This window comes from Bacillus sp. bc15 (assembly GCF_900142585.1).
GTDB classification, from domain to species: domain Bacteria; phylum Bacillota; class Bacilli; order Bacillales; family Bacillaceae_G; genus Bacillus_A; species Bacillus_A cereus.
Window position 1 is genome coordinate 575,846 of the sequence record NZ_FRBJ01000001.1, and the last position, 50,048, is coordinate 625,893.

A 50,048-nucleotide genomic window follows, 5' to 3' on the forward strand; every position below is an offset into this window, starting at 1 on the left:
TTATTTAAATTATCACGTCATAGTATGAAAAAGATGTTAAAAGATTATATGGTTTTACTTATTGGCCTCGTTATTAGTATTAGTATTTTCTACATGTTCCAAACAATGGCGATGAATAGTGAATTTACGAAAGATAATAGCCTAATTAGTAGTATTAGACTCGTCTTTTGGGTAGGTGCAATACTATTATCTTTCATTACTGTATTTTATATTATATATGCCAACTCTTTCTTACTCACGTTAAGAAGAAAAGAACTCGGTATGTACATGATGCTTGGTGCAAAAAAGAAAAAAGTAGCACAGTTATTATTTATTGAAACATTCGGTATGGGTATTGTCAGTATTATTATCGGTATTTTAGTAGGGATGTTACTTGCAAGTGTAGCAGGAAACTTTTTAATGAATGGAATGGAAATTTCAGCAAAAGGTAGTTATGCATCTGTATACACACCAGCAATTTTAGTTACAGCTATTTTCTTCTTAATACTATTTTTCATTACTGGCTTAATGAACAGTGTCCGATTGTTACGTAAAACTGAACTAGAGTTAATTCGTGAAGATGAAACACTAGATGAAGTAAAGAAAAGTAAAACTCGCATTATTATAATGACAGTACTTGGTGTATTACTAGTAAGTACAGGGTACTATTTTATGATCAATGTAAAAATATATGCTGAATTAGGTTTTATTATAGCAACCATCGTTACAACACTTGGAACATATTTTATCTTTAGTTCATTACTCCCATTTTTTGTGATGAAAATTAAGGGGAATAAAAAACGAAATGAAACTGGTCTAAATAGTTTTACATATGCACAGCTACGCTTTCGAGTAAATAGTTTATCGAGAGTATTAGGTACTGTAGCAATGTTAATTGCATTAGGCGCAGGTGCGATGACGGCAGGTATGGCTTTCCAAAAAAATGTAGGTATTATGACAGACTTTTCTCGTGTATATGATGTTGTAATTCATGATCCGAATGATCAAGACAAAGCTGCCTTAAAAGAAATGGAAATTGTTGAAGAAAGCAAGTACAACTATAAAGCAGATGGAGAAGCGGTTTATTATTTACGTAACGACTTAACTGCGAAACCACCACTTGTTTCAGACCATTTTGATACAAAAACGTTAAAAGAGCCTGTTCGTAAACGTGTGACTGAGCCTTTAACTGAACCTGTATATTCAGCTTTAGAGGCTCCTGAATTAGCAAAATTCCCTCAAATGCCAAAGGATTGGGAAGACGCAGTTGTAAGAGAGATACAAATTACGCATAATCAATTTAGCGGAAAACCAGTAAGAATTGCAGACGAAGAGCATTATAAAGGAATTCAAGGAACAGAACACACTGTAATATTAGCAAAAGTAGATGATATGAAAAAATATAAACCGTTATTGATCGAAATAGACAAGAGACAAAAAGCACAAATTGAAAAAGCAACAGGTGAAAAGGTAGACTTATTTACGAAAATGACAATTTATCAGTTTATGAACAGCTTCATGAGCGGAACAATGTTTATGGGATTTTTCCTCGGAATTGCCTTTTTAGCAATGATGGCAAGTTCCCTTATGTTCAAAATATTAACAGGTGCTTCTCGCGACGTACGCCGTTATGAAATGTTACGAAAAATTGGTGTGAGACGCAGTATGTTAACGAAAAGTATATATAAAGAAATTTCATATTTATTTATCTTCCCAGCGATCATTGGCATTTCTCACGTTTTAGTAGGGCTTAACTTATTTAGCTTTATATTAGTTGACCCGTTTGTGAAAGTGTGGGTGCCAATAGGGATTTTCTTAGTCATTTATTTCATTTATTACTGGATAACTGTTCAACTTTATAAAGGTATGGTAATGCCGAAAGAAGAGGTAGCTAAATAGTTTATGAAAAGAGTCCTTGTGTTGAGAATAAGGGCTCTTTTTTTATGTTTTTTATAAAGAAGGAAAAGATTGGATAATGGTCGAAAAATATAATGTAACTTCCAAGAAATGACTAAAACAATACTATTTTGTCGAGAGAAAGGATACGAAGTATGAAAGAAATGCTACAGTTATTTCGCAACAAAGTGTATGCACGTTTTTTTCTAGCAAATATTTTAGAGCGACTCGGTTCTATGATTGCTGGAATTTCTTTAATGTTTTATTTGCTAGATCAATACGGAAAACAACCAGTTTACGCAACGATGACACAAATTATGATTGCATTACCTGCATTAATCTTTTTTCTATTGGTAGGGACAGTAGTGGATCGATTTGATAGACAACGTATATGTACAGTAAGTAACATATGTTGCTCGCTCTGTAATATTGGAATCCTAATTTCGCTTTATTACGGGATGATTATACTTGTCTTTATATTTTTATTTTTGGAAAATGCGTGTATACAATTTTTCTCTCCAGCAGAACAATCGATGATACAGGGAGTAGTTGAATCAGACCAATACGGTGCAGCAGCGGGTATTAATCAAATGGTAAATAGTTTGTATGCTTTGTTTGGTGTAGGAATTGCAACGATGGTGTACTGGACTTTTGGAATTTACGGGAGCATTTTAGTAAATACGCTCACTTTTATTATGAGTGGTATTTTGATTCAAACAATCTCCATTCCAGAAAAAGTTCGTTTACCAAATGGTAGAACAAAATGGAAAGAAGTTAATTTGAAGATGTTAATAACAGAGTTTAAAGAAGGGATTAGGTATATATACCAAAATGAAACTTTAAAAAAATTACTTTTAGGATTTATCGTATTTGGATTATTAAATGGTGTTTTAAGTGTATCCACTACTTACATATTAAAATACAAACTAGCTCCAGAAACGTATGAAAGTTTAGCAATGGTGGGCGGTGTAGTTGGAGGGATTTCATTACTAATTGGAAGCATAGTAGCAACGAGTATAGGTAAGAAATATGCGCCAAAATCTATTATAGTTTTTGGTATGGCAGGCTCAGGAGTCTTCTTTGGTATGTGTTACTTTGTAAATTACGTATGGACTTTTTATGTATGTATCGCTTTAGCGACATTCTTTTTACCGTTTATTAATGTTGCAATATCAGGATGGATGTATGAGATCGTAGAAGAATCGTTTATGGGGCGTGTTCAAAGTTTGCTAAGTCCATTAACGACAGGGTTTCAATTGTTATCTCTTGGAGCGATAGCTATGTTATTCCCAAAATGGATTGAGGCGGATACTTTGTATATTATTTTATTTGGTTTATTATTTTTTGTTACGTGTTTATACCAAGCTATTTTACCTAGTGGGCAAAAGCGAGTACATGTTGTAGCTAAAGAGATGTGACATATTTAGCTCTTTTTGTTTCTAGATATTCTATCGAATGGTAAGGGGTAATAGTTATGTTCATGCGAACTGCTAAGTGGTGTTGGATTACTTGTTTACAATTATTAGCTGCAATTCTATGTATAATCTGTTTAGGTGCGCTCCCTCGATTATTTAAGGGATTGCAAATTGATTTAATCGGTTTTTGGAACACGATTGTGTTTATTGGAGGAAAGTTACTCCGACCATGGGAAATTACATTTGGATTTCGAGACTCGAGGAAATTATTTCCACAAATATGGATTCATTATAGTGAAACTATGATTGTATTTCTATCAGCTTTTTTACTATCTTTGCTTATAGCGTATGTACTTGTTGTTTGGGTATTGCAGCGTTCTCATATGAAGCAAAAAATGTGGAATGGAGTTTTTCTTACGCTAGAGAGTATACCGGATATATTACTTATTTTATTATCACAACTTCTTGTCGTAATTGTTTTTCAAAAAACAGGTTTTATGCCAATAAAACTTGCTGGATTAGGAGAAGAGAGAGTACGATTGTTACCGATTATATGTCTTACAATACCAACAACGTTATTATTTATTAAACTATTGTTATTACGTTTTAAAGAAGAAATGGAGAAAGATTATAGTATATTTGCGAAGAGTAAAGGACTAAGTTTGCAGCATATTTTAACACATCATGTTTCAAGGAATGTTTTATTGACGACAATTTACTATGCGAAAACAAATATTTTATTTATGCTATCCAATTTATATATTATCGAATGGATTTTTAATACATATGGAATGTTTGTATTTGTAAAAGAAAATTCTAAATTAGAAATATTTACAGTGAGTCTAGTTATATTATACGTTCCGCTTTTTATACTATTTCGTATATTACATACGCTTTTACAAAATGTTATAAGGGAGCGTGTGTAACATGTGGCAAGTTGTAAAAAGAGATGTGAGATTTTGGATAGGTGTTACTTTTCTGAGTGTACTAATGATTATTAGTATTGGATATACGTTATTTTTCGATGGGAATATTCGTGAACTTACGATGATGTATAATGAAAAAGGAGAACTAGAGGCTGCTCCATTTTCGCCATCAAGTAAATTTTGGTTCGGAAGTGATACCAAAGGCCGTGACCTTGTCCAATTAATAATAGAAGGCGCGAAATGGACAGTTGGAGCGAGTATAATTATAGCAACTTTACGAGTTATAGTTGGAGGAGGGATTGGTTTACTTCTTGGTATGTATGGTAAGCGATCTTTTCCGGTTATCTCATCCTTTTTTGATCCTTTTAGTATTGTACCAATGGTTATGATTTCTTATTTTATGTTAAATGAAGTTTTAACGTTTGATAGTGGAGCGGAAGTTGTGCCGTTGTATTTGCGGGTGACATTTCAAATTATAGTTCTTACATGTCTTGCTGTACCAACAGTTATGTTGTATGTAGCGCAAGAAGTTAAACGTATTAAGAAAGAAGAATTTATGTTGGCAGCCACTGTGCTTGGCGGGAGTAAATGGCAGAGGTTGAAGCGCCATATATGGCCTCATATGTTACCATCATTTCTTTTATTAGTAGCACAACAATTTGTGAGTACTTTATTACTTCTTTTACACCTTGGTTTGTTGCAATTATTTTTTGGTGGAACAATAACCTTCAGTGGAATGGATCCAGATAGTGTAACAAAAGAATGGACAGGATTAATTGGTCAAAACTTCCGGCACTTAACTACTCATACATGGATTGTACTTATACCGATTGCTTTTTATAGTATGACAATCTTAGCTGGAAACCTAATTAGTAATAGCATGCAAGATGCGATTAAGCTAGGAAATGTGAGAAGGACAGAGAAGGAGAGTAAAGAATTGCAAGTAGAGAAACAAGTACAACCAACTATGAATGACTTTTCTTTTTATAAAGAGATACAAAAATAAAAAAGATAGCTGAAGACAAATTGTTTTCAGCTATCTTTTTTCGTTTAAAGTGGAGGTAAATCAATCTTACCTTCTTCAAATAATTCTTTTATCATATGCTTCGTATAACCAGCGGCTTGACCAAATGTGATTTTTGCTGGCATTGGTGCTTCGTTAGCATCTACAACTACATCAATAATACACGGTTTATTTTGTTTTACTGCATTTTCGAAAGCGGGAAGTAGCTCATCTAAATTCTCAACACGGTATCCAATACCTCCACACGCCTCTGCATATTTTGCGAAATCTGGGTTCGTTAAGTCTGTTTCGAATTCGATATTACCCATAACTTCTTGTTCAAATTTAATCATCGCAATTTTATTATTGTTTAATACGACGACAACGATTGGTAATTTATATTTTACAGCTGTTACGAAGTCATTCATCGTCATTCCAAATCCACCATCACCACAAACTGCAAATACTTGTTTATCCGGGAAAGCAATTTTTCCAGCAAGTGCACCAGGTAAACCGCAGCCAAGTGTTGCGAGCCAGCTAGAAATGACAAATTGCTGGTTTGTCATACGGAAGTGTCTTGCGGTCCATACTGTTACATTTCCGACATCGACTGATAGAATTGCGTCATCATGTGCTACTTGCTGCAGAGCATGCATAACGCGTTGTGGTTTAATTGGAATGGAAGAGTCTTCTTCTTGATCGTGTAATTTTTCTTCCCACTTTTTCATCATTTCTTGGTGATGTTCTAAGAAGGAATGGTCTGTGTGTTCTTCAACATTTTCAATTAACCATCGTAATGTTTTATCAGCATCACCAGCTAAACCAATATCTGTCGCATAACGTTTCCCGATTTGGGCAGGATCTGTATCGATATGAATTGTTTTTGCTTTTTCAGGTAAGAAGCCGGTGAACGGATAAGAAGTACCGACCATAATTAAAGTATCTGCATGCTTCATTGCTTCATAAGAAGGTTTCGTTCCAATTAATCCTAATCCACCAATACAAAGAGGGTGTTCATCAGGAATAATTCCTTTAGCTGGTAATGTAAGTACGATTGGAGCACCAATATGTTCTGCCAATGCAAGTAAAGATTCTCTCGCATGTTTTGTTCCTTTTCCAGCTAAAATCACAGGCTTTTTCGCTTCATTTATTGCGAGTTTCGCTGCATCTAAATCTTCTTTTTGTGGAAACAACTCAGACAAAGTAAAAGAAGTATTTGTAACACGGGCACCATTTTTCACTTCGAATTTTGGGACATCATCTGGAATAGTAAGAACGGATACACCTTTTTTCGTATAAGCCATTCGAATTGCTTGATTCACTACGGCAGGTAGTTGCTCTGCTGACATAATACGCTGGTTATAAACCGCAACATCATCAAACATTCTTTCTAAATTTACTTCTTGGAAAAAGTCCGTTCCAAGTAAATCGGTTTCTACTTGACCTGAAATTGCTAGAACAGGGGCTTTATCGAGTTTCGCATCATATAAACCATTTAATAAATGAATAGCACCAGGCCCTGCAATTGCCATACAAACGCCAAGTTTTCCTGTTAATTTTGCATAGGCAGCCGCTGCTAATGCACCAGCTTCTTCATGGCGAACTTGAATGAATTTAATTTGATCTTGTTTTTTTCTTAAAGCTTCAATGATAGAATTGATGGAATCTCCAGGCATACCGTATATGTGTTCTACTCCCCAGTCAATTAATAAATCAACTAATGCTTCACCGGCTGTTTTCCCAAACATAATTGTTCCTCCTTATAATAGGTAGATAACATTATGTTTTGGATAAAAAGGGAAAATATACAAATAAGAAAATTTATCTGGTTATTTGTAATCCAAGAATCAGTGTGGGAGGAACAAAAGTTTCACTTTAGCAACTTTAATGATGACCAGCGAATAAAGTGAACACTGTTATTAGTAAAAAACCACTAGTTGCCCACATTAGAAATGTAAGGAAAGAGAGCTGTTTCTTAGCTTTCCAAAGCATTTCATGAATTGTGACATATCCAAGTGAACCAATAGCACTTCCCATAATGAGGCCTTGCAGGTGAAGAGCTTTTCCTTCCATCAAAATGCCAAAAACTGTGCCAGTACCGAGAATAAGAGAAAGTAATAAAGTCGTTAATAAAAAGGAAATATATTTATGTTTTGTAAAAAGAAATGGAATAATTAAAGCTAATCCTTCTGGAATATGGTGAACGACGATTGCTATTAAAAAGGGAATGGCAGAGTCATTATGATTTATAAAAGCTGTACCTAACGCAAATCCACTCGGTATATTATGAATAAATATAGCGAAAGAGAGAAAAAGAAAGGTTTGCCATGCTTGTTGATCTTTTTTATGTATCATTGGATGGTGACAATAGTTATCTAATAAGCCCATAACTAAAATACCGATAGCTATACCAAGTATAGGTCCAATCATTTCATAGCTTGAAAATGTTTCAGGAATAATTTCAAGTGACAATAACCCAAACAAAATACCGCCACATAATGCGTATAAACGATGCATCTTTTCTTCAATGAGTTGGCGTGTTGCTACTCCAACAGCACCGCCTAATAGTAATCCACCGAACGAAAAAAATGTTACAATCATTGGGATCCATAAACGTTCCATAGTATCACACTCCGATTCTATTCCCTTATTTTTAGCTTACGAAAAGAAAAGTTAGATTAGTCCAAGTAATTGTGTTTGAGTATAGAGAAAAAAGTAGTGATTCGTTATAATCTATATATTAAACTTAAGTGAGGAAATGAAAAGGGGAATTGGTTATGCAACAAATTAAAAAAATAGGAAACTCATTTTGGTATATGACACCTGTTTCTGAAACAGATAGACCTATATTAGGAATGGTTGTTGGAAAAGAAAAAACGTTAATGATCGATGCAGGGAATTCAGAAGAACATGCACAATTATTTTTAGAAATGTTAAAAGAACAAAATGTATCGAATCCAGATTTCGTAGCACTAACCCATTGGCATTGGGATCATATTTTTGGATTGCCTGTACTACAAGATGCATTGTCTATTGCACATTCTGAAACGAAAAAAGAGATGCGTACACTTGTTTCTTATGAATGGACAGATGAAGCTTTGGATGCACGCGTAAAAGAGGGTACTGAAATTGAATTTTGTGCGGATTGCATCAAGAAAGAGTTTGAAGAAAAAGCGAGAAATATTAACATTATTCCTCCGGCCTTAACGTTCCAGGATCAAATGGAATTAGATCTTGGTGAGGTGACATGCGTGTTAAAACATGTGGGCGGAGATCATGCACATGATTCAGTTGTTATTTACGTGAAAGAAGAAAAGATATTATTTTTAGGAGACTGTATATATGCAGATATTTTTTCTTCGAAGTGGAACTATACGACGAAAAGAACGTTTAAATTGATAGATGAATTAGAGAAATTTGATGCTAAGACATATATTCTCTCTCATGGGGAAGCGATAAATCGAGAGGAGTTTTTACAAGAGATTCGTATGTTAAAAACAGTAGGAACTTATACAGAAGCTCATAAAGGTGATGAAGAGAAGATAAAGGCAGCGTATAAACAAGAACTAGATAGAGAATTAAATGAAGATGAGTTAGAAACAATAACGTATTTTGTCAATGGTTATGAAATGAATAATCAATAAGACACTACATTAATCCAATATAATTAAATTGCACAAAAAGAGTATTGAAATTTAATTCAATACTCTTTTCAATAGTTAAATATGTAGTTTCAACTAAATTCTAAATATAGGGGTTCATCGTCTGAATTGATTTTATTCTATTTATTTTTCGTATAGATAGTGGTTCAAGTAGAAGCTTTCTTTGCTAATTCAGTAATATATTCAAAGAATACATCACGTTTTACATCATAAACGACATTTACAGGTCGTCCATCAGCAGTTTCCTCTGTACGCCCCTGGCTAGGTCCATATGTATGAACGATACTATTAATCGTTTCAGTTTTTGCAAGGCTAGTGTTTCCGACAAGCGCGGTAGTTAGTACATCCCATAAATAATAAGTAGAGTTCGTTGAGAAGTGAACGAGAGGGGGGACCATTGCATAACATTGACCAAGGAAATCAACACCAATATACTTTCTCTCTTTTGCCCACTGTTCACGTATGTCTATAGTTAACGGAACTTGGTTTGTACTTTCTAGTGTCACTAAGTCGATTTTAATTTTTGCATCCCATACACGAGCTACTGCTTCAGGGTCCCAAAACGAATTCCACTCAGCTGTTCCATCATGCTCTGGTTCATGTACATTGCCTGCTGTAAGAAATGTACCACCCATCCAAACGAGACGTTCAATTTTATCTTCGATGATGGGAGTTTCATATAATGCACGAGCAAGGTCAGTTAGGGGCCCGGTAAATAATAAAGTTGTTTTTCCTTCCGTTTGTAGAAGTGTTTCTATTAAATGGTGATGTGCAGGCTTTGCTGCCATGGGTGTTACAACTTTTCCAGACTCATTTAAAATTGGTAAAGCATCTACATAAAATGCATGCATCCGCCAGTCTTTCGGAAACGGGTTTTGCCCACGAGAGTTTGAAGCGGCTACTGCAATATTATCTTTGCTGAAGCGATCAATAATTTTACGACTTGCAGACATTGCGGGTTCTAAATAACAGTCTGCTGGGATAACAGATACACCGGTAAGTTCAACGTTTTCCATTTGAAGTAATAAAAATAATGAAATTAAATCATCTACGCCGCCATCATGATTGAAGTACACTTTTTTCTTCATTGTAATCTCCATCCTATATGATTTAGTTAGAAATTAAATATGAATTGAGGAAAAGTCATCAATAATTTCCACCACTTCAATTTCTCCATTAATCAGTAGCTCAGGAAGCTCATTTCTAATATTTCCTTTCCAATACTCTCTAGCTTGTTCGATTTTTTGAGAAAAAGGAATACCATCTTCTTTCGGTAAAAGATTACCGTCACCTTCAAAAGAACTTCCGATTACTCGTAGTTTAACAATCTGTAAAACTTCTCGATTGTAAGAATCAAATAATGCTTTCCATTTTAAAGCATCTTCATAGCTTTTTGAAGCGTATAAACAAGATAACCTGGAAGGGTATTCAGGGAATTCTTGTAGTCTAACCATTTCTACAATTGTTTCTCTAACTGCTCTAATTGTTTGATCCATATAACTCATAACTACTTTAGCACTTTCATTATTTATATGTAATTCGTCATTTTTATAGTGATTATTTAAAATTTGTATGCCATCTTCACCATTAGCATTTAATTGTTCTCTTTCAAAAAAGAAGTGATATAGAGTATTGTGTTGATTTTTGTTAAAAGGAATCATTTGTCTGATATGCATTTTTTTCCTTGTTACGATGTGATATGCGTAAAATTCTGCTTCATTCATGGTTATCCTCCTAGTAATAGTGTAATGCAATGTTAAATTTAGTAATTCAACATTGAAATATATAAAACCTTTATAAGTAAAAGTGAGAATTTGAGTTGAAAGTAAAGAAAATATATGAAAACGTTTTAAATTTGTTCACAAAATGTTCACTTACGAAGGGGTTTCCAATGTCGATATAATGACAAAGACTCAAAGAGAGAGGATGATGAAATTTGCCAACAACAAGAAAGGAAAACTTCCAATTTGGCATGATGATGTGCTTTGGAATGGTTATCGTAATGACGTTTTACAATTTACTAATGAATGAAACAGGAGGACCAATTTATATTAAAGAGATTGCATTAGAACTATTAATTGGCTTTATTATTGCGCTATTAATTGAAATAAGTATAGTTGGACCTTGTGCGAAAAAAATTGTATTCATGTTGCCATTTGATAAATCTAAGAAAATAAATATTATCGTTGCAATGGCGACAACTATGGTAATCGGAATGGTGTTCTTTATGTCATTTTTCGGTATGGCTATGATGCATTTACATGGTGGACTACAAGGAGATTCATTTGTTTCAATTTATTTTTCGATTTTTATTAAAAATTTCATAATGGCATATCCATTACAATTAATTATTATGGGACCGCTTGTACGTTTCTTATTTGCAAAATTTGTTATGAAAAAGAAATCTTTTAATGTAGCGTAATTTTTATTTATAAAACATTATATATAAATAATTATAAAACACATCTCGTATTTTTGAGGTGTGTTTTTTTCATTCCAAGTTATTTTCATAGTGATGTGACATTTGTCCTTTTGCCATTATAGGATGATGGTTTTTAATTAAGTCAGAAATAAAGGATGAGGAGATGATTTTTTGAAAGGTATTCTATTTGCTGTTTTTGCGGGGATATTTATAACACTTCAAGGAACCTTTAATGCGAAACTTAGTTCACATATCGGTATATGGTCGACGAGTATTATAACCCATTTAATTGGATTCATTATTGCAACAACTGTATTTTTGTTAAAGAAAGAAGAGAAAGTAACGGATTTAAAGAGTGTAAAAAAAATATATTTAGTAGCGGGTGCATTTGGTGGATTCATTATTTGTGCAGAAACTATGGCGATATATTCACTAGGAGTTACATTGACAGCTGGCACACTAATGGTTGCTCAATTGTTAACGGCAACAGTTATTGAAATGAAAGGACTGTTTCATATAAAAAAGATACAGATGGAGAGATATCATATTGTGGGAACAATAGTAATGATTATAGGTATTGTTGTATTTAATATGTAAATGAAAGGAGGAAATGAATATGGAGAATAGATCAAGTTTAATTACGCATTATTTGAAAATCAATAAAACGCTCGAGATTTTTTCCAAAATAGATACAGCATATTTTCAATTAAATCATTTTGAAAAAGGCGAGCTTATTTGCAATATAGATGACGAAATGAATCGTTTATATTTTGTTGTTAAAGGTAAAGTAAAAGTTTATACGATTACACCTGAAGGGAAGAAACTAATCCTTCGCTTTATTAATCCACTCGCAATTGTTGGTGATATTGAATTAATTCAAAATAGCAAAGCACATAATGTCGTTGAAGCTTGTTCAGATGTTGTAGCGATTTCCATTTCTAATACGGTTATTAGAAACAAGTTATTACATGATCCTATATTTATGAAATTCTTACTTGAAAACATTGCGAACACGTTAAAAATATCGACTCGTTTTACTGCTCTTAATTTACTTTATCCTGTAGAAGTACGTGTAGCTAGTTATTTACTTTCAATTTCAACAGATAGTAACGGAAATATGTACAAAGGGGATTTGGATACGACATCGGTAACGAGTATTGCAGGCTTTATAGGGGTAAGTTATAGGCACGTAATTCGGGTATTACAAAGATTTTATAATGAAAAATTAATTGAAAAAAGTAATGGAGTTATTGTCATTAAAGATTTTTCTAGAATGAAGGAAGTCGCTAAAGATAATATATATGAGCAATGAAAGGGAGAGGAAGATTTTGATTGGATTTAGTTTAGCTATATTAGCAGGAATATTAATTAGCTTACAATCTGTTTTTAATGCAAAAGTAAATGAAAATGTAGGACAGTGGTTAACGACTACATGTGTCCTTGGAATAGGTCTCATTAGTTCTATTCTATTTTATATCATTACAGAAAACAGTATTAGCATTAAAGTGTATACTGCAAATTATTTGTTTTATGTAAGTGGACTGTTTGGCATCGGGTTAATTATTTGTATAATGGGTGCAATAAAGAGTTTAGGTCCAGCATATACGGTGCTAATTAGTCTTATTACTCAATTGGTCGTTGCGTTATGTATTGATACATTTGGATTATTTGGAATGGAGAGCATTCCATTACAAATAAATAAATTAGTTGGTATAGGTTTATTAATTGTGGGAGTAGGTATTTTTAAAAATCTATTTTCGAATAAGAAAGCTATTCATATAAGAAAGGATAGGGTCTAAAGAATTTAAAGGTAAAATGTTGACGGTCAGAACATATACAATTAAAAAGTAGTAAGTGGGTTATAAGAAGAGAGGGTAAGTGATTCAACATATGTTGCAAGATGGTGTACATGATTTGGAAATCGATGAGATTCAACATTTTAGCTCCTACGTAAAGTGCATGCAAGATTTTATCCCGCTATTTGTCGGGCAGTAAGACCCCTACCTCAAAATTCAGCGAGAGCAAAGAAGTTAGGTGGGGTTCGGGCTGCCCGTAAAAGCTCGATTGGTGAGGGCTAATAATCAGTGGGGGATGAGCAAAGCCCCCACTGATTAAAGTTTCACTTCACAATTATGTTTCTGCCTTTGATTTTATTAAAATTAACATTTATGACCTAAGTATAAATGTATTGAGCTCTTCTTTACTTTTTTATTTTTTGAACCGTAAATGAACAAACTTCAACATTTTTATTAAGTTTACAATTCTCATCATTATACGCGTACTACCGTCCCAATCTTTATTTGTAGCTATATCTTTAAAGAAAGGGGAGCAGCTCAATACTTTTATTGTAGAGGACCATTTTTCTATTGATTTTGGATTATTTACGTAAAAATACATCATAGCACCGTTATTACCAGATTTTTTTACAGTAGCATTCGAAAGATTCAGTGCGAACTTTGATTCAGCGTCAAAATATAATTCTCCTGCAGGGAAACGTTTTGACATAGCGACTACGATCTTTTTTAAATCTTCTTCTTTAAAGTAATAAAACACACCTGCTGATATAAAAAGAATACCGTCGTTTGGATTATATTTTATATCGTCAAACCAAGAAGTATCAAAAAATGATTTAGCAATGCTAATGTTTCTAGGGGTATCTTCAATTAAAGTTTTGCGAAAAGAGATTGCATCGGGCAAATCAAGATTGTACCAATGTATTGTACCGTTATCGATTCTTGAAAAAGTAGTGTCTAGTCCGGAACCGATGTTTACAATAGTAGCATTCGGGTGTTTTATTATAAATTGTTTTATCGTATCGTCAATTTTTCGTGCACGGGTAATGTATGTGATACATCCGTATTCGCCAAATGTATTTGCTATTGTTGAGAAGTCAAAATCACATTCTTTAATTATTCGAATAGCTTCTATATCATCTAAAATATCCTTATTTTTCTCACTGCCATATGCTCTTCCCCATAGTGGAATAAGCATTGTACCTTGTACAGATTGCAAATCTAATTCTTTAACCATGAAACATCCTCCGTTTAATAATAAACAATATATCTAGTCGTTATTTAACATTTTTGAGAGCATTGTATTTGTTTTATATAGTCCATAAGTTAAATCCCGTCTATCCTCTTCAGATAACTTTTCGAGGTTTACTGTGAAATTATTATATATTTGTTTCCATCTCTCATAATGTACTTTTTCAGCTTTTTCTGTCAGAGAGATTAATATAGCTCTTTTGTCTACCATATCTTGCTTTTTTATGATGTATCCGTTTTGTTCTAAGTTACGCACTGTTACACTTAATTGTTGTTTAGGGATGTTTAAATAACTAGCAATCATTTTTAAGTTTACAGGCACCTTTTGCTGGGCGATATACTCTACTACGTGTTGTTCTAAATGTGTAAATTCTGAGGATTTCTCCGATAGTAATTTAAAAGTACCTGACATATTTAATAATAAATTCATGTATTCGTTTAATAATTCGTTTTGGGTCATTGTTTTTGATTCCTTTATGAATTTAGTTATTATTTTATTACTAAATTTACTATAAATCAATTAAAGTTACTCTTTATAGTAAATGAATGTTTACTAATAACTATTTTTTTGAATTTATGTGGACTGAATTATAAGGGCGCGAGAAGTGGTTTTAGGTAAGGAGAATATAACCGAAAAAAATATTACTAAACGTATATAACTAATGAATACAATGTCTTTTTCGGTTATTATGTTGTAAATAATTTTATGATAAAATCTTTTACATAATGAAATAAAGGGGTAGTTTTCTATGGGTTATTTCTCAAATGGTTTATTAGTTTTGTTTGTGCTAATCGTATGCAGTTGTATATTTTTTGGTTGATAATATAATGAGAGTCTTATATAAAAGAAGTTATCTTAAGTGAGATAACTTCTTTTTACTTTATATTGAGAAGGAATTCTATCTTTCTTATTGAAGTTTGTTCTAGTTATTTTTACATCAATCAGATTTGTGTAAAGGGAATTTTATGAAATATAAACAAGCCAGAGAATAGGGAGTATTTACATGGAAAATAGTATACGCTACACAAGTGAACATCCTACAGATTTTAATGGATTATTATCCTTATACGAATCTTTAGGATGGAATTCTCTTAAATTAACGGTTAACGAGTTAGAACGAATGTGTAAGCAAAGTTGGTATGCAATTTATGTTTTTGATGATAAGAGGTTAGTAGGGATGGGGCGTGTCATATCAGATGGAGTCATAACAGGCATTATTTGTGGAGTTGGTGTATTGCCAAAATATCAGTCTAGTGGCATCGGAAAAGAAATAGTGAAACGATTAATCCAGCACTGTGAACAAAACAAGGTTATTCCACAACTTATGTGTGTAGAAAAGTTGCAATCTTACTATGAATCTATAGGGTTTGAAGCATTCTCTATTGGGATGACAAAACATATTATAAGATAGAGGTGCTTTATCCCGCTATTTGCCGGGTAGTAAAACCCCCCACTGATTAAAGTTTCACTTTATATTTTCAGTTTACTCGTACATATTTTCAAACTTCAACATAAAGGAGAATGGCTGTATGGAGATTGCTAAAGGGATAGAAATGTTACAACTTGAATTTCAAGAATTTGTTATTCATCCAATTCTTTTATGGGATGATGAAATGGCAGTATTAATAGATACGGGTTTCCCAGGACAAATTGAAGATATACAAGTAGAGATGGAAAAGGTTGGGGTATCATTTGATAAGTTAAAAGTCGTGATTTTGACGCATCAGGATATTGATCATATAGGTAGTCTTCCGGAATTGTTGCAGCGCTGTCGAAGTAATATTAAAGTTTATGCGCACGAACTAGATAAGCCATATATCGAGGGGGATTTACCTTTATTGAAGGACGGAAATATAGAGAACCGACCAAAAGGAAAAGTGAGTGATACTGTGATTGACGGGCAAGAACTTCCATATTGCGGTGGAATACTAATTCTTCATACTCCAGGGCATACTCCGGGTCATATTAGTTTATATTTGAAACAAAGTAAAATTCTTGTCGCTGGAGACTCGATGTATAGTGTGAATGGAGTGTTAGGAGGAATTCATGCCCCAACAACTTTAAATATTATGGAAGCACGGCAGTCTTTGAAGAAGTATTTAAATTTACATATTGAATCTGTAGTTTGTTACCATGGGGGATTTAGTAAGCGGAATATAAATATTCAACTTCAAAATTTGTAAAAGTTAAAGTGAAATTTTGTGTTAAACAGCATTGAAGTATAATCTGATTATTAGTATATAAATAAATTATAAAAGAGCATGTTTGAAAAAATTCAAACATGCTCTCTTTTATTAAAGCAAATCAGTTTAATATGTATGACCTAATCCGCTCCAATAAAAAGAAACGATTTCTTGTGATAATTCATCTATATTTGCAAGAATAGGATTGTGATTTTCATCTTTAAAATTCCCAATTGATAATAAAGATACGAAAGCATGAGCCGCAAATTTAGCGTTTCCTTTCGGGATTTCTCCGATGTGCATCGCATTATCGAGTGCTTTTTCTAGTACTTCATACATATTATCTTCAGCATTTTTTAATTCTTTCAATTGTTCTTCAGATAACGACAGTTTTGCATCTTTCATAAAATTTTTCATATCAATATCCATCGTTGCGTGTAAGTAAACTTTAGCGAAGTCTAATAATCTTTCTTCTAACGTTTTGTTTGTAGAGAGTATTTGAGACATATTCTCACGTATACGTACCATCATTTCGATCATAGTAGCGGTAAATAAATCGGCTTTTGTTGAATAGTAATAGTAGACAGTTGCTTTCGTAACACCACAAACTTTTGCGACCTCATCCATAGAAACGACTTGATAATTTTGTGTAAGAAATAAGCGGGTTGCTACTTCTAAAATGGTTTCTTTTGTAGATTTTGTATTTTTATTTTGACGCGGCCTTCCGAGAGGACGTTGTTTTTGTTCCAAATACATTCGCTCCTGACATTTATGATTGAGATAATTATAACATAATTTTCAATCATTCTTGATTAATTAACCGACCAGTATATATAATTAATAATGGAGAAAAAAAGGAAGGTGGGTTTTTATGAAAAAGCACCCGTTACATATGTTAGGGAGGCTTGTAGCAGGGAGAAATACGCAGTGGATCACTTTATCGGTGTGGATTCTTATTACATTATTACTTTCATTTACGTTACCACAAGTAAACAGTACGAAAGAACCGAATCCGAAAAATTTACCTGAAACAGCTATGTCACAGCAAGCGGAAGCGCTTATGAAAAAAGAGTTTCCGAATAATGCAGGGAATCCGTTGTTAGTAGTATGGTATAGAGATGGTGGATTACAGTCACAGGATTATAAACTCATACAAGATGTTTATAAGGAGTTAAAAGCTAGTCCTTTAAAAGAACAATCAACGTTACCACCATTTGATACAATCCCAGAGCAAGTATTATCAAAAAGTGCATCAAAAGATGGTACATCATTTGTTACACCGGTATTTTTTAATAAATCTGCTGGTACAGATATATTAAAAGGAAATCTTGAAGAGTTTAGAAAAATAGTGAATAGTAAGGTGGATGAAGATCCATTTAAACAAAAAATAAGTGAATCTGGTTTACATGTTCGATTATCAGGACCTGTAGGTATTCAAACGGATGCAGTTAGTTTATTTAGTCAAGCAGATGTGAAATTGTTAGTGGCTACTGTACTACTAGTGTTAGTTTTGTTAATTTTACTGTATCGTTCACCAATTTTAGCGATTTTACCTATACTTGTTGTTGGCTTTGCATACGGTATTATTAGTCCTACACTCGGTTTTTTAGCTGATCACGGATGGATTAAAGTAGATGCCCAAGCGATATCAATTATGACAGTATTATTGTTTGGCGCTGGAACGGACTATTGTCTATTTTTAATTTCGAGATATAGAGAGTACTTGTTAGAAGAAGAAAGTAAATATAAAGCATTACAACTTGCGATTAAAGCTTCTGGCGGTGCAATTATAATGAGTGCATTAACTGTTGTACTTGGATTAGGAACATTACTACTTGCTCATTATGGAGCCTTTCATCGATTTGCAGTACCATTTAGTGTTGCTGTATTTATAATGGGAATCGCTGCTTTAACGATTTTACCAGCACTATTATTAATATTCGGTAGGATTGCATTTTTCCCGTTTATACCGAGAACAACTTCAATGAATGAGGAGTTTGCAAGAAAGAAAAAGAGGGCTGTAAAAGTTGAAAAATCAAAAGGCTCCTTTAGTAAAAAACTTGGAGATATTGTAGTACGAAGACCGTGGACAATAATTATGCTAACTGTATTTGTATTAGGCGGATTGGCTTCATTCGTACCACGTATTCAATACACATATGACTTATTAGAGTCGTTTCCAAAGGATATGCCTTCTCGTGAAGGGTTTACGTTAATTAGTGATCATTTCTCAGCTGGTGAACTAGCACCAATAAAAATTGTTGTTGATACGAAAGGCAAAGAGCTTCCTATTAAACAAGAACTAGAGAAATTTTCTTTCGTAAATACAGTGAAAGAGCCAAAAGAGGGAAAAGAAAATAAGCAAATACAAATGTATGAAGTTTCTTTAGCGGAAAATCCATACTCAATTGAAGCGTTAGATCAAATTCCTAAATTGAAAAGTAGTATAGAAAAAGTATTAAAAGGTGCTGGGATTAGTAATGCTAAAGATCAATTATGGATTGGTGGGGAAACAGCTTCATTATATGATACAAAGCAAATTACGGAACGTGATGAATCAGTAATTATTCCAGTAATGATTAGCATTATCGCTTTACTATTACTTGTCTACTTACGATCGGTTGTTGCGATGATTTATTTAATTGTAACTGTCGTTTTATCATTCTTCTCAGCGTTAGGAGCAGGATGGATATTACTTCATTACGGTATGGGTGCGCCGGCCATTCAAGGTGCGATACCGTTGTACGCATTCGTATTTTTAGTTGCTTTAGGTGAAGATTATAATATCTTTATGGTTTCAGAAATATGGAAAAACAGAAAGACACAAAATCACTTGGATGCAGTAAAAAATGGTGTAATACAAACAGGTAGTGTTATTACATCGGCTGGTTTAATTTTAGCAGGAACTTTTGCAGTGTTAGGTACACTTCCAATTCAAGTATTAGTTCAATTTGGTATTGTAACTGCAATTGGCGTATTACTAGATACGTTTATCGTAAGACCGTTACTTGTACCCGCGATTACAGTAGTTTTAGGCCGATTTGCTTTTTGGCCAGATAAACTTTCAAGAAAGAGTGAAGAAATACAAAAGGTGGATGCATAGTTAAAAAAGCCAAGGATATTTTCCTTGGCTTTTTTCAATGTAGTTAATTAATTTTTTGAAGTCAAATCATCAGCTGCAGCGTGATCAGCATCTTCAATTGTTGTTTCGGGCATTCCGTATAAGCCGTTCATTGCTTGTTCTTCGATAGTAAGATTTGCAGTATTATTATTTTGAATAGATGTAGTGTTTTCAGTAACATTTTCTTTTTTATTCATATTTTTGTTATTCATGTATGTATCCTCCAAATTTCATTTGATTTATCTATAGTATGTGGATGGATTTCCAGAAATATGTGAATTGATTCTTACATATGTTATATAATTAAATGAATAATTAGGGTGAATTTTAAACTGTTAGGAGTGAACAAGTATGGTGAGAGCAAGGGAATTAGCCTTCTAAAATAAAAAGAAAATTTTAGGAGGCTATTAGAATGAAGTTTCATGTAATTGATAGAGAAGATTGGAATAGAGAGCGGTATTTTGAGCATTATTTAAAGTTGAAATGTACATTTAGTATGACTGTGAATGTTGATATCACGATGTTATTAGAGGAAGTATATCAAAAGGGAATAAAATTTTATCCCGTTTTTATATATTTAATTTCTAGAGTAGTAAATAATCATAAAAAATTTCGAACATGTTTTAACGATGAAGGAGTTTTAGGCTATTGGGAGGAAATGATACCGAGTTATACAATCTTTCATAAAGATGATAAGTCTTTTTCAAGTATATGGACGGATTATTCAAGTGATTTCCGCACTTTCTATAAAAAGTATGAAGACGATATGAGATACTATGCTAGTGTTCATGGTCTTTTCACGAAAGAAAATATTCCGCCTAATGTATTTCCGATTTCTAGCATACCTTGGACTAGTTTTACTGGATTTAATCTTAATATTAATAATGATGAAAATTTTCTATTGCCAATTATAACTTGTGGGAAATATTTTAACGAAGGAAACAAGGTTATGCTACCAGTTTCATTGCAAGTACATCATTCGGTTTGTGATGGATATGATGCGAGTAAATTTATAGAAGATTTACAGCAGTTAAGTAATACTTGCAATGAGTGGCTTAAGTAATATCTAATTTTTAATTATATAAAGTGAAACTTTAATCAGTGGGGGGGTTCAGCCCTCACCAATCGGGATTTTACGGGCAATTGATCCCCCACCTAACTTCTTTGCTTTCGCTGAATTTTGAGGTGGGGGTCTTACTGCCCGGCAAATAGCGGGATAAAATTGAAAATGAATAAAAGAAGAGAACATGTTTATATTACATGGTCTCTTTTTATTATTCATTAATACTAAGTAACTGTGGAAAATATAGGGTGATTTGTAGTTTAATAGTAAAGAGAGTGATTAGTGTTAATTTTCTTAGTTTTTAAAAAGGATATAAATGTTTTAATAGGGGGGAGTAAAGTGAAATTTGTAAGCATTGAAAAAGAGGAGATCCTAATTGGGAATATGGCAAATTTGTATTGTAAAGTATTTGAGAAAACAAATTTCAATGAAATGATCAAGCGAATGAATAGGCATATAGAATATACAGGTTTTAAAGGTATAGTAGCAATAAATGATGAAAATGAAGTAGTTGGTTTTACTTATGGTTATCGCTCAATGGAGGGACAGTACTATAATCAATTAATGAGAGAAGCGTTACATCTAGAGCAAGTAGACGAATGGTTGCAAGATTGTTTTGAATTTGTAGAGTTAGCAGTTCACCCACAATATCAAAATAAAGGTCTTGGAACGAAATTACATAATAAATTACTAGAAGGAGTTTCAAATAGAACGAGTGTTTTAACAACACAAATAAACAATGAAAAAGCACGTTCGTTATATGAAAGATTAGATTGGATAAATGTATTGGAGCCATTTCATCCAAGTAAAAATGATGTTCCATATGTAATAATGGGAAAAGCATTAAAAACAAAAGTGAATTGATAATTATGGCATTCACAAAAATTATTGGTTTGTAATAATGAAGGGGAAAACAACAATGATATCTATAGAAAAAGCTACAATTTTAGATGCTGAGAAATTAACAGAAATAATGAAAAGAACATTTGATGCAGAAGCAAAACAATGGCTATACGGCCAAGATGATGTCATTGATTATAACATTCAACCGCCAGGATATTCTTCAGTTGAAATGATGGAATATTCCATTGAAGAATTGGATTCTTTCAAAGTTGTAATGGATAAAGAAATAATCGGAGGGATAATAGTTACGATTTCTGGTAAGTCGTACGGTCGAATTGATCGTATTTTTGTAAATCCTGTTTATCAAGGAAAAGGCATTGGATCACATGTTATGAAATTAATAGAAAAGGAATATCCAAACATAAAGATTTGGGATCTCGAAACATCTAGTAGACAAATTAATAATCATCACTTTTATAAAAAGATGGGCTACCAAATGATTTTTGAATCGGAAGATGAGTATTGTTACGTGAAAAGAATAAAAACAAGCTCAAATAAAGAGAGTGTAGTTACAAATAAAGATATGAAAAATAGTCAATACGAAAACTGTAATTTAGCAAATACAGAGTATTATCAAGTGAATTTAAAAAACAGTTCATTTGTTGGTAGCAATATAATGAATACGAATATGAGTAATTGTAATGTAAGTCAATCAAAGTTTAGAAATATAAATTTTAGATGGTCATCATATGCAGATTTAAATCTTTCTGGTAGTAAATTTAATTTGGTGACTTTAGGTGGAGTGCAATTTAAAAATACAAGTCTCGGAGATGAGAAGGAACCTATTTTATTCGATAAATGTGATTTGGAAGGTAGCACCATAAGTAATAGTAATCTGAAAAATATTGAAATAGAAAATTGTGATATAGTCGGCATGAAACTAAATGGTATTCTGATCGAAAATTTGCTTAATTTATATAATAAAGTGAAAAGTTAACCATATAGATATAGTTGTTAATCTTTTTGGAAATTAAGTATTATATCGAAATAATTATGTAAAAATGACATAAAGAAATACGGACGAGAAGGTCATTCATGAACGTTTCTAGAATACACACAAATATATTGTTATTTATATGGAGGAGAGAAAGATGGAGATCAATGTTAGAGCAGTAGAAATACAAGATGCTAGAGCAATTCATCGTATATGTATGCAGGATGACGTTTTACCGTATATGGTTTTCTTACCTAGCATGCGTGTAGAAGCTATGGAAAATAGAATTCGAAATTTAGCACCAAATCAATTTGAATTTGTTGCAGAATATGATGGAGAAATTGTTGGATTTGTAGGTTTAACACAAAGTCCGGGCCGAAGATCCCATTCAGGCGATTTATTCATTGGGGTTGATAGTGAATATCATAATAAAGGAATTGGGAAAGCACTTCTTACGAAGATGCTTGATTTGGCTGATAATTGGTTAATGTTAGAGAGAGTAGAACTAGGTGTGTTAGAAACGAATCCAAAAGCAAAAGCTTTATATGAAAAATTTGGATTTGTAGAAGAGGGAGTAAAGATAGGGAATTTGAAAGCTCACGGAAAGTTTATTAATGAAATTATGATGAGTCGTTTTAGACCGGATGGTTTAATTGTACATAATTAGTAGTTAAAAGCATGACAGTATACTGTCATGCTTTTTTATTAGAATTTGGCTGTATTAAAAATAATACTAAACCAATAAAAATAACGGTAATTCCTAGTCCTTGTTGTAAAGAAATGGTCTCATGTAATATAAAGTACGCTAGTATACAAGTGCCAATTGTTTCACCTAAAATACTCATTGAAATTACAGTAGCACTTATCCATTTTAATAACCAATTAAAAATGGTTTGTCCTAAAATTGTAGCAATGAAAGCTAATCCAATAAAGCACAACCAAGTTTGTGTAGAGTAATGGATGAAAGATTCTTGTTGTGTGAAAGCAAATATGCCAAGAAAGCCAGCACTACTTCCATAACTAATTACCGAATATGGTATAAGTGACAAATCTTTACGAACGTGTTGGCTAATGAAAAAATAAGCAGTAATGATACCGGCAGCGATAAGTGCTAAAATATCTCCATATAAAGCTTCTCCACTAATTTGGAAATCTTGCCAGCCAATGATGATACTACCTGAAATAGCGATGAGGCAACCAATAACTGCTCCTTTCGTAAATCTCTCCTTAAATAAAAAATAACCACCAATCATTGAGAACAAAGGTTGTAACGTTACGATAACTGTAGAGCTTGCTACAGAAGTATATTGTAATGATTCAAACCATAGTACATAATGTGCAGCTAAAAATAGCCCAGATACGAATCCAAGTGCCCATTGTTTTTTCGTTAAAGTTTTTAGCTCATTTCGACTATTTTTATTAAATAGTAATAACGGTAACAGAATTAGTGTAGCAAAGAATAATCGGTAAAAAGCAATGATTGTCGCAGGAGCATCTGCCAATTTTACAAAAATAGCTGAAGTTGATAAGGCGAATACACCAAAAAATAAGATGCAATATGAAAGAATAGGTGATTTCAAAGTTTGTCCCTCCGATAGAATGTTTATTATAATAAACTTAATACGATATAATGTACAAAAGTAAGTATATAAGTCCCGGAGATAATAGGGAAGGGTTATTTGCCTTTGTTTAGTATGTCAGCACAAAGACAACGAAACATGCATTATGATGGACGAAAGGAAGTTTTACTGTGATACATGATAGGCTTGGACAAACGGTATTAAGTTATCGTAAGAAAAATAATATGACAATTCGTGAATTCGCTGATTATGCAGGGATTAGTACGTCGTTAATTAGCCAAATTGAAAGAGGACATGCTAATCCTTCTTTAAATGTTTTGGAATTAATTGCAAAAGCATTAAATGTACCGCTGTTTACACTTTTTATTAACGATATTGATACAGATTCACTCATTTCTAAGAAAAAAGATCGAAAAAAAGTATATCGGGAAAACAATGATCACATTGTATATGATGTATTAACACCTGATTTTATGAAAGCACGTATTGAAATGCTAATGATGGATTTAAATAAACAAGCAAACACAACAGAAAGCCATTATTCCCATGAAGATAAGGAAGAGATTGCTGTTATTATGAAAGGGGAAGTGTATGTGGAATTGGAGGGAAAAGAATATTTTTTAGAAGAAGGCGATGTTGTACGTATTCCACCGAATGTGAAGCATCGATTTTTGAATAAAAGTGATGAATCGAATCACATTTTATTTGTCCTGACACCATCTTTAGGATGAAAATATAGTGATTTTTATTAGGGGAGGAAGAAAATGGAAAACGATAGTATTTTAAAAGGCGGCCTTTCAATTATTTCTCAATGTAAAAAAGAAACAAATGATATTTGGCATGCACATTTTGGAGCAGCTGCAATTGCTAGTTATTTTTTTATGAAAGATAATAATATTGATGAAGAAACAGCTCGTAATATGTATTCGCAAACAAGGATGATGCTGAACAAGAAAAAAATTGGTGAGATGATTGATGATAAAAAAGAAATGAATTTTCAAATTGCGGAGAATATGATTATAAAATCTTTAGAACAAACGATTGATGAGCTTCATTGGGTGGGGCATAACGTCATTTATGCGTCATTGAGTTTATTAGCTATGAAAGAGCTACAAAAATGGGGTGATAATCAAGCAATTGAAGGGATTACTACTCTTATTTTATCATTTCGAAAAACAATTCCAGGTAGATCGTGGATTGGTTATACGACGAAAGAAGTAAAACAATTAAGTTTTGAAGATGAGATACAAAGTGAATTGAGTAATCCAACACAAGTATCTCAGTTCATTTTAAATGAGTTATCGAAATTTAATAGTATTTATCGAGCGGAATCACATCATGATTTAATTGGGCATTTGCTTACATACTCCCACGCAATTAATATAATGTATGATTTAGGACATATAGATATATTTCAACGAGGGATACGTCCGCTGTTAAAACTAGTATACGTACTAAGAGCTAGCCAAAAGCTCAAGCTGAATACGGAAATAACTTTACACTCACCTATAGATCGATTACCTTTAATTCAATCTAAACGTGCAAATATTTTACCAACTGAAAATATATTTTGGATAAAAGACTATAGTGAATTCGATTGGGATTTTGGTCATGTATTTAAATTCTCATATAGTTATTTTAATCATATACAGAGAGCTCCAAATTATAAAGATATCACATTAGAAAAATTCCGTTATGTTATTAATTCTTAATGAACGTTAATGATCTGTAAAAGGAAGTTTAATCTAGTTTCTTTTTTTGTTAGTAGTATATTATTTTTTCAAATATGTAAGATTTTACATGCGTATTTTACTTTTACTAATTATGTAAGTAGGCTATACTGAAATACATACATTTTATTTTTGGAGAGATGTAAAACGACATGGAACTAGCGAAATTGGAAAAAGTAATTGAAATAAAAAAAGAAGAACTTTTATATTTAGTATCGGATTATGGGATTCAACATGAAAAAGTATTGGCATTGAGTCAAGAACTAGACAAATTAATCAATTACTTTATGTTTTTAAAATAAAGAGAACTATGACGGGGTTTGTAAATGTTATAGTTCTTTTTTATTAGGTAATTTGAAAATATATTAAAATATATTGTCTAATTTCTTACAGAATGCGCAACTTGCTAGTCGAATATAAGGACTTTTGGTTATAATAAAAAGGAATTATTAATTGTATCGGTTAGGAGCGCAGCACATATGAAAACAGTTGTTGTTATCGGTGGAGGTATAACGGGACTTTCTACTATGTTTTATTTAGAAAAATTAAAAAAGGATTATAATATCGATTTAAATTTAATTCTTATTGAGAAAGAAGAGCATTTAGGTGGTAAAATCCATAGTGTGGAAGAAAAGGATTTCATTATGGAGTCAGGGGCGGATTCAATCGTTGCTCGTAATGAACACGTTATGCCACTTGTAAAAGATTTAAATTTAGAAAATGAAATGGTATATAATGAAACGGGTATTTCTTACATATATTCTGAAAACATGTTACATCCAATTCCTTCTGATACTATATTTGGGATACCGATGAGTGCCCGGTCGTTGTTTAACAGTACGCTAGTCTCAACGAAGGGGAAAATCGTAGCTTTAAAAGATTTCATAACGAAAAATAAAGAGTTTACGAAAGATACATCACTTGCTCTATTTTTAGAAAGCTTTTTAGGGAAAGAGTTAGTGGAAAGACAAATTGCTCCTGTGCTTTCAGGCGTATATTCTGGTAAATTGAATGAGCTTACAATGGCATCTACATTACCGTATTTACTGGATTATAAAAATAAGTATGGAAGTATTATTAAAGGTTTTGAAGAGAATAAAAAACAATTTCAATCAGCAGGAAATAAAAAATTCGTATCATTTAAAGGTGGACTATCTACGATAATTAATCGCTTAGAAGAAGTGCTGACTGAAACTGTCGTAAAAAAAGGTGCTATAACGACGGCTGTAAGTAAACAAGAAGATCGATATGAGATTTCTTTTGCAAATCATGAAACAATACAAGCAGATTATGTTGTTTTAGCAGCTCCACATGATATAGCGCAAACTTTATTACAGTCTAATGAGTTAAATGAGCAGTTTAATACATTTAAAAACTCATCTCTTATTAGTATTTATTTAGGATTTGACATACTAGATGAACAACTACCAGCTGACGGTACGGGGTTTATTGTAACGGAAAACAGTGATTTACATTGTGATGCTTGTACATGGACAAGTCGAAAGTGGAAACATACATCGGGTAAACAAAAATTATTAGTTAGAATGTTTTATAAGAGTACCAATCCGGTATATGAAACAATCAAGGATTACAGTGAAGAAGAATTAGTACGAGTAGCTTTATATGATATTGAAAAGAGTCTCGGAATTAAAGGTGAACCAGAAGTAGTTGAAGTTACAAATTGGAAAGATTTAATGCCGAAATATCATTTAGAACATAATCAAGCGGTTCAAGCATTGCAAGAAAAAATGACAAATCTTTATCCAAATGTATATTTAGCTGGTGCCTCATATTATGGTGTTGGAATTGGTGCGTGTATTGGAAATGGAAAGAATATTGCCAATGAAATAATGGCTACATTAAATAAATAATACTGTAGAATAAATAAAAACTGTTCCTTCAGCAAAATGAAGGAACAGTTTTTATTTATTTTATTTGAATGGAAATTTTATTGTTTTTTACATTGTTTTCTTTTATTGTTAATGTTATTTCTCCAGATTCTTTAAATGAATACGGTGATAGTTGATAAATATCTTTTATATCATGTTTTTCTTGTAATTTACTTATCGGTATTAATACGATATTTGGCTTCCATGTTTCTTGTTTTCCTGAAGGATATTCTATAAGTATTACCGGATTTTTTAACTGCATTTTTTTCCAAGAGACGAAATATAGTTGAACTTCTGTATCTTTTTTTAATAATTCTTCGGAGAAATAACCGAATTCGTCTACATTACCGAAAACAGTGTAGTTTTGATTTTTTAATTTAATATCTAAATAACTAGGTTGATATGTTACTGCATGATAAGTTCCATATGAAAGTGAGAGTATGGCAGCGATTAAAATACCGATTGAAAATGTCTTAAAGCTATTACCTTTAAAGTTAGTCATCATGAAAGAGTTTGGTGTGAATTTTTTTGCGAATAAAAAAATAAGTAATATGAGTAAGAGGGATAAGCCGATGAATATATACATAGGAAATTTACACCTCCACAATAAAATAATATATTAACTATATTTTACCATAAATGTATGGGGTAGGGTGGTTGTTTGGAAGGAGAAAATGAAGAAATAATTTTTTTTACAGTTCTTGATAATTTGAAATTCGATTTATGGAAATTATAGCGTAATGTTTGAGTAGTAATCAGAAGGTATCCAATTCGTGTATATAGAATAAAGAGGGAATGCGTCATTAGAAATGTTTGATTTATGGAACAATAAGGACTTTAGTAATTATAAATATTTTTTCTGATATAATGAATGAGTAGAGAGAAAGGAGTGATCCTATGGCATTTCCTATATTAGAAACAGAACGCTTACGTTTAGTTGAAATAGAACAATCTTATTGTCAAAAAATATATGAAATCTTTTCATTGGATGAAGTAACGTGTTATTACGGTATGAATTCTTTTACGGAGTTTGGACAAGCTTCACGTATGATCGAATCTTTTTCGAAAAATTACTTTGAGAAAAAGGCAATACGATGGGGAATTGTGTTAAAAGAAACGAACGTTTTAATAGGAACAATTGGACTAAACAATTTACAATTATGGAGTAAACGATCTGAGATTGGATATGACCTGCATCCTCGTTATTGGGGAAATGGTTATGCGTCAGAAGCGGCTCGAGAAATTATTGATTATGGGTTTAAAGATTTGGGTTTGTTTAGAATTGGAGCTATTACATATCCTGAAAATGTTACTTCTTGTAGAATGTTATCTAAAATCGGCTTTCAAAAGGAAGGTCTATTGCGCGGATATATTCATCAAGGAAATAAGCAACACGATGCATTATTGTATTCTATAGTGCGAACTGATATTGAGGACATAAATTTATAATAAAAAAAACCTCTTAATTAAAAGAGGTTTTTTTTATTATAAATTAACCTAATTTAGGTAATAAACGTTCTCCGCTTTTCATGCTACTTTTACATAAAGGGCATTTAGGCTCTTCTTCAAATGAAAAGTTCTTTCTCATCCATCCTAAACAATCCTCTGATTCACATTCCCAAACAGGGGTTTGTTCTGGTGGTACTTCTGCTACATCGTTCTTTCGATTGCGATACATGTAACCACTCCTTTTATGTAAAAAATTTTAGTTATATATTAAAAAGGTTGTTAACCTTGCTGGTAACAACCTTTTTATTGTTTGAATTATAGCTTTACAACGTTTTTAGCTTGAGGTCCGCGGTTACCTTCTTCAACTTCGAAGCTAACTTCTTGACCTTCGTCAAGAGACTTGAAGCCGTCGCCAGTGATAGCTGAGAAGTGAACGAATACGTCGTTACCGTCTGCAACTTCGATGAAACCGAAACCTTTTTCGCTGTTAAACCATTTTACTTTACCTGTTAATGTCATGGTAATGCCTCCTAAAAGTAGAAAAATTACAATATGATCGGCCTTATTTGAATGAAAATAAAAGTTCACATATTATCAAAAACCCATAAGGAGTACAAAATGTCCCTGATTGATACTTGATAATATGCAAAGAAAATATAGTGTTAAATTGACCTTAATTACTATCTTACAACAAATGGTGGGAAATAGCAAGTGCTGGTAATACCACTGACTAATCTGGGTGATAATAGTAAAGGCACAAAGGCATCTCTTTTATTTATATATTATTCCTAATTTGAATTTATTCCAAACAAAAATCATTTATATGAAAAAATAAATTTAAATAAAAGGCTAAATATTATTTTAATATTGCTGATGAGTACCATAATTAGGAGGATAGAATATTGCAAAATAAACAATTTAAAATAATTGAAGCAGCAAAAGAAGGAAGAAGAAAAGTTCATCCTGTTTTTGCTGTCATACTCGCGATTATATTTTTAACTTTAGGTGAATTATTTATGTTGTTTATGCTGATTTTACCGAAAGCAGAAACAACTTTTATGAAGGCGATTTATAGCGACATTGAGATGATATTAACGTTTGGCGGCGCAATATTTTTTGTGTTTTTATGGATTAGATTTGTAGAGAAAAGATCATTTTCATCCATTGGTTTTTGGAGAAATCAATGGATAAGAAAATATTTGAGAGGTACATTAATAGGATTTGTTTTCATTTCAATACCAGTAATTTTACTCCTATTAGCAGGAGTTGTAACATTACAAATACAAAAAATTACAGTAACCGCTATATTGGGTATTGTAGGTTCTTTAGTTGCATTTTTAATACAAGGGGCAACGGAAGAAATTATTGTACGAGGTTGGTTATTCCCGGTTCTTTCTGTTAGAAGTCGTATATGGGTTGGGATTGTTGTGACATCTTTCTTATTTGGTTTTCTTCATTTACTTAATCCAGGTATTACAATTCTTTCAATATCGAATATAATATTAGTTGGTGTATTTGCAGCTTTTTACGTTTTAGAAGACAGTAGTCTGTGGGGGATTTGCGCATGGCATTCCATTTGGAATTGGGCACAATATAACGTCTACGGTTTTGCAGTTAGCGGGATGACTATATATTCAACTCCGCTATTTAAACCTGCAACAAATGGCCCCGAATTCCTTCATGGAGGCACGTTCGGAATTGAAGGTAGTATCATTACAACAATCATGCTCGCTATTGCTTCAATTGTTTTATGGAGAAAGTTATGGGGAAGAAAAGTGAAACAACGAAATTTTAGTTAATGAAAGAGGGAGAAACTATGGGGATAATAGCATTTGAGGGAGCAAGCGCTGTTGGTAAAAGTACCACGTGCCGTGAATTAGAAAAGAATTATGGTGCTTATATAATACCTGAAGTGAATTCTTTATTTGAAAGGCCAAAAAATGAACATAGAACATGGTATTTTGAAAAACAAGTTGAGCGTTGGAATATAGCTGTTCAGAAGTCGGAGCAATATGAATTCGTAATACTTGATGGGGATATATATCAACCACTTAGTTATAATTGGTGTTTTCATTTTGATATATTTAATCAGCCATTATCTTTAATAGAAAATTTTTATAAAGAAAAGATGGTAAATAGGGAAATTGGTTTTCCGGATCAATATTTTTATTTATATACGAACGATGAAGAACTTAGAAAGCGGAAAGTATATGATGAAACGAAAAGAAGGAGAAACTTTGAAAAACATTTACATATATCAAAATCGTTTCAGCGTTATTATGAAAATTTAAATACTGTTACAGATGGGTATTGTAAATTAATTGAGGCGAAAAGTGTAAAATCGAATGAAATAGAAATTGTAAATAATTTAAACAGTTTAAATGTTTGTGAAGAAAGACGTTTTGATGTTTCGAGGTTAGATGCTATTACGAAGTGGTTAAAAGAAAATCGTGCATAAAGTAAAAACAACGAGTGTTGTAGAACGCGCTCGTTGTTTTTTTGCTTCTTTATAAATATAAAGGAAAAATTTGTAGAATACTTTCAATATTTAACAGAATAATCTTTCAATTTTAAAGAAAAAGAAATACAATATGAGAAAGTATATATAAATAATATGATAGGGGATGGGATGCGATATTTTAAATGAAGTAACAGTTTTTATATAAAAAATAATTAGGTAGTCAGAACAGAGATATTTGGGAGGAAACAAGCGCGATGAAAACACTATTTAAAATAATCGGTATTCTAGCTGGTATGGCGGTAATCGGAGTAGGTTTAACATATGGTATGCTGCATTATTTAAATAATAGTAAAACAGCTGCGAAAAAGGCATCACCAGCTGCTCCAGCAGTAGAAGTACTAGCTGATAGTAACGTAAAAGCAGAAAATGCAAAGCTTTTAGAAAATGGCAATTATTCATTGCCGAATAGTGGTTTTAATAAAAATTTTAAATGGACAGATGAGAACATACAGACAGCATTACATGAAATGGCACATCAAAAAGCGAAAGCTGATCAAAAATGGGGCTATATTTTTATTACACAAGAGCGGATTGAAAGCTTAATTGATATTGTAAAGAGTAATGATCTTGTACAGGGAAGTACATATGTAGAAATTTTAGAACGATGGAAACAAGGAAAATATGAAAAAGTTGATGCAGATCACAATAAGATTTGGAAATTACAAAGTGGGAATTTAGGAGAAGGAAAAGGAGTAATGTCGGAAGCTGAGCAAAAAGAATTAATTAATCAAGTGTTTATGAACAAAGGTACATATTCAGGGAGTAAATTAATTGCAGGTGGCGGACAGACTAATAAATAATATACTAATTAATGTAAGAGAGTAATTGCTTATTAGGCAATTACTCTTTTTATATGTACTTCTTAATATCTTAATCTCGTTCAAGTAAGGAAAGAAACGACTGTAACACCGGGGAAATCCATCTGGATTTATGATAGATTACATGACTTTGAATAACGGATGGAGTTTCGATAGGCTGAAAACATAGTTGTTCTTTTTGACAACTTTCCTGTACAACGATATAAGGAAGAATTGAAATGCCTAACTCACACATGACGGATTGTTTAATGACTTCAACATTGGAAGTTTCAAATGTTTTAGCTGGAATATTTCCGCTTTGACGTAAAAAACGATCTACCATTGTCCTATAGCCGCAACTTTGTTCTGTAAAAATGAACTGAGTTTCCTGTAATAACTGGAATGGATTTGTATGTGCAGCGGAATAAGCTGGTAAAATCCATCCAAATGTTTCATTACTAAAAGTACGCGTAATAAAATCATTATGTTCTATACTTTCTCCAATTATGAAGACAACGTCTGTTTCTCCTTCACGTAATTTTTGTAATGCTTGTTCATTTGTGTTTGTTTCAAGTACGATATTTACTTTCGGATTTTTCTGTTTGTAAGTACGTAATAATTGTGGTAATCGGTATACCGCTAATGATTCATTAGATGTAATACTTAATGTACCTTCTAAATAATCTGTATTTTGGGGGATTTCTTGCGCTTTTTCATATATTGAAAGTAATTCTAATGCATAAGGATGAAATTGATGACCTGCTTTTGTAAGTAGCACTTTTTTCCCTAACCGATCGAAAAGAGGAATATGTAAATCGTTCTCTAAAGCTTTCATATGTGCTGTAACAGTAGGTTGCGCATAACCTAGCGCGTGCGCAGCTTTAGAAAAATTACCATACTTCACAATGGCGCAAAATGTTTTAACATGTCTCATTTCCATAAGCGATCCCTCTTTTATTATCATGATTTGTGAATGATTATATCATGTATTTTAATTTTCCAAATGATTAAATTCTGTATAAAATGAAATTGTAGAAATATTCATTCAGGTGATATTGGAGGAGAAAAGATGATCAAAAAGGGCTATCATGTAGCTGTTGTTGGGGCTACAGGTGCGGTAGGGCAAAAAATTATTGAACTGTTAGAGAATGAAATGAAGTTTAATATAGTTGAAGTTACATTGCTTTCGTCAAAACGATCCGCTGGTAAGAAAGTAAGATTCAAAGGACGAGAGATAATTATACAAGAGGCAAAAACAACTAGCTTTGAAGGTGTAGATATTGCCTTTTTTAGCGCTGGGGGAGAAGTATCTAGACAATTTGTAACTCATGCAGTTTCTAGTGGTGCGATTGTAATTGATAACACAAGTGAGTACCGAATGGCACAAGGTGTACCGCTCGTTGTTCCGGAAGTGAATGCGCACACTTTAAAACAGCATAAAGGTATCATTGCAGTTCCAAATTGTTCAGCATTACAGATGGTAACAGCACTTCAGCCGATTCGAAAATCATTTGGTTTAGAAAGAATTATCGTTTCAACATATCAAGCTGTATCGGGTTCTGGCATTCATGCGATTCATGAATTACGAGAGCAGGCTAAGTCTATACTTGCAGGTGAAGAAGTGAAGAGTGATATATTACCGGTGAAAAAAGATAAAAAACATTATCCAATAGCATTTAATGTACTGCCTCAAGTAGATGTATTTACAGACAATGATTTTACTTTTGAAGAAGTCAAAATGATTCAAGAAACGAAGAAAATATTAGAAGATGAAAACCTGAAAATGGCAGCTACTTGTGTACGTGTTCCAGTTGTATCGGGGCATTCAGAATCGGTTTATATAGAACTGGAAAAAGAAGCAAGCGTTGCGGAAATCAAGGAAATACTAATGGATGCACCAGGTGTTATTTTGCAGGATAACCCTAGTGAACAGCTGTATCCAATGCCATTATATGCAGAAGGGAAAATAGATACATTTGTCGGAAGAATACGTAAAGATCCTGATACGCCAAACGGATTTCACCTCTGGATTGTTTCCGATAACCTATTAAAAGGTGCGGCTTGGAATTCAGTTCAAATCGCAGAGACTTTAGTGGAAAAGGGGATACTTTAATATAGTTTAAAAAACTGGGGAATCGTTAATGATTCCCCAGTTTGTATTTCATAATTGTTTTCTTTATTTCGGCCAACTTTAATTAAAATTAGTCGTTATTGAATTTTTATAAATATCTATTTTATGTGCAGTGAAGCGTAAGGTTTTGGATTCTGCATGAATTGTAAGATTAATAATAATCGATAACGGCATTTCGACCGTTTTCACAATATCTTCTATAGCAATATACTCATTTTTTGCTTCCTTATAATAAACAACAGAACGAATTACGGCCTCGTCACCTTCAATATCAATTTCACACATCATAGGGAATTTTTCACCATTATGTAAGAATAATTCGCCTAGTACGATTGAACCGTTTAATTCTTCTGTAAAATTAGTAGTTGCCGCTGGTTTTACCCATGTTTCGTCATGTTCTTCGTTTTCCTCTTCATCTATTGCCCATTCCCAAATGGGGTTTTGTTTTAGGTCCTCAATAGTTAATTTATCAATTGGTTTGCAACTACTCATACATAAATTCTCCTTTTATTTTGATAAATAAGTTTTTTGATTTCATGAATTAGATGATTGCTTATAAGTGGGTTTAACAAAGTATTTTGCTCATTTGATATCCAAACTACTTTATTTTGAAATAAAGCTATTACAGCAATATTAACAAAACTTTAATTGTCTAGTAAATAATTATTAGTGGAGATATTAAAATGGGATGGTGTTAAAGAAAGATAGTAAAAAACATCAAGGATGAATGAAATCCATTTGGTACGATATGGATATATCCAATGTGAGGGGGAGTTTGATGTATCAAGTAAAGGGGTATTTTTCATCATTAAAAGGAAGTTATTATGAGATTGGAAAGCAACAAGGGGAATTCGTGAAACAAAATCCGTATCTTATCCCGCAATTTATACACGAAGAAAATGTAATATCTAATAACCATTGGACAGAATCGAGAAATATACTAAACAAACATTGTCCAGGCATAAATGAAGAAATTGAGGGGTTTTGTGAAGTGTTAAAAATTCCTTCAAAAAATATGATGTATTACTATCAAACACTATTGAAAGCAGGTTGTAGTCATTGTGCAGTATTACCTAAAAAGACCGATTTAGAGCACACATATGTATTAAGGAATTATGATTTGTCACCAGTAATAGATGATATGCGTTTTTGTTCAACTCATGTTGAAGGTGCGTATGCACATAGTGGCTTTTCTACTCAATATCTTGGCCGAACGGAAGGGATAAATGAGCATGGATTAGCTGTTACATTTTCAGCATGTGGTCAACCAGTAGGAAATATTGCAGGTTTAAGAAAGCCAATGGTGAGTGGTTTACAATGTTTTGCGGTAATTCGATTGTTGTTGGAGAAATGTAAAAATGTGCAGGAAGCTAAGTTACTAATAGAAGAAATCCCAATTGCTAGTAATATTAATTTAATAATAGCTGATCCTTTAAATGCAGCATATATTGAAATATTTGACGGTCATAAATCCACAATAACGATTGATGGTGAAAAACAAGCTTTTATTGTATCAACAAACCATGCAGTTAGTTCATCAATTCAGAAATTAAATAATAGGAAATTAGAACAATCAACAAAGAGATATCACCTTTTACATGAGCATTTAAATAGATGTGAACAAGTAAGCATAGAGTCTTTAAAAAAGTTAGTAGAAGAAGAATATCCTGCTGGACTTACTGTGCATAACTATGAAGAATGGTTTGGAACTTTACATTCTGTATTATTCGATTTACATGATCGTACAATGAAGATTTGTTTCGGATCACCACTTTTAAACGACTGGTATTCATTGAAAGTTGGAGGAAATATGCCGTTTTCTGAGGTGAACGTGAACTTTAAAAATAAAACTTATACTGACTTTTGGAAGGAAGATAAGAATGAATTGATACCTAAAAGATAAATGGGATAAGATGGTGATGTAAAGAGTGCATTTATACTGGAGGGATTATCAATACTAAAAGTTATGTTACCATTTGTTCTTATCTTTTTTCTTGTTATTGCGATGTATATTGCTTATCAAAAGAGAAAAAAGTCTGGGATAAAAGGATTGAAAAGTGCGGTAACTTCTATTTGCTTCTTTTCACTTGCAATCTTAAATATGTTTGCATATTGGTTTCATTTTGGCGGTGCTTTTACATGGTTATTTTCAATTGTATTATGGCTAGTTGGTGCATATTTTACTAAATATATTCCAATATCTAAAAAGGTACATTAAAGTTTATAAGAGTTAAATATAATGTTTACTTTATTTTGAAAAGAGATTATTCTACTAGATCGTTGTGAAACGGTTTCATAGGATAATCTCTTTTGTTTAGTTTTGGAAAGAACGTACTGTGATTTTTAGTTGCTCAATAAATTCTCGAGTTGCAGCACACATATATTTATCTTTTCTATAAATTAGCCCTATTTCAATTATTGGAGTAGGGTTTTCTATTTTAATAGCTTGAATGTTTTTATTTTGTAAAAAGTCTATATATGGTTTGGATAACACTGTAATTCCCATTCCTTTGGAAACCATTTGGATTAAAGATTCCATCGTACTAATTTCTAAAATTGGCCTTGGTTTAAAGTTTAACTTTTGACAATGAGATGTAATTAGTTCGGTTAAAAAGAAATTTTTAGGCAAAAGAATTAAAGGGTAGTTCTGTAATTCAGCAATAGATACATGATTACGTTCAGCTAATCGATGACCAGTGGGCACGACCAATGTAAGATCGCTTTTGTATAGAGGGATGGAGATAATCTCTTTATCTTGCACCGGGAGAAATGTAATTCCAATATCTAGTTCGTTTCGTAATAATTTTTCACGAATATCTCCTGTACGAAGCCCTAATACAGAAAGCTCTATATTAGGATATAAATTATTAAAATTTAAAATAGCTGTTGGTAGTAAATAATTTACGACGGTTAACAAAGCCCCTATTGTTAAGGAACCTTGCTGTAATCCGTTTAGGTCTTGAATAGCTGAACGAGCTTGTTCGACTTCATGAAAAATGGTTTTACTATGTGATAATAAAATCTTCCCTGCTTCAGTTAATGATATTTTTTTACCAATTCGATCGAAAAGTGGCATTCCTACTTCATGCTCTAATGTACGTATTTGTTGACTTAGAGAAGGCTGTGAAATATTTAATTTCTCAGCTGCTTTTGTGAAATGTAATTCTTTTGAAACAGCTAAAAAGTATTCAAGTTGTCGTAATTCGATTGGAATCACCTCAAGTATAATAATAGGTTATACCTATCATTATTATATAAATAATTGAATTGAACAATGATTTTAGAGGTTTTATAATCATTTTTATATAACAGAGAGGGTTGTAAAAATTAATTGAGAGAAAATACATGTAACACCTTTAAAGGAGGAAATAGAATGGCTAATGAATATCAATTATTATCTTTAAATATAGGATTACCAAAAGAGGTTACATACGGTGGAAAGGTAGTTCATACAGGCATAAATAAGAAACAAGTAAAGGAACCGGTATATTTATCCTTTGTAAAATTTAATGGGGATGGACAAGCTGACTTAGTTCATCATGGAGGAGTAGATAAAGCAGTTTGTGTTTATACTGGTGATCACTATCCATACTGGGAAAAAGAATTGAATCAAGATCTTGTATATGGGGCTTTCGGAGAAAATATAACAGTTAGTGGTATGAGCGAAGAGGATGTTTGTATTGGTGATACATTTGAGCTAGGACAGGCAATCGTACAGGTAACACAACCAAGGCAACCTTGTTTTAAATTAGCAAAAAAATATAATATTCCAAAGTTACCACTATATTTTCAAGAAACAGGATATACAGGATTTTATTTTCGTGTATTAAAAGAAGGATGGGTATCATCAGTCGACACCTTAAAAAGACTACAGTCTGATCCAAAAGGTGTTTCAGTAGCATTCGCTAACCGTATTATGCATAAGGAAAAACAAAATATTGAAGGGGTAAAAAGGATATTAGAAGTAAATGCACTTTCAAATAGTTGGAGAAAGTCTTTTGAAAAGCGTATAAGTGGAGAAGAAATTAATACGAAGGAAAGACTTGAAGGGATAAAAGAATAAAAATATTTTATTATAAATAGTGTATTTCTATTAGTAAAAGCTAATTAGAAAGCGCTATTTTTATAAAATAAACTAATTAATATCCGAAAATCTTAATATTTTTTTATTCGACTTATTTTCAAATAGTCGAAACATAAAATTAATTAGACTTTTTTTTTATGTTTTATGATAGTATATTGATTGGTAAGACCTCTATTTTTAAGAGTAGGTCATATAAGTATATCTAATTTAATGGAATTTAACATTTGGAGGTACAACATGGGGAATGTTGAAAAATTGGTAAGTCTTCTAATAGAAGAACCGAAAAGAGAGCAGTTATTTCCTTTATTTGAAGAAGTGTTTGGAATTACAACTCAAACATTGAATGATTTTTCGGATAAAGGGTATTGGGATGATACATATAAAGCTTTATCATTTTTACAAGAAGATAAAGTGATTGCAAATGTTGCTGCATTTTCACTCCCATTATTAATTAATGGTGAAAAAATAAATGCGGCGGGTATTCAATCAGTCATGACACACCCTAATTTTCGTAGACAAGGGCTAATGACACAATTAATGGATAAAATGATAGAAGAAATCGATAAGAAATGTGAATGTGCATTATTGTTTACGGAAAAACCTGAACTATATACAGCATTTGGGTTTAAAGTTGTGCAGGAATATTTGATGACTATACCATATGATAAAAATATTAATAATAACGATTCACTACTTAAAAAGTTAAATTTCTATAATATAGAGAATAGACAGTTAATACATGAAATTATTGATAGTAGCCAAAGACTTTCAAATAGTTTTTCAACTTTAAACTTCCATCCTTCATTTTATTTGAATATGTATGATTCGGAATGGAATGAGAAATTGTATTATTCAGAGAAACTAGATGCTCTAATCGTTTATGAAGTAGACAATGAAAAGTTGAAATTATTTGGAGTATTTGCGCCAGTACTTCCGGTTTTAGATGAATTATGTGGAGAAATCAATGAAAGGTTTACTGAAATCGAATTTTATTTTTCTCCAGATCAATTAGGGGTTGAGGATGTACAGTTTACAGAAGTACAGTCTAGCAAGTATTTAATGGTTCGAAGTGATAAAGAGTTAGATTTTAAAGGTTATAAATTCCCAGTATTAGCGGAGTTTTAAATGTCTATATAAATGCTTTATTATGGAGGAGCTATGAATATATCGTATATACCAGAACATATTGAGCAACTCACTATAATGAATGTACCTGAATACTATAAAATTAATGATAATCATGCGTTTATTGTCCGTTCGAAAGCAGAAACTGATTTTTGGCTTAAAACACATTATGGTTTTGAAGTAATGAATGGTCATGTATTTTATAATGAGATGATGACAGACTTTCAAGCGGAAGTTCAGTTACGTATGAATCCAAATTCAAAATTCGATCAAGCAGGTCTTTTTGTTATGATTTCGGAGAACTGTTGGCTAAAAACATCTTTAGAATATATCCCTGAAGGGCCATCTCACTTAGGTGCTGTCGTAACGAATAATGGATATTCTGACTGGTCAACGCAAGATTATCCAACTGAAGCAGCTAAGCAACAACTTCGTTTTCGAATTATTCGAAAAAGCGGTGATTATACAATATATGTGAAAAAGAGCCATCAATGGGAACAAATAAGAATCGCTCATTTAATGGAGGATATAGGGAAGGAGCCTGTTAAAATAGGTTTTTACACGTGTAGTCCTTCTAAAAATAAGGGATTTGAGACTGAGTTTTTACATTTTACAATTGAAGAAATATAGATGAAAAACCGTATTCTTTTCATTAAGAATGCGGTTTTTGTATTTACATAATATAAAGCACATTTATTGACCAGAAAGTCATTAATACTTATCATTTAATAATGTTAAATATTAATTTACATAATATAATAGAAGTAATGAAGAAATTACAAAATATATCGCCTTAAATAAGGAGGGATATGAATTATTCAGTGGTAATTTCATGGGAAAAGGAGATTATGTATGAAATCATTTCGTAAGTTATTACAGTATTTAAAACCATACATGTTCTTCGCTATTATTGGGCCGCTATTTATGGTACTTGAGGTTGCGATGGACTTAATTCAACCGACTATTATGCAACATATCATTGATGTTGGGATTGCAAATCGGGATTTAAATTATGTAATAAAAATGGGGCTTCTTATGATAGGAGCAGCAGCACTCGGTTTAGTTGGAGGGCTTGGGTGTATGATGTATTCTACAAAAGCAGCTGTTAATTTCGCTACAGACATACGAAAAGATGTGTTTGCGAAAATAGAAACATTTTCTAGTAATAATCGTGATTCATTTGGAACAGGTAAATTATTAACGATCGTGACGAATGATATCACTTCCATTCAATCGGCAATGACGATGACATTACGTGTTCTCGTTCGTGGTCCGCTGTTATTTATCGGAAGTATAATTATTGTTTTTGTAACAGCGCGAGAGTTATTTCCAATATTACTTGTAGTTGTTCCGATTTTATTACTTGCGATTATTTTAATTGCAAGTAAAGCAAGTGGTACATTTAAAAAGGTGCAAGAGGCATTGGACAAAGTGAATACAAAGTTACAAGAAAATTTATCTGGTGTGCGTGTTATAAAAGCGTATGTAAGACAAAAATACGAAATCGCTCAATTTGGAAGTGTAAATACAAATTTAACGAAGATAAATATTCGAGCTGTGCAACTTATTTCTTTAATGATGCCAATCATTATGCTAGTTGTAAGTGGCGGGATTGTCGCAACATTATGGATTGGTGGAGAAAAAGTATTCGATGGAACGCTTCAAGTAGGAGCGATTTTGGCATTTATTAATTACTTGAATATCATTTTAATGTCACTTATGTCGATTAGCATGGTATTTATTCAAATTGCGCGAGCTTTTCCATCTGCGGATCGTGTACAGCAAGTGTTAAATACCGAGGTTGATATTATAAGCGAAGCGAATGCAATCGAACCTGAGAAAATCGAGGGGAATATCGAATTTAAAAATGTTAGTTATAGCTATACGAAAAATAATGAATACGTTTTAAAAGATATTTCGTTTAGCATACAAAAAGGTGAAAAAGTAGGGATTATTGGATCAACTGGAAGTGGTAAATCTACCTTAGCGAAACTGTTACCACGTCTATATGATGTGGATCAAGGTGAAATATGTATAGATGGAATAGATGTTAAAACATATGATTTGCAAAAACTCCGTGCTTCAATAGGGTTTGTACCTCAGAAGGCTTTGTTGTTCTCAGGTAGTATAGAAGAGAATTTACGTTATGGTAAAGAAAATGCAACACATGATGAGCTGGAAGTAGCAGCTGCATCAGCTTGTGCGACTGAGTTTATTAATAAGCTGGAAGAATCTTATCAATATAATTTAACACAAGGTGCGACAAATCTATCAGGTGGACAAAAACAACGTGTATCAATTGCGAGGGCACTTGTGAGAAAACCACCGATTCTCATATTAGATGATTCTACATCAGCAGTTGATGCAAAATCAGAGGCTACTATTCAAACAGCTTTAAAAACAAAATATAAAGGCACAACGACTTTATTAATTGCGTCTAAAATTTCTTCCATAATGGATGCGGATAAAATACTTGTATTAGATAATGGTGAATTAGTTGGCAATGGTACACATGAACAATTGTTAGAACAAAGTGAGGTTTATCAGGAAATTTATCTTTCCCAAGGTGGTAATTTGCATAAAGAAGGTGGGGAAGAACATGCGTAATTTTCAAGGGCAATTTGCTAATAAAGGTGGACGAAACACACCAAAGATGGGAAAAGCTAAAAATGCCCAAGGAACTGTAATGCGGATATGGAACTATATGGGCTATCAAAAAGCTGCTCTAATGTTTGTTATATTTCTAGTCGTTGTTACTACTTTACTTGGATTATTAGGTCCCTATTTTATGGGAGTCATTATAGATCAATATATTGTACCGAAAGATTTAAGTGGTACAGCAAGAATGTGTATGTTACTTATCGCGATTTACGGTGTAACTGTACTTTTAACATGGTTACAAACATTTGTCATGATTAACGTTGCATTAAAAACAATTCAAAAAATACGACAAGATATTTTTGAGAAAATCCAAACGCTTTCTTTACGGTTCTTTGATGTGCGTTCTCAAGGTGATTTAATGAGCCGTGTGACAAATGATATAGATAATTTGAATCAAGCTTTGACACAAAGTGTTGTACAAATTATTTCATCAGCGTTAACTTTTATAGGTGTAACGATTGCGATGTTCGCCTTAAATTGGATTTTAGCAATTGTAACTTTAATTACAGTACCTATTATGTTTTACGTTACAAAAAAACTAGTTGCATATAGTGGTAAAAACTTTGCGAAGCGTCAAAAAGATTTAGGTGAATTAAATGGATTTATTGAGGAAGCAATTACAGGTGCGGATGTTACGACGTTGTATGGAAAAGAAAAAGAAACTGTACAAAATTTCAATAAAATTAATGAACAGCTAAGAGTTTCAGCTACGAAGGCTGATACATTTTCAGCTTTTATTTTTCCAAGTATGAACTTTATTAATAACTTAGGTATGGGGCTTGTCATTGGGACTGGATCAGTTATGGTCTTAAACGGAATGACAACAGTAGGTGTTATTGCGGCTTTTATTAATTATTCTCGTCAATTCTCAAGACCGTTAAGTCAATTTGCGACTTTAATGAATACAATTCAAGCGGCAGTTGCTGGTGGAGAACGTGTTTTTGAGATTATGGATGAGGTACCAGAAATTCAAAATAAAAAAGATGCATTTGTTGTACAAAATTTACAAGGGCATGTTGCACTTGAGAATGTTTCATTTGGCTATGCAGAAAATAAAACGATTTTAAAAGAAGTGAGTCTTAAAGCGCAGCCAGGAGAGACAATTGCTTTAGTTGGCCCGACTGGATCAGGGAAAACAACAATCATTAATTTGTTAACTCGCTTTTACGATATACAGCAAGGACAAATTCATATTGATGGAAAAGATATAAAAGATTATGATATTAATTCTTTACGAAGTAAAATAGGAGTAGTTTTACAGGATACGTATTTATTTGCTGGTTCGATTATGGATAATATCCGTTATGGACGCTTAGATGCTACTGATGAAGAAGTTATCACTGCAGCTAAGGCAGCATCTGCACATTCTTTTATTAAGCATTTGCCAAATCAATATGAAACAGAAATTGCTTCAGAAGGATCGAATTTAAGTCAAGGACAAAAACAACTTCTTGCGATTGCACGAGCAATTTTAGCAGATGCAGATATATTAATTCTCGATGAAGCGACATCTAATATTGACACAAGAACAGAATTACAAATACAAGCAGGACTAAATAATTTAATGAGAGGTCGCACAAGTTTTGTGATCGCTCATCGACTTAAAACAATTGAAAAAGCAGATCAAATTCTTGTTATAAAGGATGGAAGAATTTTAGAAAGAGGGGATCACGAATCTCTTATGAAAGATAAAGGATTCTATTTTGATTTGTATACGAGTCAGTTTAAAATATAGTAAAAGCATTGATATGTTGCGGTTTCTCTTGAGAGGAGAAACCGCATTTTTTATATTTACAAATATTACTATCCAAATGGTCTTTCACTACATATTTTAACAGCATCCTCCTGTATTCCAGGCAAAACATGTGAATAGCGATTTAATGTTATGAACATATCTTTATAACTGAAGTATTCACTTACAGTCTTTAGATGTATATCTTGTTTCAAAAGTAGCGTAGCATGTGTATAATAACGTAAATCATAAAATCGAACTTTAAAAATCGGAGTTTAAATAAAAAGAGCGCTGTTAATAGCGCTCTGAGACAAACCATATATTTAGAGAGGAATCAAGATAATATATGGATATTGTGTGAGAATGTTGTAGGTTTTAATTAAAAATAAAGCACACATATAAGTGTGCTTTTATGAACGCTTTAGATTTGTATGACTATATAGTCATACAATAAAATATGCTTGTTTAATATAAATGTGTGTCAAATCTATAAAAAGATATTGTGTATAAGGAACAATAAATGTTAATTAGCCAAGTCTTTTGTTTTTATCCTGCTATTTGCCGGGCAGTAAGACCCCCACCTTAAAATTCAGCGGAAGCAAAGAAGTTAGGTGGGGGCCGGACTGCCCGTAAAAGCCCGATTGGTGAGGGCTGATTAAAGTTTCACTTTATTAACGAATTTGCGAAACTGTTAACGCTGCAGAACGAATATCTACTGTACCTATTACTTCAACGGGGACAATTTGAATTAAATCACCAGGGTTTAAGTTAATTAGAATGACACCACTTGATACATCAACTTCACCAGTTCCGATAATATTAGAACGGACTGCGGTTCCGGATCCTGCAATAACATTAGTCGATGAATTTAATGTCAAGAAAAAGCGTGCTGCTTCTGGGGCTACTGGAACGTTATCAAGACTAATCGTTAATGTATAGCTAATTTGATAAATACCAGCTACTTGAATTTTAATACCAGTTCCAGTACTAATTGTATCATTGATTACAGGGACAGTAATGTTAGGATTTGGGCCTGTACTAGGTAATAGTAGTGGTGTAAATAATGTTGCAAATTGAGGTGAAGTAGCATTGAAGGCAAAACCTAGGGCAGGTAGTGTACTAGGTGCTTGTGCTTCACAATTAAAATTAGTGAATTTACGAATGGATGAGCGCATATTTTCACTCCTTTCTTGTATTTAGATTTCGTGAGTATTAACTTCACGTTTTGGACAAGCATAATACAATATATGAAAATTTATAGTAGATAGTGCACAAGCGTTACTATTACGGATAAAGCTATGAAATAATAAATACTATATGGAAAAAGCAGTTAGCTAATTTAACTAACTGCTTAGTCGGTTCTCCAAGAGCAAATAGGCGAAAAATTATTGCGCTATATAAAAGATCGCTATAGATAAGTGCTCTTTTTGAGAGTGAGTATAAAATTCTATCATTCTATCTAGTATGTGCACTGTATTATGTAGTTGCTACTAAAATTGATGTGAATTTTTAAAATTAGAGGTTTCTTTCAATGAAACCTCTAAAAAGACAACTAAATTTACGTTATAGTAAATTCAATTGCGATAGGAGTGCCTCCATCTAGGACTGCTCCTCCTACAATAGTAGCAGCTGTAGTAGTCACACCAGTAATAGTATCACCTGTTTGAATAACACCATTAATATAAAGTGTTAAAAAGGCATAAGAAGCAGGGAATGTTGTTACAGCACCAGTGTCATCAGTGAAGTCTGTGTTAGCAAAAGTTAAATCTGCACCAGCAGCAGTTCCTGTTGCGGCTGTACTTACAAATCGTCTTCCGGCTATAAAAGGTTTAACGATAGGCATTTATATTCACCCCTTTTTGAGAATTAACTTAGACAAGTTTTTTGAAAGTTTTGTCCTGTATCGTATATTATGCTGTGCTTCTACTAAGAGATACGGCTTGTATACTAGTAAATAAGTATAATTATTATGCGTTTTATAAGTTAGGTTCTTATAAGTAATTAAGTGGTTAAGGTTGGATTTTGTATATGGTATGTTTATGTTAAAAAAGAGAGCTCTTTTAGAAAGAGCTCTTAATCAAATTATTATCTTAGTGTTGGAGGGAAACTGGCGGCCTCAGTGACAGATGGTAGAAATAATTTACGTGGTATTGTAATAAATTCAAGCGCAATTTGCTTTGGATAAAAAAGTATTTGAGTTAAATCTAGAGCATGTATTAATAGTATCATGAAGCTTGTAAGAATGATAAAACTACCCCAAAAGAAACTTTTTGAAGTGTTGCGGAAATCTTTTATTAAAGAAAAGAATGAAAAAAATGCGGTAACAATGAGAATAAAAAATTTATACTTATCAGCCATTGTGATCCTCCTAAAGAACAGTAATTTATATTATACCGTATTTTTCAATATTATTATAAAAAGATTTTAAAGTGAATAATGAGAAAAAAATAAAACAAAAAATTCAAACATTAGTTTAGGTTCTATTGTTTGAATTTTTTGTTTTAGAAGGTATATAATCTGAAATTGAAAATTTTCCAAATGAATTACGATTTTTTATTTCTGATCCAACATCAAGTGCTTAATGAAATGGTATGAAAGATTATAGGCTAGTGATACGAGATTAAATAAGAGGAATTTGCGTGCTGCAAGCGTCCTAGCTCAGATTTCTACTAGAGAAAAGTATTTAGTTGGAGTTGGTATGTTAATAAAAAACGGATAGATGTCGAAACTAAATATTCATGACATTAAGGACAAAGATCAGGAAATATAATTTGGTATTCTGGGAATAACCGGAGATCCGTAGTTAAGGTTGCATAGTATTTGTATTTTTTTTCTAATTTTTCAATTGTTGTTAAGTGATGAGAACCTAATCCACGTCGTACACTATGTTGAGAAAGAGTCGGCCCAATTTGTAATTTTCGTTTTTTCATTGGATCGTTCCATGGACTGTAAAAAAATTTAAAAATAAAAGCAGGTTCCATGTAAATGCTATAAGGATAATGCGAACCATGTCTCCCGACTCTATAGTTCCCGTGCGAATTATTGTGAATTAATCTACCGTTAAGATATAGTTGATTTGGATTAGGTTGAATTATTATGCCGTGATAACGTTGTTTAACAAGCGGAGAACTATATCTTGGATTAGTGTAGCCATAAGTCGGTTCATCAATCATCATAATCATTCTTATTGAAAACATATTGCCGCCCATAGTGCTAAGTGATTTAAAAAATTGTTCTTTATTATAACAGCACAGGAATTCTGTCGTATTCAATACCATTTTCCATCCTGGAATTTCTCTTTCAATTTCCATAACTTCTTGATCAACTAAATAAGCATCAAATTCGAGTGATTTTGAGTTTCGTATTTCCCAATTAGGAGCGAATGTTTTACAGATTTCAACTGAACGATCAGTGGATCCACGATTAATAAGAATGCCATGATCAAATAGCTTTGTATGGTGCATTAACCACCATGGAAGTAAATATTCTTCATTGTAAAAATGAGAAATTAAAGTAGTCTTAATCAAAATCACCTCCGTATTTAACCTGCTTCTTATTTAATATGATATGGAAGGAAACCTATTGTTAGAAGGTTTCCTCTTAAAAGTTTTAAACCACATAGGGTATGTGGATGGATTAGTATATAAAGTAGTCTGATTGATAAAGAGTGGTATTAAAAAGTACAAAATCTAAAATGAGCATCGAATTAGTGTATAACGATTGAAACGGCACTGAAAACTAATAAAACAGCCATAATCATGTTGAATAATTGGTTATGTTTTACTAATAATTTTTGGAATATTGAACCAAATAAACTCCAACTAAATGTACTCAGTAAACCGACTATACCTAGAAATAATGAGAAAAGCAGAAAACTTGAATATGAATTGTAGTAGGGGAGTATAAAAGTAGAGACTACTGTGAGTCCGAATAATATTCCTTTTGGATTAACAAATTGAATGAAAATACCCACTGTAAATAAGTTTTTATTATTTTTTTCATTGTGATCTGCACCGCCTTTACTAGTAATTATTTTAAAGGCTAAATATAGCATATACGCGACACCTAAAATTTTTAAAGGAAATTCAATTAAAGGGATAATATTAATTAATACAATATTAAAAAAACTACATAAAGAAGTGAGGATGAAAAAACCAAAAGCTACTCCGAAGCAAAAGTTTATGCTTTTCTTTAATCCATGTTGATTTGCGTATGTCATAGCTAAGAAATTGTTGGGACCAGGTGTGAAGCTACTTATAAATACAAATAACAAAAAAGAAAATATAGGCATTTCAAAACCCCCTATTTTTTGTGTGTTATAATGACCAAAAAGAACAATATAACGTGTGCTTTTTATTATACATAACGGTCGTTATATTGTATACAGTGTAGGAGTGTTTTTTATGGAAGAAATTCAACTTATTCTGGCAAAAAATTTAAAATCAATACGTGAAAAAGAAAAATTAAGTTTAGAAAAGGTCTCTCAATTAACAGGTGTAAGTAAAACAATGATTGGACAGATAGAAAGAGGAGATTCAAGCCCGACACTAACAACAATATGGAAAATTGCTAATGGTTTGAAAGTATCATTTACCTCTTTAATTAATAATCCACAGCCTGATACGAAAGTAGTTTTACGAAATGATGTTCAAGTATTGTCTGAAGACAATGGGAGATATAAGGTGTATCCCTCATTTCCTTTCCAAGATGATAGGAATTTTGAAATCTATATGGTTGAAATTGATACAGAAGGGAAATTAAGTTCAGAAGCGCATAAAGAAGGAACAGAAGAGTTTATAACGGTATTTGAAGGGAAATTGACAATTGACATAAATGATTGTCAATATACGTTAAATAATGGAGACTCAATTCGCTTTAAGGCGGATAGACCGCATACTTATACTAATTCAGGAAAAACATTAACTCGGTTAAGTATGACTATTTATTATCCAGCTTTATAAGCTGGCAATAATATAAAGAGTAAAAATAAATGTGTATTGTTAAAACCATCTATAAGAGATGGTTTTATTTTTTTGAATATAAAAAAAGACACTCAATTGAGTGTCAATATAGTATTGCTCTCGCGTATAGGATTGGAGATGTTCCTCAAATACATATTGAGATGGTCTGTAAAGAAGAAACGATCTTCATCTTTAATGTAACATCGACATGGGGGAAGTGTAAATTGATAATATATATACGGAAAATTTAGTATAGATGTTTTCTACTATGGATATAGTACAATTTATTTTTATTACTTAATCACTATCGTAATATTTATCAATTGAGTATTTAGATTGTTTATTATAAAAAGAATGAATCATTTTTTAATCAATTCGTATAATTGTAAGAGAGGCACCTGTTGATCCACCTCCAACTAAATTCACGACGGATAATATACCAAATAATTGTAGTGAAATTGTATTACCAGCATTTAAATTAGTAATTAAATTATTACTATAATTTGAAGTTGATAAAGCGGGAGAAAAAATAGAGCCAGGAATTGGCGTAGAAGCGTTTAATAGTAGTCTAGTTCCAGCAAGTAGAGCGGTTGTCGTATTAACTTGATAGGTTAAATGATATCTTCCAGTTACAGGAATTGTAAATACGTCATTTGAAGCGTTAACTGTAAAATTACCAAGACTTTGGTTATTTGAAAGTGGAATGTTTGTTCCTCCTAATATGACTGAAACAGGACCACCTGATGTATTATTAGCGAACATAGAGTTTGTTGTAACGATTGACCCAGTACTTCCGGTAGGCCCAGTACTTCCGGTAGGCCCAGTACTTCCGGTAG

General features: G+C 32.4%; 54 protein-coding genes (1 of these 54 cut by a window edge). 33 read left to right on the forward strand and 21 right to left on the reverse strand.

The window, feature by feature from the left end; genetic code table 11:
* The 4 genes from BUA87_RS02955 to BUA87_RS02970 form a co-directional block, all read left to right on the forward strand.
* Positions 1-1,878, forward strand: the 3' portion of a protein-coding gene (locus tag BUA87_RS02955; RefSeq protein WP_072938362.1) for an FtsX-like permease family protein. The gene continues 3 nt to the left of window position 1, outside the view; 1,878 of the gene's 1,881 nt are visible here — the last part of the coding sequence; the start codon falls outside the window, past its left edge; its stop codon occupies positions 1,876-1,878.
* A 143-nt stretch (positions 1,879-2,021) separates the two neighbouring features.
* Positions 2,022-3,293, forward strand: a complete 1,272-nt coding sequence (locus BUA87_RS02960; RefSeq protein ID WP_254904529.1) for an MFS transporter — start codon at positions 2,022-2,024, stop codon at positions 3,291-3,293.
* Positions 3,294-3,349: 56 nt separating this feature from the next.
* Positions 3,350-4,216: an ABC transporter permease subunit gene (locus BUA87_RS02965; RefSeq protein ID WP_000481000.1), complete on the forward strand. Its 867-nt coding sequence runs from the start codon at positions 3,350-3,352 to the stop codon at positions 4,214-4,216.
* A 1-nt stretch (position 4,217) separates the two neighbouring features.
* Positions 4,218-5,222 (forward strand): ABC transporter permease subunit, encoded by a 1,005-nt coding sequence (locus BUA87_RS02970; protein ID WP_016512866.1) that lies wholly within the window; start codon positions 4,218-4,220, stop codon positions 5,220-5,222.
* Between the two features lie 44 nt (positions 5,223-5,266).
* Here BUA87_RS02970 and BUA87_RS02975 read toward each other — a convergent pair whose 3' ends face one another.
* Both BUA87_RS02975 and BUA87_RS02980 read right to left on the reverse strand, forming a co-directional pair.
* On the reverse strand, positions 5,267-6,967 hold the full coding sequence (locus BUA87_RS02975) for a pyruvate oxidase (RefSeq protein WP_000467251.1): 1,701 nt from the start codon (positions 6,965-6,967) through the stop codon (positions 5,267-5,269).
* A gap of 136 nt (positions 6,968-7,103) precedes the next feature.
* Complete coding sequence (locus BUA87_RS02980) at positions 7,104-7,841, reverse strand: ZIP family metal transporter (RefSeq protein WP_000440615.1); 738 nt, start codon at positions 7,839-7,841, stop codon at positions 7,104-7,106.
* 155 nt (positions 7,842-7,996) lie between these two features.
* On the opposite strand from BUA87_RS02980, the gene BUA87_RS02985 reads away from it, so the two are divergent.
* Positions 7,997-8,863 (forward strand): MBL fold metallo-hydrolase, encoded by an 867-nt coding sequence (locus tag BUA87_RS02985; protein WP_001184092.1) that lies wholly within the window; start codon positions 7,997-7,999, stop codon positions 8,861-8,863.
* 164 nt (positions 8,864-9,027) lie between these two features.
* Here the strand turns inward: BUA87_RS02985 and BUA87_RS02990 are convergent, their stop codons facing one another.
* On the reverse strand, positions 9,028-9,981 hold the full coding sequence (locus BUA87_RS02990; RefSeq protein WP_072938365.1) for a nucleoside hydrolase: 954 nt from the start codon (positions 9,979-9,981) through the stop codon (positions 9,028-9,030).
* A gap of 21 nt (positions 9,982-10,002) precedes the next feature.
* The gene (locus BUA87_RS02995; RefSeq protein WP_001001051.1) at positions 10,003-10,605 is read right to left on the reverse strand and encodes a DUF2441 domain-containing protein; all 603 of its coding nucleotides are present in this window, start codon (positions 10,603-10,605) and stop codon (positions 10,003-10,005) included.
* A 212-nt stretch (positions 10,606-10,817) separates the two neighbouring features.
* On the opposite strand from BUA87_RS02995, the gene BUA87_RS03000 reads away from it, so the two are divergent.
* The 4 genes from BUA87_RS03000 to BUA87_RS03015 all read left to right on the forward strand — a co-directional run bounded on the left by BUA87_RS03000 (position 10,818) and on the right by BUA87_RS03015 (position 13,102).
* A complete protein-coding gene (locus BUA87_RS03000) occupies positions 10,818-11,303 on the forward strand; it encodes a DUF2798 domain-containing protein (protein ID WP_001143395.1) in 486 nt (161 codons plus the stop codon).
* Positions 11,304-11,474: 171 nt separating this feature from the next.
* On the forward strand, positions 11,475-11,900 hold the full coding sequence (locus tag BUA87_RS03005) for a DMT family transporter (protein ID WP_000676258.1): 426 nt from the start codon (positions 11,475-11,477) through the stop codon (positions 11,898-11,900).
* Positions 11,901-11,919: 19 nt separating this feature from the next.
* Positions 11,920-12,615 (forward strand): Crp/Fnr family transcriptional regulator, encoded by a 696-nt coding sequence (locus BUA87_RS03010; protein ID WP_000431606.1) that lies wholly within the window; start codon positions 11,920-11,922, stop codon positions 12,613-12,615.
* Positions 12,616-12,631: 16 nt separating this feature from the next.
* Positions 12,632-13,102: a DMT family transporter gene (locus tag BUA87_RS03015; RefSeq protein WP_000579012.1), complete on the forward strand. Its 471-nt coding sequence runs from the start codon at positions 12,632-12,634 to the stop codon at positions 13,100-13,102.
* Positions 13,103-13,511: 409 nt separating this feature from the next.
* Here the strand turns inward: BUA87_RS03015 and BUA87_RS03020 are convergent, their stop codons facing one another.
* Positions 13,512-14,333 carry a class I SAM-dependent methyltransferase gene (locus BUA87_RS03020; RefSeq protein WP_000237901.1) on the reverse strand — a complete coding sequence of 274 codons (822 nt, stop codon included), beginning with the start codon at positions 14,331-14,333 and terminating at the stop codon, positions 13,512-13,514.
* A gap of 33 nt (positions 14,334-14,366) precedes the next feature.
* Positions 14,367-14,807: a MarR family winged helix-turn-helix transcriptional regulator gene (locus tag BUA87_RS03025; RefSeq protein ID WP_000192923.1), complete on the reverse strand. Its 441-nt coding sequence runs from the start codon at positions 14,805-14,807 to the stop codon at positions 14,367-14,369.
* A gap of 544 nt (positions 14,808-15,351) precedes the next feature.
* Between BUA87_RS03025 and BUA87_RS03030 the strand changes: the two genes are divergently transcribed.
* Positions 15,352-15,759, forward strand: a complete 408-nt coding sequence (locus BUA87_RS03030; protein WP_000431735.1) for a GNAT family N-acetyltransferase — start codon at positions 15,352-15,354, stop codon at positions 15,757-15,759.
* Positions 15,760-15,877: 118 nt separating this feature from the next.
* On the forward strand, positions 15,878-16,531 hold the full coding sequence (locus BUA87_RS03035) for an MBL fold metallo-hydrolase (protein WP_072938368.1): 654 nt from the start codon (positions 15,878-15,880) through the stop codon (positions 16,529-16,531).
* A 126-nt stretch (positions 16,532-16,657) separates the two neighbouring features.
* Here BUA87_RS03035 and BUA87_RS03040 read toward each other — a convergent pair whose 3' ends face one another.
* Positions 16,658-17,281 (reverse strand): TetR/AcrR family transcriptional regulator, encoded by a 624-nt coding sequence (locus tag BUA87_RS03040; RefSeq protein WP_000436024.1) that lies wholly within the window; start codon positions 17,279-17,281, stop codon positions 16,658-16,660.
* Positions 17,282-17,402: 121 nt separating this feature from the next.
* On the opposite strand from BUA87_RS03040, the gene BUA87_RS03045 reads away from it, so the two are divergent.
* Positions 17,403-19,634, forward strand: a complete 2,232-nt coding sequence (locus BUA87_RS03045; RefSeq protein ID WP_072938372.1) for an MMPL family transporter — start codon at positions 17,403-17,405, stop codon at positions 19,632-19,634.
* A 47-nt stretch (positions 19,635-19,681) separates the two neighbouring features.
* Here BUA87_RS03045 and BUA87_RS03050 read toward each other — a convergent pair whose 3' ends face one another.
* Positions 19,682-19,864 carry a DUF4021 domain-containing protein gene (locus tag BUA87_RS03050; protein WP_001060657.1) on the reverse strand — a complete coding sequence of 61 codons (183 nt, stop codon included), beginning with the start codon at positions 19,862-19,864 and terminating at the stop codon, positions 19,682-19,684.
* 200 nt (positions 19,865-20,064) lie between these two features.
* On the opposite strand from BUA87_RS03050, the gene catA reads away from it, so the two are divergent.
* The 4 genes from catA (at position 20,065) to BUA87_RS03070 (ending at position 23,219) form a co-directional block, all read left to right on the forward strand.
* The gene (gene catA, locus BUA87_RS03055; protein ID WP_000668543.1) at positions 20,065-20,715 is read left to right on the forward strand and encodes a type A chloramphenicol O-acetyltransferase; all 651 of its coding nucleotides are present in this window, start codon (positions 20,065-20,067) and stop codon (positions 20,713-20,715) included.
* Between the two features lie 339 nt (positions 20,716-21,054).
* Positions 21,055-21,579, forward strand: a complete 525-nt coding sequence (locus tag BUA87_RS03060) for a GNAT family N-acetyltransferase (protein ID WP_000673976.1) — start codon at positions 21,055-21,057, stop codon at positions 21,577-21,579.
* Positions 21,580-21,616: 37 nt separating this feature from the next.
* Entirely contained in the window at positions 21,617-22,555 is a 939-nt protein-coding gene (locus BUA87_RS03065) for a GNAT family N-acetyltransferase (RefSeq protein WP_025118050.1), read from the forward strand.
* A gap of 154 nt (positions 22,556-22,709) precedes the next feature.
* Positions 22,710-23,219 (forward strand): GNAT family N-acetyltransferase, encoded by a 510-nt coding sequence (locus BUA87_RS03070; RefSeq protein WP_000405229.1) that lies wholly within the window; start codon positions 22,710-22,712, stop codon positions 23,217-23,219.
* 25 nt (positions 23,220-23,244) lie between these two features.
* Here the strand turns inward: BUA87_RS03070 and BUA87_RS03075 are convergent, their stop codons facing one another.
* Positions 23,245-24,132 (reverse strand): DMT family transporter, encoded by an 888-nt coding sequence (locus BUA87_RS03075; RefSeq protein WP_000841797.1) that lies wholly within the window; start codon positions 24,130-24,132, stop codon positions 23,245-23,247.
* 170 nt (positions 24,133-24,302) lie between these two features.
* Between BUA87_RS03075 and BUA87_RS03080 the strand changes: the two genes are divergently transcribed.
* The 4 genes from BUA87_RS03080 to BUA87_RS03095 all read left to right on the forward strand — a co-directional run bounded on the left by BUA87_RS03080 (position 24,303) and on the right by BUA87_RS03095 (position 27,733).
* Positions 24,303-24,863: a helix-turn-helix domain-containing protein gene (locus BUA87_RS03080; protein WP_000581029.1), complete on the forward strand. Its 561-nt coding sequence runs from the start codon at positions 24,303-24,305 to the stop codon at positions 24,861-24,863.
* Positions 24,864-24,896: 33 nt separating this feature from the next.
* Positions 24,897-25,844 (forward strand): hypothetical protein, encoded by a 948-nt coding sequence (locus tag BUA87_RS03085; RefSeq protein ID WP_000426607.1) that lies wholly within the window; start codon positions 24,897-24,899, stop codon positions 25,842-25,844.
* 170 nt (positions 25,845-26,014) lie between these two features.
* A complete protein-coding gene (locus BUA87_RS03090) occupies positions 26,015-26,164 on the forward strand; it encodes an aspartyl-phosphate phosphatase Spo0E family protein (protein WP_000417698.1) in 150 nt (49 codons plus the stop codon).
* Between the two features lie 177 nt (positions 26,165-26,341).
* Positions 26,342-27,733, forward strand: coding sequence for a protoporphyrinogen oxidase (locus BUA87_RS03095; protein WP_072938376.1), 1,392 nt, complete (start codon positions 26,342-26,344; stop codon positions 27,731-27,733).
* A 55-nt stretch (positions 27,734-27,788) separates the two neighbouring features.
* Here BUA87_RS03095 and BUA87_RS03100 read toward each other — a convergent pair whose 3' ends face one another.
* Positions 27,789-28,337, reverse strand: coding sequence for a hypothetical protein (locus BUA87_RS03100; RefSeq protein WP_000275231.1), 549 nt, complete (start codon positions 28,335-28,337; stop codon positions 27,789-27,791).
* Between the two features lie 311 nt (positions 28,338-28,648).
* Here BUA87_RS03100 and BUA87_RS03105 point away from each other — a divergent pair, with 311 nt between their 5' ends.
* Positions 28,649-29,200 (forward strand): GNAT family N-acetyltransferase, encoded by a 552-nt coding sequence (locus BUA87_RS03105; protein ID WP_000885398.1) that lies wholly within the window; start codon positions 28,649-28,651, stop codon positions 29,198-29,200.
* 43 nt (positions 29,201-29,243) lie between these two features.
* On the opposite strand, the gene BUA87_RS03110 is transcribed toward BUA87_RS03105, so the two are convergent.
* A complete protein-coding gene (locus tag BUA87_RS03110) occupies positions 29,244-29,429 on the reverse strand; it encodes a cold-shock protein (protein WP_000286203.1) in 186 nt (61 codons plus the stop codon).
* 86 nt (positions 29,430-29,515) lie between these two features.
* On the reverse strand, positions 29,516-29,719 hold the full coding sequence (gene cspD, locus BUA87_RS03115) for a cold-shock protein CspD (RefSeq protein ID WP_000176366.1): 204 nt from the start codon (positions 29,717-29,719) through the stop codon (positions 29,516-29,518).
* Positions 29,720-30,102: 383 nt separating this feature from the next.
* On the opposite strand from cspD, the gene BUA87_RS03120 reads away from it, so the two are divergent.
* The 3 genes from BUA87_RS03120 (at position 30,103) to BUA87_RS03130 (ending at position 32,521) form a co-directional block, all read left to right on the forward strand.
* Complete coding sequence (locus tag BUA87_RS03120; protein ID WP_072938379.1) at positions 30,103-30,999, forward strand: CPBP family intramembrane glutamic endopeptidase; 897 nt, start codon at positions 30,103-30,105, stop codon at positions 30,997-30,999.
* The gene (locus tag BUA87_RS03125) at positions 30,999-31,658 is read left to right on the forward strand and encodes a nucleoside/nucleotide kinase family protein (RefSeq protein WP_025117739.1); all 660 of its coding nucleotides are present in this window, start codon (positions 30,999-31,001) and stop codon (positions 31,656-31,658) included. The genes BUA87_RS03120 and BUA87_RS03125 overlap by 1 nt, the downstream gene beginning before the upstream one ends.
* Before the next feature lie 257 nt (positions 31,659-31,915).
* Positions 31,916-32,521 (forward strand): PRK06770 family protein, encoded by a 606-nt coding sequence (locus BUA87_RS03130; RefSeq protein WP_000853595.1) that lies wholly within the window; start codon positions 31,916-31,918, stop codon positions 32,519-32,521.
* A gap of 70 nt (positions 32,522-32,591) precedes the next feature.
* On the opposite strand, the gene BUA87_RS03135 is transcribed toward BUA87_RS03130, so the two are convergent.
* The gene (locus BUA87_RS03135; RefSeq protein ID WP_072938381.1) at positions 32,592-33,458 is read right to left on the reverse strand and encodes a LysR family transcriptional regulator; all 867 of its coding nucleotides are present in this window, start codon (positions 33,456-33,458) and stop codon (positions 32,592-32,594) included.
* A gap of 129 nt (positions 33,459-33,587) precedes the next feature.
* Between BUA87_RS03135 and BUA87_RS03140 the strand changes: the two genes are divergently transcribed.
* Positions 33,588-34,631: an aspartate-semialdehyde dehydrogenase gene (locus tag BUA87_RS03140; RefSeq protein ID WP_000591711.1), complete on the forward strand. Its 1,044-nt coding sequence runs from the start codon at positions 33,588-33,590 to the stop codon at positions 34,629-34,631.
* A gap of 78 nt (positions 34,632-34,709) precedes the next feature.
* On the opposite strand, the gene BUA87_RS03145 is transcribed toward BUA87_RS03140, so the two are convergent.
* Positions 34,710-35,141 carry a hypothetical protein gene (locus tag BUA87_RS03145; protein WP_072938385.1) on the reverse strand — a complete coding sequence of 144 codons (432 nt, stop codon included), beginning with the start codon at positions 35,139-35,141 and terminating at the stop codon, positions 34,710-34,712.
* A gap of 286 nt (positions 35,142-35,427) precedes the next feature.
* Between BUA87_RS03145 and BUA87_RS03150 the strand changes: the two genes are divergently transcribed.
* Both BUA87_RS03150 and BUA87_RS03155 read left to right on the forward strand, forming a co-directional pair.
* Positions 35,428-36,552, forward strand: a complete 1,125-nt coding sequence (locus BUA87_RS03150; protein WP_072938388.1) for a C45 family autoproteolytic acyltransferase/hydrolase — start codon at positions 35,428-35,430, stop codon at positions 36,550-36,552.
* A gap of 63 nt (positions 36,553-36,615) precedes the next feature.
* Positions 36,616-36,867, forward strand: coding sequence for a hypothetical protein (locus BUA87_RS03155; RefSeq protein WP_072938391.1), 252 nt, complete (start codon positions 36,616-36,618; stop codon positions 36,865-36,867).
* Positions 36,868-36,963: 96 nt separating this feature from the next.
* Here the strand turns inward: BUA87_RS03155 and BUA87_RS03160 are convergent, their stop codons facing one another.
* The gene (locus BUA87_RS03160) at positions 36,964-37,866 is read right to left on the reverse strand and encodes a LysR family transcriptional regulator (RefSeq protein ID WP_000612255.1); all 903 of its coding nucleotides are present in this window, start codon (positions 37,864-37,866) and stop codon (positions 36,964-36,966) included.
* A 156-nt stretch (positions 37,867-38,022) separates the two neighbouring features.
* Here BUA87_RS03160 and BUA87_RS03165 point away from each other — a divergent pair, with 156 nt between their 5' ends.
* The 5 genes from BUA87_RS03165 to BUA87_RS03185 all read left to right on the forward strand — a co-directional run bounded on the left by BUA87_RS03165 (position 38,023) and on the right by BUA87_RS03185 (position 44,254).
* The gene (locus BUA87_RS03165; protein ID WP_001263003.1) at positions 38,023-38,712 is read left to right on the forward strand and encodes an MOSC domain-containing protein; all 690 of its coding nucleotides are present in this window, start codon (positions 38,023-38,025) and stop codon (positions 38,710-38,712) included.
* A gap of 258 nt (positions 38,713-38,970) precedes the next feature.
* A complete protein-coding gene (locus BUA87_RS03170; protein ID WP_000528680.1) occupies positions 38,971-39,858 on the forward strand; it encodes a GNAT family N-acetyltransferase in 888 nt (295 codons plus the stop codon).
* A 33-nt stretch (positions 39,859-39,891) separates the two neighbouring features.
* Positions 39,892-40,488: a DUF1349 domain-containing protein gene (locus tag BUA87_RS03175; protein WP_001027676.1), complete on the forward strand. Its 597-nt coding sequence runs from the start codon at positions 39,892-39,894 to the stop codon at positions 40,486-40,488.
* A gap of 222 nt (positions 40,489-40,710) precedes the next feature.
* The gene (locus tag BUA87_RS03180) at positions 40,711-42,465 is read left to right on the forward strand and encodes an ABC transporter ATP-binding protein (protein ID WP_000834779.1); all 1,755 of its coding nucleotides are present in this window, start codon (positions 40,711-40,713) and stop codon (positions 42,463-42,465) included.
* Positions 42,458-44,254 (forward strand): ABC transporter ATP-binding protein, encoded by a 1,797-nt coding sequence (locus tag BUA87_RS03185; protein WP_016512862.1) that lies wholly within the window; start codon positions 42,458-42,460, stop codon positions 44,252-44,254. Before BUA87_RS03180 ends, BUA87_RS03185 begins: the two co-directional genes overlap by 8 nt.
* Before the next feature lie 668 nt (positions 44,255-44,922).
* Here BUA87_RS03185 and exsF read toward each other — a convergent pair.
* From exsF to BUA87_RS03215, 5 genes are all read right to left on the reverse strand, one after another.
* Entirely contained in the window at positions 44,923-45,426 is a 504-nt protein-coding gene (gene exsF, locus BUA87_RS03195) for an exosporium protein ExsF (protein WP_001257882.1), read from the reverse strand.
* Between the two features lie 383 nt (positions 45,427-45,809).
* Positions 45,810-46,094 (reverse strand): DUF4183 domain-containing protein, encoded by a 285-nt coding sequence (locus tag BUA87_RS03200; RefSeq protein ID WP_001123247.1) that lies wholly within the window; start codon positions 46,092-46,094, stop codon positions 45,810-45,812.
* A 242-nt stretch (positions 46,095-46,336) separates the two neighbouring features.
* Positions 46,337-46,609, reverse strand: coding sequence for a hypothetical protein (locus tag BUA87_RS03205; RefSeq protein WP_000774115.1), 273 nt, complete (start codon positions 46,607-46,609; stop codon positions 46,337-46,339).
* Positions 46,610-46,995: 386 nt separating this feature from the next.
* Complete coding sequence (locus tag BUA87_RS03210) at positions 46,996-47,778, reverse strand: glycosyltransferase family 2 protein (RefSeq protein ID WP_000598282.1); 783 nt, start codon at positions 47,776-47,778, stop codon at positions 46,996-46,998.
* Positions 47,779-47,957: 179 nt separating this feature from the next.
* Positions 47,958-48,542 carry a LysE family translocator gene (locus BUA87_RS03215; RefSeq protein WP_001121266.1) on the reverse strand — a complete coding sequence of 195 codons (585 nt, stop codon included), beginning with the start codon at positions 48,540-48,542 and terminating at the stop codon, positions 47,958-47,960.
* 55 nt (positions 48,543-48,597) lie between these two features.
* On the opposite strand from BUA87_RS03215, the gene BUA87_RS03220 reads away from it, so the two are divergent.
* On the forward strand, positions 48,598-49,212 hold the full coding sequence (locus BUA87_RS03220; RefSeq protein ID WP_072938397.1) for a helix-turn-helix domain-containing protein: 615 nt from the start codon (positions 48,598-48,600) through the stop codon (positions 49,210-49,212).
* 366 nt (positions 49,213-49,578) lie between these two features.
* On the opposite strand, the gene BUA87_RS03230 is transcribed toward BUA87_RS03220, so the two are convergent.
* Positions 49,579-50,048, reverse strand: a 470-nt coding sequence (locus BUA87_RS03230; RefSeq protein ID WP_072938401.1) for a BclA C-terminal domain-containing protein, incomplete at its 5' end; no start/stop codon positions are given.

Coding starts and splice junctions, on each gene's coding strand:
- BUA87_RS02965 (WP_000481000.1), top strand. CDS start 3,350: ATGTTCATGCGAACTGCTAAGTGGTGTTGGATTACTTGTTTACAATTA.
- BUA87_RS02970 (WP_016512866.1), top strand. CDS start 4,218: ATGTGGCAAGTTGTAAAAAGAGATGTGAGATTTTGGATAGGTGTTACT.
- BUA87_RS02975 (WP_000467251.1), bottom strand. CDS start 6,967: ATGTTTGGGAAAACAGCCGGTGAAGCATTAGTTGATTTATTAATTGAC.
- BUA87_RS02980 (WP_000440615.1), bottom strand. CDS start 7,841: ATGGAACGTTTATGGATCCCAATGATTGTAACATTTTTTTCGTTCGGT.
- BUA87_RS02985 (WP_001184092.1), top strand. CDS start 7,997: ATGCAACAAATTAAAAAAATAGGAAACTCATTTTGGTATATGACACCT.
- BUA87_RS02990 (WP_072938365.1), bottom strand. CDS start 9,981: ATGGAGATTACAATGAAGAAAAAAGTGTACTTCAATCATGATGGCGGC.
- BUA87_RS02995 (WP_001001051.1), bottom strand. CDS start 10,605: ATGAATGAAGCAGAATTTTACGCATATCACATCGTAACAAGGAAAAAA.
- BUA87_RS03010 (WP_000431606.1), top strand. CDS start 11,920: ATGGAGAATAGATCAAGTTTAATTACGCATTATTTGAAAATCAATAAA.
- BUA87_RS03020 (WP_000237901.1), bottom strand. CDS start 14,333: ATGGTTAAAGAATTAGATTTGCAATCTGTACAAGGTACAATGCTTATT.
- BUA87_RS03025 (WP_000192923.1), bottom strand. CDS start 14,807: ATGACCCAAAACGAATTATTAAACGAATACATGAATTTATTATTAAAT.
- BUA87_RS03030 (WP_000431735.1), top strand. CDS start 15,352: ATGGAAAATAGTATACGCTACACAAGTGAACATCCTACAGATTTTAAT.
- BUA87_RS03035 (WP_072938368.1), top strand. CDS start 15,878: ATGGAGATTGCTAAAGGGATAGAAATGTTACAACTTGAATTTCAAGAA.
- BUA87_RS03045 (WP_072938372.1), top strand. CDS start 17,403: ATGAAAAAGCACCCGTTACATATGTTAGGGAGGCTTGTAGCAGGGAGA.
- BUA87_RS03050 (WP_001060657.1), bottom strand. CDS start 19,864: ATGAATAACAAAAATATGAATAAAAAAGAAAATGTTACTGAAAACACT.
- catA (WP_000668543.1), top strand. CDS start 20,065: ATGAAGTTTCATGTAATTGATAGAGAAGATTGGAATAGAGAGCGGTAT.
- BUA87_RS03065 (WP_025118050.1), top strand. CDS start 21,617: ATGAAGGGGAAAACAACAATGATATCTATAGAAAAAGCTACAATTTTA.
- BUA87_RS03070 (WP_000405229.1), top strand. CDS start 22,710: ATGGAGATCAATGTTAGAGCAGTAGAAATACAAGATGCTAGAGCAATT.
- BUA87_RS03085 (WP_000426607.1), top strand. CDS start 24,897: ATGGAAAACGATAGTATTTTAAAAGGCGGCCTTTCAATTATTTCTCAA.
- BUA87_RS03090 (WP_000417698.1), top strand. CDS start 26,015: ATGGAACTAGCGAAATTGGAAAAAGTAATTGAAATAAAAAAAGAAGAA.
- BUA87_RS03095 (WP_072938376.1), top strand. CDS start 26,342: ATGAAAACAGTTGTTGTTATCGGTGGAGGTATAACGGGACTTTCTACT.
- BUA87_RS03100 (WP_000275231.1), bottom strand. CDS start 28,337: ATGTATATATTCATCGGCTTATCCCTCTTACTCATATTACTTATTTTT.
- BUA87_RS03105 (WP_000885398.1), top strand. CDS start 28,649: ATGGCATTTCCTATATTAGAAACAGAACGCTTACGTTTAGTTGAAATA.
- BUA87_RS03110 (WP_000286203.1), bottom strand. CDS start 29,429: ATGTATCGCAATCGAAAGAACGATGTAGCAGAAGTACCACCAGAACAA.
- cspD (WP_000176366.1), bottom strand. CDS start 29,719: ATGACATTAACAGGTAAAGTAAAATGGTTTAACAGCGAAAAAGGTTTC.
- BUA87_RS03125 (WP_025117739.1), top strand. CDS start 30,999: ATGAAAGAGGGAGAAACTATGGGGATAATAGCATTTGAGGGAGCAAGC.
- BUA87_RS03130 (WP_000853595.1), top strand. CDS start 31,916: ATGAAAACACTATTTAAAATAATCGGTATTCTAGCTGGTATGGCGGTA.
- BUA87_RS03135 (WP_072938381.1), bottom strand. CDS start 33,458: ATGGAAATGAGACATGTTAAAACATTTTGCGCCATTGTGAAGTATGGT.
- BUA87_RS03140 (WP_000591711.1), top strand. CDS start 33,588: ATGATCAAAAAGGGCTATCATGTAGCTGTTGTTGGGGCTACAGGTGCG.
- BUA87_RS03145 (WP_072938385.1), bottom strand. CDS start 35,141: ATGAGTAGTTGCAAACCAATTGATAAATTAACTATTGAGGACCTAAAA.
- BUA87_RS03150 (WP_072938388.1), top strand. CDS start 35,428: ATGTATCAAGTAAAGGGGTATTTTTCATCATTAAAAGGAAGTTATTAT.
- BUA87_RS03155 (WP_072938391.1), top strand. CDS start 36,616: ATGTTACCATTTGTTCTTATCTTTTTTCTTGTTATTGCGATGTATATT.
- BUA87_RS03165 (WP_001263003.1), top strand. CDS start 38,023: ATGGCTAATGAATATCAATTATTATCTTTAAATATAGGATTACCAAAA.
- BUA87_RS03170 (WP_000528680.1), top strand. CDS start 38,971: ATGGGGAATGTTGAAAAATTGGTAAGTCTTCTAATAGAAGAACCGAAA.
- BUA87_RS03175 (WP_001027676.1), top strand. CDS start 39,892: ATGAATATATCGTATATACCAGAACATATTGAGCAACTCACTATAATG.
- BUA87_RS03180 (WP_000834779.1), top strand. CDS start 40,711: ATGAAATCATTTCGTAAGTTATTACAGTATTTAAAACCATACATGTTC.
- BUA87_RS03185 (WP_016512862.1), top strand. CDS start 42,458: ATGCGTAATTTTCAAGGGCAATTTGCTAATAAAGGTGGACGAAACACA.
- exsF (WP_001257882.1), bottom strand. CDS start 45,426: ATGCGCTCATCCATTCGTAAATTCACTAATTTTAATTGTGAAGCACAA.
- BUA87_RS03200 (WP_001123247.1), bottom strand. CDS start 46,094: ATGCCTATCGTTAAACCTTTTATAGCCGGAAGACGATTTGTAAGTACA.
- BUA87_RS03205 (WP_000774115.1), bottom strand. CDS start 46,609: ATGGCTGATAAGTATAAATTTTTTATTCTCATTGTTACCGCATTTTTT.
- BUA87_RS03215 (WP_001121266.1), bottom strand. CDS start 48,542: ATGCCTATATTTTCTTTTTTGTTATTTGTATTTATAAGTAGCTTCACA.